This window comes from Klebsiella sp. GG_Kp175, assembly GCF_040062325.1.
GTDB classification, from domain to species: Bacteria; Pseudomonadota; Gammaproteobacteria; order Enterobacterales; family Enterobacteriaceae; genus Klebsiella; species Klebsiella quasipneumoniae.
The window spans coordinates 1-57186 of sequence record NZ_JBEAFX010000002.1 but is presented as its reverse complement, the minus strand read 5'-3'; the positions used below and the strand labels follow the sequence as shown (position 1 = coordinate 57186).

At 60.3% G+C, this 57186-nt stretch carries 51 protein-coding genes, 2 other RNA genes and 1 pseudogene (1 of these 54 only partly in view); 34 read left to right on the top strand and 20 right to left on the bottom strand.

All coding sequences use genetic code 11. The features are described 5' to 3' along the window. The 3 genes in view from livM to ABLU73_RS03450 are tightly spaced (each overlapping or abutting the next) and all read left to right on the top strand, a layout consistent with a single transcriptional unit that may run on beyond the window. A protein-coding gene (gene livM / locus ABLU73_RS03460) for a high-affinity branched-chain amino acid ABC transporter permease LivM (RefSeq protein ID WP_264924605.1) crosses the window boundary here: on the top strand, window positions 1-371 show its end. 916 nt of this gene lie to the left of the window's left edge; the window shows 371 of its 1287 coding nt (coding positions 917-1287); its start codon lies beyond the left edge, outside the window; its stop codon occupies window positions 369-371. Further along, on the top strand, window positions 368-1243 hold the full coding sequence (locus tag ABLU73_RS03455; protein WP_004203255.1) for an ATP-binding cassette domain-containing protein: 876 nt from the start codon (window positions 368-370) through the stop codon (window positions 1241-1243). The genes livM and ABLU73_RS03455 overlap by 4 nt, the downstream gene beginning before the upstream one ends. Then, window positions 1240-1959 carry an ABC transporter ATP-binding protein gene (locus ABLU73_RS03450; protein WP_032456283.1) on the top strand — a complete coding sequence of 240 codons (720 nt, stop codon included), beginning with the start codon at window positions 1240-1242 and terminating at the stop codon, window positions 1957-1959. Before ABLU73_RS03455 ends, ABLU73_RS03450 begins: the two co-directional genes overlap by 4 nt. A 5-nt stretch (window positions 1960-1964) precedes the next feature. On the opposite strand, the gene ABLU73_RS03445 is transcribed toward ABLU73_RS03450, so the two are convergent. Next, a complete protein-coding gene (locus ABLU73_RS03445; protein WP_004203253.1) occupies window positions 1965-2858 on the bottom strand; it encodes a LysR substrate-binding domain-containing protein in 894 nt (297 codons plus the stop codon). Window positions 2859-3141: 283 nt separating this feature from the next. Between ABLU73_RS03445 and pckA the strand changes: the two genes are divergently transcribed. Beyond that, window positions 3142-4785: a phosphoenolpyruvate carboxykinase (ATP) gene (pckA, locus tag ABLU73_RS03440; RefSeq protein ID WP_053810212.1), complete on the top strand. Its 1644-nt coding sequence runs from the start codon at window positions 3142-3144 to the stop codon at window positions 4783-4785. A gap of 49 nt (window positions 4786-4834) precedes the next feature. On the opposite strand, the gene ABLU73_RS03435 is transcribed toward pckA, so the two are convergent. Continuing rightward, the gene (locus tag ABLU73_RS03435) at window positions 4835-5311 is read right to left on the bottom strand and encodes a GNAT family N-acetyltransferase (RefSeq protein WP_004203250.1); all 477 of its coding nucleotides are present in this window, start codon (window positions 5309-5311) and stop codon (window positions 4835-4837) included. A 99-nt stretch (window positions 5312-5410) separates the two neighbouring features. Between ABLU73_RS03435 and ABLU73_RS03430 the strand changes: the two genes are divergently transcribed. From ABLU73_RS03430 to ABLU73_RS03420, 3 genes are all read left to right on the top strand, one after another. Continuing rightward, complete coding sequence (locus ABLU73_RS03430; RefSeq protein WP_264924629.1) at window positions 5411-6343, top strand: LysR family transcriptional regulator; 933 nt, start codon at window positions 5411-5413, stop codon at window positions 6341-6343. 326 nt (window positions 6344-6669) lie between these two features. Beyond that, window positions 6670-7965: an MFS transporter gene (locus ABLU73_RS03425; protein WP_004203248.1), complete on the top strand. Its 1296-nt coding sequence runs from the start codon at window positions 6670-6672 to the stop codon at window positions 7963-7965. An 11-nt stretch (window positions 7966-7976) separates the two neighbouring features. Beyond that, window positions 7977-8786, top strand: a complete 810-nt coding sequence (locus tag ABLU73_RS03420; RefSeq protein ID WP_025999205.1) for a substrate-binding domain-containing protein — start codon at window positions 7977-7979, stop codon at window positions 8784-8786. Here ABLU73_RS03420 and ABLU73_RS03415 read toward each other — a convergent pair. Both ABLU73_RS03415 and ABLU73_RS03410 read right to left on the bottom strand, forming a co-directional pair. Further along, complete coding sequence (locus ABLU73_RS03415) at window positions 8761-9660, bottom strand: LysR family transcriptional regulator (protein WP_017899856.1); 900 nt, start codon at window positions 9658-9660, stop codon at window positions 8761-8763. The two genes, ABLU73_RS03420 and ABLU73_RS03415, sit on opposite strands and share 26 nt — an antisense overlap. A 114-nt stretch (window positions 9661-9774) precedes the next feature. Continuing rightward, complete coding sequence (locus ABLU73_RS03410; protein WP_004203243.1) at window positions 9775-10257, bottom strand: cold shock domain-containing protein; 483 nt, start codon at window positions 10255-10257, stop codon at window positions 9775-9777. 191 nt (window positions 10258-10448) lie between these two features. Between ABLU73_RS03410 and ABLU73_RS03405 the strand changes: the two genes are divergently transcribed. After that, on the top strand, window positions 10449-11147 hold the full coding sequence (locus ABLU73_RS03405) for an RluA family pseudouridine synthase (protein WP_194417895.1): 699 nt from the start codon (window positions 10449-10451) through the stop codon (window positions 11145-11147). Between the two features lie 24 nt (window positions 11148-11171). Here ABLU73_RS03405 and ABLU73_RS03400 read toward each other — a convergent pair whose 3' ends face one another. Beyond that, window positions 11172-11711 carry a DUF2058 domain-containing protein gene (locus ABLU73_RS03400; protein WP_194417779.1) on the bottom strand — a complete coding sequence of 180 codons (540 nt, stop codon included), beginning with the start codon at window positions 11709-11711 and terminating at the stop codon, window positions 11172-11174. Window positions 11712-11826: 115 nt separating this feature from the next. Then, window positions 11827-12156 carry a gamma-glutamylcyclotransferase family protein gene (locus tag ABLU73_RS03395; protein WP_004203231.1) on the bottom strand — a complete coding sequence of 110 codons (330 nt, stop codon included), beginning with the start codon at window positions 12154-12156 and terminating at the stop codon, window positions 11827-11829. A 297-nt stretch (window positions 12157-12453) separates the two neighbouring features. On the opposite strand from ABLU73_RS03395, the pseudogene ABLU73_RS03390 reads away from it, so the two are divergent. The 3 genes and pseudogenes from ABLU73_RS03390 to ABLU73_RS03380 all read left to right on the top strand — a co-directional run. Continuing rightward, window positions 12454-12708, top strand: a pseudogene (locus ABLU73_RS03390) (VasL domain-containing protein); the annotation flags it as partial. Window positions 12709-12839: 131 nt separating this feature from the next. Continuing rightward, window positions 12840-13754, top strand: coding sequence for a sugar ABC transporter substrate-binding protein (locus ABLU73_RS03385; protein WP_117124394.1), 915 nt, complete (start codon window positions 12840-12842; stop codon window positions 13752-13754). 83 nt (window positions 13755-13837) lie between these two features. Beyond that, window positions 13838-14167: a DUF1869 domain-containing protein gene (locus tag ABLU73_RS03380; RefSeq protein ID WP_004203225.1), complete on the top strand. Its 330-nt coding sequence runs from the start codon at window positions 13838-13840 to the stop codon at window positions 14165-14167. Between the two features lie 86 nt (window positions 14168-14253). On the opposite strand, the gene ychF is transcribed toward ABLU73_RS03380, so the two are convergent. Together ychF and pth are read right to left on the bottom strand one after the other, a co-directional pair. Continuing rightward, the gene (gene ychF / locus ABLU73_RS03375) at window positions 14254-15345 is read right to left on the bottom strand and encodes a redox-regulated ATPase YchF (protein ID WP_004203224.1); all 1092 of its coding nucleotides are present in this window, start codon (window positions 15343-15345) and stop codon (window positions 14254-14256) included. A 117-nt stretch (window positions 15346-15462) separates the two neighbouring features. Continuing rightward, entirely contained in the window at window positions 15463-16047 is a 585-nt protein-coding gene (pth, locus tag ABLU73_RS03370; protein ID WP_004180389.1) for an aminoacyl-tRNA hydrolase, read from the bottom strand. Between the two features lie 272 nt (window positions 16048-16319). Between pth and ychH the strand changes: the two genes are divergently transcribed. Together ychH and ABLU73_RS03360 are read left to right on the top strand one after the other, a co-directional pair. Further along, the gene (gene ychH / locus ABLU73_RS03365) at window positions 16320-16595 is read left to right on the top strand and encodes a stress-induced protein YchH (RefSeq protein WP_002910437.1); all 276 of its coding nucleotides are present in this window, start codon (window positions 16320-16322) and stop codon (window positions 16593-16595) included. Window positions 16596-16817: 222 nt separating this feature from the next. Then, window positions 16818-17864 (top strand): MerR family transcriptional regulator, encoded by a 1047-nt coding sequence (locus tag ABLU73_RS03360; RefSeq protein ID WP_023318571.1) that lies wholly within the window; start codon window positions 16818-16820, stop codon window positions 17862-17864. On the opposite strand, the gene dauA is transcribed toward ABLU73_RS03360, so the two are convergent. The 4 genes from dauA to lolB all read right to left on the bottom strand — a co-directional run bounded on the left by dauA (window position 17865) and on the right by lolB (window position 22385). Next, a complete protein-coding gene (gene dauA / locus ABLU73_RS03355; RefSeq protein ID WP_264924614.1) occupies window positions 17865-19544 on the bottom strand; it encodes a C4-dicarboxylic acid transporter DauA in 1680 nt (559 codons plus the stop codon). It abuts the gene before it with no gap. 250 nt (window positions 19545-19794) lie between these two features. Further along, window positions 19795-20742, bottom strand: coding sequence for a ribose-phosphate diphosphokinase (gene prs, locus ABLU73_RS03350; protein WP_002910407.1), 948 nt, complete (start codon window positions 20740-20742; stop codon window positions 19795-19797). Window positions 20743-20925: 183 nt separating this feature from the next. Beyond that, the gene (gene ispE, locus ABLU73_RS03345; protein ID WP_072140567.1) at window positions 20926-21774 is read right to left on the bottom strand and encodes a 4-(cytidine 5'-diphospho)-2-C-methyl-D-erythritol kinase; all 849 of its coding nucleotides are present in this window, start codon (window positions 21772-21774) and stop codon (window positions 20926-20928) included. Beyond that, window positions 21774-22385, bottom strand: coding sequence for a lipoprotein insertase outer membrane protein LolB (gene lolB, locus ABLU73_RS03340; protein ID WP_004203216.1), 612 nt, complete (start codon window positions 22383-22385; stop codon window positions 21774-21776). Before lolB ends, ispE begins: the two co-directional genes overlap by 1 nt. A gap of 271 nt (window positions 22386-22656) precedes the next feature. Here lolB and hemA point away from each other — a divergent pair, with 271 nt between their 5' ends. From hemA to kdsA, 6 genes are read left to right on the top strand one after another with little or no spacing between them, the layout of a single operon-like run. Further along, window positions 22657-23913 carry a glutamyl-tRNA reductase gene (hemA, locus tag ABLU73_RS03335; protein ID WP_002910404.1) on the top strand — a complete coding sequence of 419 codons (1257 nt, stop codon included), beginning with the start codon at window positions 22657-22659 and terminating at the stop codon, window positions 23911-23913. 42 nt (window positions 23914-23955) lie between these two features. Next, window positions 23956-25038, top strand: coding sequence for a peptide chain release factor 1 (gene prfA / locus ABLU73_RS03330; RefSeq protein ID WP_004203214.1), 1083 nt, complete (start codon window positions 23956-23958; stop codon window positions 25036-25038). Then, a complete protein-coding gene (gene prmC / locus ABLU73_RS03325) occupies window positions 25038-25886 on the top strand; it encodes a peptide chain release factor N(5)-glutamine methyltransferase (protein ID WP_017899848.1) in 849 nt (282 codons plus the stop codon). The genes prfA and prmC overlap by 1 nt, the downstream gene beginning before the upstream one ends. After that, on the top strand, window positions 25886-26278 hold the full coding sequence (sirB2, locus tag ABLU73_RS03320) for an invasion regulator SirB2 (RefSeq protein ID WP_008804389.1): 393 nt from the start codon (window positions 25886-25888) through the stop codon (window positions 26276-26278). The genes prmC and sirB2 overlap by 1 nt, the downstream gene beginning before the upstream one ends. A gap of 3 nt (window positions 26279-26281) precedes the next feature. Continuing rightward, window positions 26282-27094 (top strand): invasion regulator SirB1, encoded by an 813-nt coding sequence (gene sirB1, locus ABLU73_RS03315; protein ID WP_017899847.1) that lies wholly within the window; start codon window positions 26282-26284, stop codon window positions 27092-27094. Between the two features lie 39 nt (window positions 27095-27133). After that, the gene (gene kdsA, locus ABLU73_RS03310) at window positions 27134-27988 is read left to right on the top strand and encodes a 3-deoxy-8-phosphooctulonate synthase (RefSeq protein ID WP_002910393.1); all 855 of its coding nucleotides are present in this window, start codon (window positions 27134-27136) and stop codon (window positions 27986-27988) included. 87 nt (window positions 27989-28075) lie between these two features. Here the strand turns inward: kdsA and chaA are convergent, their stop codons facing one another. Then, window positions 28076-29176 carry a sodium-potassium/proton antiporter ChaA gene (gene chaA / locus ABLU73_RS03305; RefSeq protein ID WP_004203207.1) on the bottom strand — a complete coding sequence of 367 codons (1101 nt, stop codon included), beginning with the start codon at window positions 29174-29176 and terminating at the stop codon, window positions 28076-28078. 263 nt (window positions 29177-29439) lie between these two features. On the opposite strand from chaA, the gene chaB reads away from it, so the two are divergent. Both chaB and ABLU73_RS03295 read left to right on the top strand, forming a co-directional pair. Next, on the top strand, window positions 29440-29670 hold the full coding sequence (chaB, locus tag ABLU73_RS03300; RefSeq protein ID WP_004203206.1) for a putative cation transport regulator ChaB: 231 nt from the start codon (window positions 29440-29442) through the stop codon (window positions 29668-29670). 136 nt (window positions 29671-29806) lie between these two features. Next, window positions 29807-30487, top strand: a complete 681-nt coding sequence (locus ABLU73_RS03295; protein WP_049092103.1) for a gamma-glutamylcyclotransferase — start codon at window positions 29807-29809, stop codon at window positions 30485-30487. A 56-nt stretch (window positions 30488-30543) separates the two neighbouring features. On the opposite strand, the gene ABLU73_RS03290 is transcribed toward ABLU73_RS03295, so the two are convergent. Both ABLU73_RS03290 and ABLU73_RS03285 read right to left on the bottom strand, forming a co-directional pair. After that, entirely contained in the window at window positions 30544-30786 is a 243-nt protein-coding gene (locus tag ABLU73_RS03290) for a DUF1883 domain-containing protein (protein WP_002910387.1), read from the bottom strand. Between the two features lie 238 nt (window positions 30787-31024). Further along, window positions 31025-31378 (bottom strand): DsrE/DsrF/TusD sulfur relay family protein, encoded by a 354-nt coding sequence (locus tag ABLU73_RS03285; RefSeq protein ID WP_002910380.1) that lies wholly within the window; start codon window positions 31376-31378, stop codon window positions 31025-31027. A gap of 68 nt (window positions 31379-31446) precedes the next feature. On the opposite strand from ABLU73_RS03285, the gene nasR reads away from it, so the two are divergent. From nasR to ABLU73_RS03250, 7 genes are all read left to right on the top strand, one after another. Continuing rightward, complete coding sequence (gene nasR / locus ABLU73_RS03280) at window positions 31447-32628, top strand: nitrate regulatory protein NasR (protein ID WP_264924635.1); 1182 nt, start codon at window positions 31447-31449, stop codon at window positions 32626-32628. 244 nt (window positions 32629-32872) lie between these two features. After that, on the top strand, window positions 32873-34129 hold the full coding sequence (locus tag ABLU73_RS03275; protein WP_205608484.1) for a CmpA/NrtA family ABC transporter substrate-binding protein: 1257 nt from the start codon (window positions 32873-32875) through the stop codon (window positions 34127-34129). 1 nt (window position 34130) lies between these two features. After that, entirely contained in the window at window positions 34131-35015 is an 885-nt protein-coding gene (gene ntrB, locus ABLU73_RS03270) for a nitrate ABC transporter permease (RefSeq protein WP_004203197.1), read from the top strand. 9 nt (window positions 35016-35024) lie between these two features. Further along, on the top strand, window positions 35025-35813 hold the full coding sequence (locus ABLU73_RS03265; protein WP_264924636.1) for an ABC transporter ATP-binding protein: 789 nt from the start codon (window positions 35025-35027) through the stop codon (window positions 35811-35813). A gap of 10 nt (window positions 35814-35823) precedes the next feature. Next, window positions 35824-39891, top strand: coding sequence for a nitrite reductase large subunit NirB (gene nirB, locus ABLU73_RS03260; RefSeq protein ID WP_264924637.1), 4068 nt, complete (start codon window positions 35824-35826; stop codon window positions 39889-39891). Continuing rightward, the gene (locus ABLU73_RS03255) at window positions 39891-42497 is read left to right on the top strand and encodes a nitrate reductase (protein ID WP_064149753.1); all 2607 of its coding nucleotides are present in this window, start codon (window positions 39891-39893) and stop codon (window positions 42495-42497) included. The genes nirB and ABLU73_RS03255 overlap by 1 nt, the downstream gene beginning before the upstream one ends. Window positions 42498-42650: 153 nt before the next feature. Continuing rightward, the gene (locus ABLU73_RS03250) at window positions 42651-44033 is read left to right on the top strand and encodes a YchO/YchP family invasin (RefSeq protein ID WP_106938951.1); all 1383 of its coding nucleotides are present in this window, start codon (window positions 42651-42653) and stop codon (window positions 44031-44033) included. Here the strand turns inward: ABLU73_RS03250 and narL are convergent. Next, a complete protein-coding gene (narL, locus tag ABLU73_RS03245) occupies window positions 44030-44680 on the bottom strand; it encodes a two-component system response regulator NarL (protein WP_002910198.1) in 651 nt (216 codons plus the stop codon). The genes ABLU73_RS03250 and narL overlap by 4 nt on opposite strands. Window positions 44681-44690: 10 nt before the next feature. After that, window positions 44691-46469 carry a nitrate/nitrite two-component system sensor histidine kinase NarX gene (gene narX, locus ABLU73_RS03240; RefSeq protein WP_017900764.1) on the bottom strand — a complete coding sequence of 593 codons (1779 nt, stop codon included), beginning with the start codon at window positions 46467-46469 and terminating at the stop codon, window positions 44691-44693. A 311-nt stretch (window positions 46470-46780) separates the two neighbouring features. On the opposite strand from narX, the gene ABLU73_RS03235 reads away from it, so the two are divergent. From ABLU73_RS03235 to narI, 5 genes are all read left to right on the top strand, one after another. Continuing rightward, a complete protein-coding gene (locus ABLU73_RS03235) occupies window positions 46781-48169 on the top strand; it encodes a NarK family nitrate/nitrite MFS transporter (protein ID WP_004203185.1) in 1389 nt (462 codons plus the stop codon). Between the two features lie 404 nt (window positions 48170-48573). Continuing rightward, the gene (locus ABLU73_RS03230; protein WP_023318562.1) at window positions 48574-52317 is read left to right on the top strand and encodes a nitrate reductase subunit alpha; all 3744 of its coding nucleotides are present in this window, start codon (window positions 48574-48576) and stop codon (window positions 52315-52317) included. Continuing rightward, window positions 52314-53849 (top strand): nitrate reductase subunit beta, encoded by a 1536-nt coding sequence (gene narH, locus ABLU73_RS03225; RefSeq protein ID WP_004203183.1) that lies wholly within the window; start codon window positions 52314-52316, stop codon window positions 53847-53849. Before ABLU73_RS03230 ends, narH begins: the two co-directional genes overlap by 4 nt. Then, entirely contained in the window at window positions 53846-54556 is a 711-nt protein-coding gene (gene narJ / locus ABLU73_RS03220; protein ID WP_049003801.1) for a nitrate reductase molybdenum cofactor assembly chaperone, read from the top strand. Before narH ends, narJ begins: the two co-directional genes overlap by 4 nt. Next, window positions 54556-55233, top strand: a complete 678-nt coding sequence (narI, locus tag ABLU73_RS03215) for a respiratory nitrate reductase subunit gamma (protein WP_264924639.1) — start codon at window positions 54556-54558, stop codon at window positions 55231-55233. The genes narJ and narI overlap by 1 nt, the downstream gene beginning before the upstream one ends. Here narI and ABLU73_RS03210 read toward each other — a convergent pair. Then, window positions 55230-56126, bottom strand: coding sequence for a DMT family transporter (locus ABLU73_RS03210; RefSeq protein WP_023318560.1), 897 nt, complete (start codon window positions 56124-56126; stop codon window positions 55230-55232). The two genes, narI and ABLU73_RS03210, sit on opposite strands and share 4 nt — an antisense overlap. 107 nt (window positions 56127-56233) lie before the next feature. Here ABLU73_RS03210 and ABLU73_RS03205 point away from each other — a divergent pair, with 107 nt between their 5' ends. After that, window positions 56234-56677, top strand: coding sequence for an Lrp/AsnC family transcriptional regulator (locus ABLU73_RS03205; protein WP_004203179.1), 444 nt, complete (start codon window positions 56234-56236; stop codon window positions 56675-56677). 116 nt (window positions 56678-56793) lie between these two features. On the opposite strand, the gene ABLU73_RS03200 is transcribed toward ABLU73_RS03205, so the two are convergent. Continuing rightward, window positions 56794-56926, bottom strand: a non-coding RNA gene (locus tag ABLU73_RS03200) — RtT sRNA. 42 nt (window positions 56927-56968) lie between these two features. After that, window positions 56969-57089: non-coding RNA, RtT sRNA (locus ABLU73_RS03195), on the bottom strand. Window positions 57090-57186: the final 97 nt, after the last annotated feature.

Below are 57186 nucleotides of genomic sequence, written 5' to 3'. Positions count from 1 at the left end.
TCGCCTGTCGGGCGATGGGGCTCAACCACGTGCTGGTCAAGCTCTCGGCGTTTATGCTCGGCGCGTCGACCGCCGGCATCGCCGGGATGTTCTTCGCCAGCTATCAGGGATTTGTTAACCCGACGTCGTTCACCTTTTTTGAGTCGGCGCTGATCCTGGCGATTGTGGTGCTGGGAGGAATGGGCTCCACCCTGGGGGTGGTGCTGGCGGCGTTTGTCCTGACGGTCACCCCGGAGCTGCTGCGCGGGTTTGACGAATATCGCGTGCTGCTGTTTGGCGTACTGATGGTGATGATGATGATCTGGCGGCCGCGCGGCCTGGTGCGCACCAGCCGCAGCGGGGTAGCGTGGCGAAAAGGAGTCGCGCCATGACCGACAGCATCTTACGCGTTGAGCATCTGATGATGCATTTCGGCGGCATCAAAGCGCTGAATGACGTCAATCTGGAGGTGGAGCGGGGGTCGATCACCGCCCTGATCGGCCCCAACGGCGCGGGCAAAACCACGGTTTTTAACTGCCTGACCGGCTTTTATCGGGCGACGGGGGGGAGCATCGTGCTGCGGGCGCGGGAAAAGGTCACCGATGTCATTCAGGTGCTGGGGCAAAAGCTTCACCCGGACGATTTTCTCCACCCGGCGCAGCTGGGGCGGCGGATCTATTACAAGATGTTCGGCGGCACCCATCTGGTGAACCGCGCCGGCCTGGCGCGTACCTTCCAGAATATTCGCCTGTTCCGCGAGATGTCGGTGATTGAGAACCTGCTGGTGGCCCAGCATACCCAGGTTAACCGCCATCTGCTGGCCGGGATCCTCAATACTCGCGGCTATCGGCAGGCGGAGAGTCAGGCGCTGGATCGCGCTTTTTACTGGCTGGAGGTGGTGGATATGGTGGACTGTGCCAACCGTCTGGCGGGAACGCTTTCCTACGGACAGCAGCGGCGGCTGGAGATCGCCCGCGCCATGTGCACCCGCCCGGAGATGATCTGTCTGGATGAGCCGGCGGCCGGACTCAACCCGGTGGAAACCCAGGCGCTGAGCCGGATTATCCGCTTTCTGCGTCAGCAGCACGGCATCACGGTGCTATTGATCGAACATGATATGGGGATGGTGATGGAGATTTCGGATCATATCATCGTGCTCGACCACGGGGACGTCATCGCCCGCGGCGCGCCGCAGGCGATCCAGGCCAACGCCAGCGTGATTGCCGCCTATCTTGGCGCTGAGGAAGAGGAGACCCGCCGATGAGCCAGCCACTGCTTGCCTTTGATGAGGTGGATGTCTTCTACGGGCCGATCCACGCCCTGAAGCAGGTCTCCCTCACCGTCAACGAGGGGGAGACGGTGGCGCTGATTGGCGCCAACGGCGCCGGTAAATCAACGCTGCTGATGTCGGTCTTCGGCCAGCCGCGCATTGCCGGCGGGGAGATTTTCTATCGCGGGGAGGCGATCAGCCGGAAATCGACCCACTTTATCGCCAGCAACGGCATCGCCCAAGCCCCGGAAGGGCGGCGCATTTTTCCCGATATGACCGTCGAGGAGAATCTGCTGATGGGGACCATTGCCATCGGCAACCGCTATCAGGCCGAGGACAAGGCCCGGATGTACCAGCTGTTCCCCCGGCTGGAAGAGCGGCGGGGACAGCGGGCGATGACCCTCTCCGGCGGCGAGCAGCAGATGCTGGCCATCGCCAGGGCGCTGATGAGCCGGCCGCGCCTGCTGCTGCTGGATGAGCCGAGCCTGGGGCTGGCGCCGCTGGTGGTGAAGCAGATATTTCAGATCCTGCGCGAGCTGACGGCCCAGGGAATGACGCTGTTTCTGGTGGAGCAGAACGCCCGCCATGCCCTCAACCTGTCGGACCGCGCCTATGTGATGGTGAACGGTCAAATCCGCCTGAGCGGTAGCGGCCAGGCGCTGCTCAACGACCCGGAGGTGCGTAAGGCGTATCTGGGGATCAGCGGCTGAGAGAGTTAATCCTGCGCTTCGTTACGGGTTTTAATGTGCTGCCAGAAACGTTCGGCGGCCTGGTTAAGCCGCGAGCCGGAGCGGTAGAGCCAGGCGCCGATCGGCAGCGACAGGCTCTCATCGAGGATCGTCAGTCGGCCTTCGTCCAGCTCGCGCTGAATAGAGTACTGCGGCAGCCAGCCCACGCCGTCGCCATTGAGGATCATGCGCTTGAGCAGCTCGCTCATGGAAGAGACAAAGGTGAGGGAGAAGGTGATCTCCGGCGTGCGGTCGATCACCTGGTTCACCTGGCGCCCCATATAGCTGTCGTTGGCGTATTTCATCAGCGGCAGCACGCCGCGATGTAAATGAAACAGCGGCCGGCCATGTTCGTCGCAGGGGGAGACCAGGTGTAGGTAAGAATCAAAAATTTTATGATTAATAAACGGATAGTTCATTAATTCTTCATTATAGAAGGAGAGGATAAAATCGCTTTTACCCTCTTTCAGGTTAAATACGGCGTCGTTGACGTTAATCGATTCAACATGAAAAGTCTTATTTTTACGGTCGGTGTAACCGGCGATAATTTCCGGCAGCAATAACACCGACAGCGAAGGGGCGGCGTCGATTCTTATTTTTTGCGTGGTGTTATTTAAACCTTTAATACGGCTGATCTGAAAATCCATATCGTCGAGCATATTTCGCGCATAGCCGACAAAAATTTTCCCGCGGTTGGTCAACTGCAGGGGGTTGGCGCTGCGGTCGAAGATGCTGAATCCGAGGGAAGCCTCCAGCGACTGGATGCGTCGGCTGAACGAGGACTGGGAGATATTGCGGGCTTTGGCCGCCAGGGTAAAGCTGCGTGACTCCTCGAGAGCAATCACATCATACAGCCATTTAACTTCCAGATTTGCCAACACCGATCCAGTCCTCAAAAACGCAATAAAGGCTATGCAATTTTAGCATAGCGCATAGAAACTATGCAATTAACATAATTATCGACAGGTGTTAACATTTTTTGGAAAGTTGAGATTTATGAATGCGTATCGGCGACCCTACATGAGCACGATATGAAATCGCGACTCACGGTTATTTATTGCTTTATTTCATTGCCCCGGAATTATCTTATTCAATAGCGGGCGACGAAGACGAAAGCAATGAATAACCCAGGCCTCTTACCTTAAATAGTTTGTCAGGAGTTCCATGTCACAACAAATTGAATCAGTAAAAATGGCTCTGCAGGAGCTGGGGATTAATGCAAGCGGCGAATTGTTTTACAACCCTGATTACGATTTGCTTATTGCACATGAAACCTCCCCTGAGCTGACCGGCGCGGCCCGCGGCGTGATGACCGACTCTGGTGCTGTGGCAGTGGATACCGGTATCTTCACCGGCCGCTCGCCGCGCGATAAATATATCGTCAGAGACGAGCAGACTCGCGACACCGTATGGTGGGCTGACTCCGGCCTCGGCCGCAATGACAATAAGCCATTATCGCCAGACGTGTGGCGCAGCCTGAAAAGCCTGGTCGCCGGCCAGCTGAGCGGCAAAAAACTGTACATCATCGACGCCTGGTGCGGCGCCAGCCCGGACACCCGCCTTGGCGTGCGCTTCGTTACCGAGGTGGCGTGGCAGGCCCACTTTGTCAAAAACATGTTTATCGTGCCGAGCGCCGACGAGCTGGCCAGCTTTACGCCAGACTTCGTGGTGCTCAACGGCGCCGGCTGCACCAATGCCAACTGGCAGGCGCAGGGCATGAACTCCGAGAACTTCGTCGCCTTTAACCTGAGCGAGCGTATTCAGCTCATCGGCGGCACCTGGTACGGCGGCGAAATGAAAAAAGGGATGTTCTCGGTCATGAACTACCTGCTGCCGCAGAAAGGCATCGCGTCGATGCACTGCTCGGCCAACCGTGGCGAAGCAGGGGACGTCGCGCTGTTCTTCGGCCTCTCCGGTACCGGCAAAACCACGCTGTCCACCGACCCGCATCGTCAGCTGATTGGCGATGACGAGCACGGCTGGGACGATGACGGGGTGTTTAACTTCGAAGGCGGCTGCTACGCCAAGACCATTAATCTCGACCCGCAGGCGGAGCCGGAGATTTATGGCGCCATCCGCCGCAATGCGCTGCTGGAAAACGTGGTGGTGCGCGCCGACGGCAGCGTGGATTACGCCGACGGCAGCAAAACCGAGAATACCCGCGTCTCCTATCCGCTGTCGCATATCGACAATATCGTCAAGCCGGTGTCCCGCGCAGGCCATCCGTCGAAGGTCATTTTCCTTGCCGCTGACGCGTTTGGCGTCCTGCCGCCGGTCTCCCGTCTGACCACCGAGCAGATGCAGTACCATTTCCTGTCGGGCTTCACCTCGAAGCTGGCGGGCACCGAGCGCGGCATTACCCAGCCGACGCCGACCTTCTCCGCCTGCTACGGCGCGGCGTTCCTGCTGCTTCACCCGACCCAGTACGCCAGCGTCCTGGCGGCGAAGATGGCGGAATCCGGTGCGGAAGCCTGGCTGGTCAACACCGGCTGGAACGGCGAGGGCAAACGCCTGTCGCTGCGCGATACCCGCAGCATCATCAGCGCGATCCTCAACGGCACCACCGGCCCGCTGCGCGATGAGGCGATCCCGGTGTTCAATCTTGCGATCCCGCAGAGCATTCCGGGAGTCGACAGCGCGGTGCTGGATCCGCGTAATGGCTGGAGCTCAGCGGATAAGTGGCAGGAGAAGGCGGAGAGTCTGGCTCAGCTGTTTATGGATAACTTTAAGCAGTACAGCGATACCGAAGCGGGCGCGCGTCTGGCGCTGGCCGGTCCGCAGCTGCAGAATAGCGCGGTCGAAGCCTGATCCGCGGCCAGCAGGTCGACGCCTGGCGCCGACCTGCTGGCGAGCCGCTTTACTCCGCAAAGGCCCGCAGCGCATCGCCTGTGAGGCGATAACGCACCCACTCATCCTGCGGCTGCGCGCCAATGCTCAGATAGAAATCAATCGCCGGCTGGTTCCAGTCGAGCACGCTCCACTCCAGACGCCCGCACTGACGCTGTACAGCATATTGCGCGATGGTTTTCAGCAGCGCTTTTCCGGCGCCGATCCCGCGATAGTCGGGGGTCACGTACAGATCTTCCATATAGATGCCATTGCGGCCAAGCCAGGTGGAGTAGCTGGTGAAGAACACGGCGTAGCCCACCGCTTTGCCCGCTACTTCGCAGATCAGCGCCTCAGTTTTGCTGCTGCTGGCAAACAGCGTCTCTCTGATCTCCTCTGCCGTCGTCACCACCTCTTCGGGGGCTTTCTCGTAGACCGCGAGTTCATAAATCATGTCGTAAATGGCGGTGGCGTCGTCCGGGGTGGCCTGGCGGATCGTGATGCTCATGGGTCGTCCTGTCTGAATGGTATCAAGGAAAGCAACATTGCTGACCCAGAGCATAAGCGGTATTGTGAAAAGAATTAAGTGCAATGAAATCAGCAAATGATGAATATTATGCATCCAGTCCTGCGCCGGATTGACCTCAACCTGCTGCCGGTGTTTGACGCGGTCTATCGCTCCCGCTCGGTGCGCCTGGCAGCGGAAGAGCTGGCGATGAGCACCTCGGCGCTGAGCCATGCGCTCTCCCGGCTGCGCAGCGCCCTCAACGACCCGCTGTTCTATCGCGAAGGCCACCGGATGTGTCCCAGCGTCTATGCCAGCCAGCTGGCGCCCTCTATCGCTTCGGCGCTGAAATTTCTCAATCAGGAGCTGACGCCGCCGGCGGCGTTTGTGCCGAGCGCCAGCACCGACTGCATGCAGATTGCGATCACCGATTTCACCGCATTCTGCGTCTTTCCGACGCTGATGCACCGCCTGCAGCGGGAGGCGCCCGGGCTGCGGTTTGAGCTTCGTTATCTGCCTCATAGCCCGGCGCTGACCGAGCTGCTGGCGGGCGAGGTCGACCTGGCTCTCGGGTTCAACACCCCTGACGAGCCAGCCCATCCCGATCTTGAGGAGATCAACTGGCTGCGGGACGAATATGTGGTCATCAGTCAGGCTGACCGCACGGCGCTGACCCTGGACGCCTATCTTGCGGCCCGTCATCTGGTGGTAACCCCGTGGAATGAGCGGCAGGGGGTGCTGGACTGCGAGCTGGAGCGGCAGGGCTATTCGCGGCAGGTGGCGGTGAAAACGCCCTCGATGCTGAGCGCCCCCTTTATTATTGAGCAGAGCGATCTGCTGATGGCGCTGCCCCGGCGGGCGGCGGAGACGATGGCCCGCGCCGCCCGGCTGACCATTTACCCGCTGCCGTTTCCGGTTCCCCCGTTTGACGTCAAGATTTACGCCCATAAACGCAGTGGGAAACGCGAGGCCACCCGCTGGCTGATCTCCCTGTTGCAGACGCTGGGGAACGTCGCCGCGGCGCCGGCGCCCTGAGGCCACATCCAGGTTATTAACCTATCGCCGCTGCGCATCGCGTTAACCGTCCCGGACCGGGCATGTCTTATACCGTCGGGGGCGCAACCGCGTACCCTGGCCTCGGTCACAAAACGGAAAACTCACATTTTCATCTCCACCACCGATGCTGAGGGTACAGAAAGTGTTAAATGATTGTATATAAAAGTAATGTTAATTAGCTAAATGTTATTTATGCGTAAATTGCATCAATGGATGCGTTTATTACGCTTATTTCATACCGGGTTCTGTTTCAGTCTTCAGCAACAGGCGCGCGACAACGCGTGGATAACAAACTGGAGACCTGCATGCATTCGACAACCTCACTGATGAGTACCCGTGATCGGCTCGGCGCCATTCTGCGCGTCACGTCCGGTAACTTTCTCGAACAGTTCGACTTTTTCCTGTTCGGGTTTTATGCCACCTACATCGCACATACCTTTTTTCCGGCCAGCAGTGAATTCGCCTCGCTGATGATGACCTTTGCGGTCTTTGGCGCCGGCTTTCTGATGCGGCCCATCGGCGCCATCGTGCTTGGCGCCTATATCGACAAGGTAGGGCGGCGCAAAGGGCTGATTGTGACCCTGACGATCATGGCCACCGGCACCTTCCTGATCGTGCTGATCCCCTCTTACCAGACCATTGGCCTGTGGGCGCCGTTGCTGGTGCTGATCGGCCGTCTGCTGCAGGGCTTCTCCGCCGGCGCTGAGCTGGGCGGGGTATCCGTCTATCTGGCCGAGATCGCCACCCCGGGCCGCAAAGGGTTTTACACCAGCTGGCAGTCGGGCAGCCAGCAGGTCGCCATCATGGTGGCGGCCGCGATGGGCTTTGCCCTCAACGCCGTACTGGAGCAGAGCGCCATCAGCGACTGGGGATGGCGTATTCCGTTCCTTTTTGGCTGCCTGATCGTGCCGTTCATTTTTGTGCTGCGCCGTAAGCTGGAGGAGACTCAGGAGTTTACTGCCCGCCGCCATCACCTGGCGATGCGCCAGGTGTTCGCCACCCTGCTGGCGAACTGGCAGGTGGTCATCGCGGGGATGATGATGGTGGCGATGACCACCACCGCGTTCTACCTGATCACTGTCTATGCGCCGACCTTTGGCAAAAAAGTGCTGATGCTCAGCGCCTCTGACAGCCTGCTGGTCACGCTGCTGGTGGCGATTTCCAACTTCTTCTGGCTGCCGGTGGGTGGGGCGCTGTCCGACCGCTTTGGCCGCCGACCGGTGCTGATTGCCATGACGCTGCTGGCGCTGGCTACTGCCTGGCCTGCGCTGACCATGCTGGCGAACGCGCCGAGCTTTTTGATGATGCTGAGCGTGCTGCTGTGGCTGTCGTTTATCTACGGCATGTACAACGGGGCGATGATCCCGGCGCTGACCGAAATTATGCCCGCCGAAGTGCGCGTGGCAGGCTTCTCGCTGGCCTATAGCCTGGCGACCGCGGTGTTTGGCGGCTTCACGCCGGTGATCTCCACGGCGCTGATCGAATATACCGGTGATAAAGCCTCCCCTGGCTACTGGATGAGCTTTGCCGCCGTCTGCGGTCTGCTGGCCACCTGCTACCTCTATCGCCGCAGCGCCGTCGCGCTGCAGACGGCACGTTAATCAGGGAGAGGATGATGCGTAAAACGACAGGAACCCTGCTGGCCACGCTGCTGCTGGCTGCCACCGGCGGCAGCGCGCTGTCCGCTGAGGTCACCGTGATGATCTCCGGCGGCTTCAAAGCGGCGCTGGAAAAGCTGGCCCCGGCGTGGGAAAAACAAACTGGCAACCATCTCGTGGTGATCCCCGGCCCGTCAATGGGGAAAACGCCGCAGGCGATCCCTAACCGCCTGGCGCGGGGCGAACACGCGGACGTGGTGATTATGGTCGGCGACGCGCTGACCAGCCTTGAGAAAGCGGGCCGAACGCAGCCGGATTCGCGCCGGGAGCTGGCCGACTCGCCCATCGGCGTGGTGGTGAAAGCGGGAGCGCCGCTGCCGGCCATCCGCAGCGCAGACCAGCTGCGGGCGGCGCTGCTGGCTGCCCCGTCGGTCGCGTACTCCGACAGCGCCAGCGGACGCTATGTCAGCTCGACGCTGTTCCACCGCCTGGGCATTGATGAGGCGATGCAGAGCAAAGCGCAGATGGTGGAGCGTATTCCGGTGGCCTCGGAAGTGGCGAAGGGACGTTATGCGATCGGTTTTCAGCAGGTGAGCGAACTGCTGCCGGTGCCCGGCGTAACCTTCGTCGGCGAACTGCCGGATAACCTGCAGTACATCACCCGCTTTGCCGGGGCGGTGACCGTCAGCGCCGACCACCCGCAGGAAGGAAAGGCGCTGCTGACCTATCTGGCCTCACCGGCGGCGCAGGAGACCATCCACGCCACCGGTATGCGAAGCGTGGCCGCCGCTGCGCCGGTCAGCCAGAAGGATACTGTTCAATAATCAGCTTCTCCAGCTCTGCCGCTACGTAGGACTGAATACGGCCGCTGAGGCGGATCAGGCCTACCGTGCGGGTGACCACCGGATCAGTGAGCGGCACGGCGCGGAGAACGGAATGCTCCCCAGCGGGCATTGACATCGCGGGTACGGCGGCAATGCCGATGCCCGCTTCCACCATCCCCAGCATCGTGGTGACGTGGCGGGTTTCGCAAATGCTTGGCCGCGCCGGCGTCAGATGCGCCAGCTCCCGGTCGAGCAGCGTCCGGTTGCCGGAGACCCGATCGAGGCCAATATAATCCTGTTCAAAATATGCCTGCCAGCTGAGGTGCGTCCTGCCTGCCAGCGGATGGTCATGCCGACAGGCGGCGACATAGCGGTCGTCGGCCAGCGGGGTGAATTCGATGCTGGCCGGCAGGTTTTTGGCAAAGCAGAGCCCAAAGTCAGCCTGTCCGCTGCTGACCGCCTCGATCACATTCCCGACGCTGCTGTCAATCAGCCGGATACGCACCTGGGGATAACGCGCCTGAAAGCTGCGGATGATGTCCGGCATAAAGTAGTAGGCGGCAGAGGGTACCGTCGCCACCGTCACCAGCCCGGTGCGCGCCTTGCTGACCTGGCTGATATCCGCCAGCACCGTCTCGACGTGGGCCAGCAGCTGCTCTGAACGTTCGGCAAAATTCTGTCCATACAGCGTAAGGGTCACGCGGCGGGTGGTGCGCTCGAACAGCCGGTTGCCCAAGGCGGTCTCCAGCTTTTCGATGCGCCGGCTGAGGGCCGACTGCGACAGGCAAATGGATTCTGCGGCCAGCCGAAAGCTGCCATACTCCATCAGGGCGCGAAAGGCATAGAGATCGTTGAAGTCAAAATTTACGGGCATGGCGGCGGCATCCTTATCGGCTGTCTGACGCCTCGCCCCGTCCGGTGAGGGGCGATGGCGACGAAAATCGGCTCGGCAGGTGACTGGGCGCGCGGCTGACCGCACGCCGGGTCGTCAAACCTTGAGCAGTTTTACCGTGGCATCGATATCGATTTCGTCTTCCGAGAAGATCAGGGTTGTCCCCTGAAAGGTGGTGATCGCCAGCTTTTTCACCGAGCGCATCTCTCCCGGCTGCACCGTGGATTTTGGCCGGATGCTGTTCATCAGCAGCCCGACCGACAGCACCGCGTTTTCTTTATCCACGCGGGTCTCGACCGGCTCTTCTTCCCGGTAAACCACATAGGACTTGATGGAGGTCAGCTTCAGCCGCTCGCCGGCGATATAGATATATTTGCTCTCCGGAATGACCTTGACCGCGTAGGCCGACAGCCCTTTATTGTTGGTGGTTGGTTCGAAAGTCACCGCCGCGTCTTTCTTGATGAGATCGGGATTGGCGACCTTAATCACATGAAAATACCGGTTTTCGCCGTTTTCATCTTTGATAAATCCAAAACCTTTATCTTTAAACCACGTTGTGATTGTTCCGTTCATCGCCATTACCGTTCTTACTCGTTGGTTAACTCAAATTTTGCAGCGCGCAGTGTAAAGCACATTGCCTGCGCAGACCATGCCTTTACGATAAGTGTGGGTGATAAATGACACCGCCGCGAGGGCGGATCGTGCGCCAGCGTCGTACCGGCGGACAAAATGGGGTACTATCGCCGGCCACTCCTTCTTCGGGCCGCCTGATGTCCACCATTATCGATACCTTTGTCGCGCCGCCGTGCCGCGACCAGATCACCCTCTTGTATCAGGATGAACACCTGCTGCTAATCAATAAACCGGCCGGGCTGCTGAGCCTGTCAGGCAAAGATCCGCGCAACCTCGACTCTGTCCATCATCGACTGGTCCAGCGCTTTCCGGGCTGTACCCTGGTACACCGCCTTGACTTCGGCACTTCCGGTCTGATGGTGGTCGCCCGCAACAAGGGGATTAACGCTGCGCTGTGCCAACAGTTCAGCCAGCGCACGGTGGGTAAGGTCTATACGGCGCTGCTGTGCGGCCATCTGCCGGAAGACGAGGGGGTCGTGGAGGCGGCGATCGCCAAAGACCCGGCCCGTTTTCCGCGCATGTCGATCAGTGTCCGGCACGGCAAACCGGCGCGTTCGCGCTACCGGGTCATTGACCGCCTGTACCAGACGCGGGAAGGGGAGAGGGCGCTGGCGCTGACGAGGGTGGCGCTTACCCCGGAGATCGGGCGCACCCATCAGCTGCGGATCCACTGTCAGCTGCTGGGCTATCCGATCCTTGGCTGCGATCTGTATGGCGGCCGGGAATTGCCGGGCACGGAACAGGCTCCGCGGCTGATGCTGCACGCCAGCGAGCTGCGCTTTGTCCATCCCGTCAGCCGCGAGCCGATGCATATCCAGCAGGCAAGCTCGTTCTGATCGCCTGCCGCCGGAAGCCCGCGATCACCACATCAGGTCGTCGGGCACCTTAAAGTCGGCGTACGGATCGTCTTCATCCTGTTCATCCTGACTCAGGGCGCTGTGCAACACGATGCAGCTGGCATCGCGCTGGGCAATTTTCTCTGCCACGACCGCCGGAATAATCGCATACTCCCCTTCAGGTTTGTTATCCACCGCCAGGCGGGCAATCGCCAGGCGACCGTTAATCAGCTGGGTTTGGGTGGTCTTGTCGACCATGATTTTTTTGATCAGATTATTATCGGTAAAGTTAAAGCCGATATCGCCCCGGGCGACCGTAATGCGGTTCATCTCAATCAGCTGCTTGACCTGGGCTTTATACTCTTTCGCCAGCACCGCCTGCTTTTGCTGCTCGCTGAGCTGCTTATCGCGCTCCAGCTGGGCTTTTTTATTCTCTTCCACCGCTTCCCGGGCCTCACGGGCCTGCACGCGGGATTTTTTCGCCGTTCTCTGGACTTTGGCCATTTTTTTGCTGCTGACCAGGCCGGCTTTGAGCATCTGCTCTTGTAAGGTAAGTTTTGTCATTTGCGTATCTGAAGCTTAGGAAACATCTGGCCAGTATACCTGCATTGGCGGAAACGACGCCAGACCCGCGGACGTGCTGGGCCGCTGTGGCCAGTAGCGCGAGACTGGCGGGGGATTACTCCCGGGGCTGGAGCTGATAAATCCAGGCGCTGACCTGCTGTCCATCGTCGGTGGTCACCTCAACCGACACCCGATCGTACCCCTCCTCAAACTCGTCCAGCATGGGCCAGTGTGCCGCCAGCCGGTCGGACAGGAACAGATAGCCGTTGACCCGCGGGCCGTTGGCGTCGAGGACGATCCCCGGAAAATCAGCGGCAGCGCCCCAGCCGCGCGCGTAAAAGGTGCCAGTGACGTAGCCCGGACGCCACTCGCCCCCGATCGTCTCCAGAATATGCGCATTGCTGCGACCGGGACAGAGCGTCCCATAGACAAATAACGGTTTCATTGTTCCTCTCGCGATCGTGACTTCATCCGCCCACAGCGGAAACCCAAAATACGGGGTAATGTAGCGCCTGGCAATGGCCGGGTGTTGATCCGCCACCTCAACCGCCAGCAGTACCTTGACGCTCGCTCCGCCCGCTAATCCTCGCGCTGACAGACATCATGATGACTACACATACAGACCTCCGCTATTAAACCAATGGCGACCCGCGCACCCTGGCCGACTTTATTGCGCTGCGTGCAGAAATGAACAAGCTCAACCACCCGGCGCGGCCGAATATTAACTGGCCGTATGCCGAGCAGCTTGCCCGCGGAACACCTCACCGGCTGGGCGGAGGGCATGCGGCAGCTGCAACGGCTCGCCGGTCAGCTCAATGCCCTCGACGAGCAGAAGGGGAAGCACCTGACGGTGAGCGAACTGAAAACGGCGGTGTTTGCCATCATGCAGTCGCTTAACCGCGCCGTTCCGCTGGAAGAGCAATTGCGCGAGCCGGCCTCGCCGCCCGTTGAGCTCCCCGAAACCGGTGAGGCCTTGATGAGTGAGGCGGTGAAATAAAATGTGCGCATGGCAACATTTTCTTTACATCATGATTGCAAGAACCGAACGCCCTTCGTAGTCTGAAAATGATTTAAATATACCGTTTGTGTTTATATTGAAAATTTTATTTCGACCTCTGAGGGCATGCTATGAAGCACTGTAAAATCATCCTGTTAGTAGGCCTTCTGGCCAGTTCCGCTTCGGCGTTAGCGGAGAAGATCGGCGTCTCGATGGCTTACTTCGATCAAAACTTTCTCACCATTATCCGTCAGTCCATTGAGAAAGAAGCTCAAGCCCGTCACGTCGATGTGCAGTTCGAAGACGCCCGCGGCGACACCGGACGCCAGGCCGATCAGGTGCAGAGCTTCATCGCCTCCGGCGTGGACGCCATCATCGTGGACCCCGTGGACTCCGCCAGCACCCCGCAGCTGACGAAGATGGCGCAGCAGGCCAGAATGCCGCTGGTGTATGTGAACCGGACGCCGGGGGATAAAACGTTACCGCCTGGCGTGGTGTTTGTCGGATCGGACGAGCGGGAGTCCGGTACATTACAGATGGAAGCGCTGGCGAAGCTGGCAAACTACAAAGGCAACGTCGCCATCATGATCGGCAATCTCACCGATGCCGGCGCGCTGCAGCGCACCAAAGACGTAGAGCAGGTGGTGGCCAAATACCCGGCGATGAAAGTGGTGCAGAAACAGCCGGCCAACTATTCCCGCAGCGAGGGAATGGATCTGATGCAGAACTGGGCAGGTAACGGGGAAGAGATTGATATTGTGGCGGCGAACAACGATGAGATGGCGATTGGCGCGGCGATGGCGCTGGAGAAGAGCCAGAAGAAGTTGCTGATCGGCGGGATCGACGCCACGCCGGATGGGCTAAAAGCGTTGGCCAGCGATAAGATCCAGGTAACAGTCTTCCAGGATGCCGTTGGTCAGGGCAAAACGGCCTTAGCGGTGGCGCTGAAGCTGACTAAAGGAGAAAAAGTCGAGTCCCATGTCTGGATCCCGTTTGAGTTAGTGACCAAAGAAAATATGCAGACCTATGTGGAAAAGAGTCATTAACGGTAAGGCGGAAGTGTTCGAACTTTGCTGATAAAACCGGGCTGAGAATGTGTCGCCCGGGCAATGAAACCGGAGGATAAGACATGGCAATGGCAAAAAGCGGTTATACGCTGCAGGTGATAAAGGCAGGGCAGCAGGGGCATGTTGAAATGAGGTGGGGGCATCTCGCGGAAGTCGATACGCGCGCGGCGGCGGCGACCATCGCGCAGCATATCGGGCGACCCTCGTCTGCGGCGGATCCGCAGGAGATTAGCCTGTCGCTGACCAATGCTGCCAGCGGCATCTCGGTGGAGCTTCATCACCCGGCCTCAGGGGAAAGCGCCACCCCGGCTTTTATTGAGGACGAGTTAAAAAAGATTGTGCAGATCGTTGATGGCTACGAAGCGGCAGAAGAGACCCATATCGTGGAGTAGCGCGCCGTCTGGCGCACGAAAAAAAATCCACGCCGGAGCGTGGATTTTTTATTACTCGATGGCGGCAGAAATGCCAGCCAGCGGGATCAGACGTTGAACAGGAAGTTCATCACATCGCCATCTTTGACGATGTAATCTTTACCTTCAGCGCGCATTTTACCGGCTTCTTTCGCGCCCTGTTCGCCTTTGTAGGCGATAAAGTCTTCATAAGCGATGGTCTGCGCGCGGATAAAGCCTTTCTCGAAGTCGGTGTGGATCTTACCGGCTGCCTGCGGCGCAGTCGCCCCTACCGGGATGGTCCATGCGCGCACTTCTTTCACCCCAGCGGTGAAGTAGGTCTGCAGGTTCAGCAGGGCGTAACCAGCGCGGATCACGCGGTTCAGACCCGGCTCTTCGAGGCCCAGCTCAGCCATAAACTCGTCACGTTCTTCATCGTCCAGCTCGGCGATGTCCGCTTCAACCGCGGCGCACACCGGCACCACCACAGACCCTTCCTGCTCGGCGATGGCGCGAACCTGATCGAGGTACGGGTTGTTCTCGAAACCGTCTTCATTGACGTTCGCGATGTACATGGTCGGCTTCAGGGTCAGGAAGCTCAGATAGCGGATGGCGTCTTTCTCTTCTTTGGTCAGATCCAGCGCGCGCAGCATACCGGCGTTTTCCAGCTGCGGCAGGCATTTCTCCAGCGCGGCCAGCTCAACTTTCGCGTCTTTATCGCCGCCTTTGGCTTTTTTGGAGACGCGGTGAATCGCGCGTTCGCAGGTATCAAGGTCAGACAGCGCCAGTTCGGTGTTGATAACGTCGATATCTTCCGCCGGGTTCACTTTCCCCGCGACGTGAATGATATTGTCGTTTTCGAAGCAGCGAACCACGTGACCGATAGCTTCGGTTTCGCGGATGTTGGTCAGAAACTGGTTGCCGAGACCTTCGCCTTTGGACGCGCCTTTAACCAGGCCCGCGATATCAACGAACTCCATGGTGGTCGGCAGGATACGCTGCGGTTTGACGATTTCAGCCAGCTTGTCCAGACGCGGATCGGGCATCGGTACGACACCGGTGTTCGGCTCAATGGTACAGAAGGGGAAGTTGGCCGCTTCAATACCCGCTTTGGTGAGCGCATTGAACAGGGTGGATTTGCCGACGTTGGGCAAACCGACGATACCGCATTTGAATCCCATGATTTAAATCACCTTAATCTTTGGATAATCAATCTGTTACAAGGAACAGATTGCAGAAAATTGAATAGCTTTGCCTATTATACACGGTGCGCGGCAAAAATGCCGCACGACAACGGCTTATTGCGCCTTAAAGGCGTGTAAACGGTTGGTCGCTTTGGTGAGACCATCCTTTAACCAGATTTCCGTACAGCGCGCCGCTTCGTCGACGGCATCATCAATCAGTTTCTGCTCGCTGGCCGGCGGTTTGCCGAGCACAAAGCCGACAACCTTGTTTTTATCGCCCGGATGGCCGATCCCGACGCGTAAGCGGTGAAAGTTCGGGTTATTGCCGAGCTTGCTGATGATGTCCTTCAGGCCGTTGTGGCCGCCATGGCCGCCGCCAAGCTTAAATTTCGCCACGCCCGGCGGCAAATCCAGCTCATCATGGGCAACCAGAATTTCGTCCGGGTTGATGCGATAAAAGGTTGCCATCGCGGCCACGGCTTTACCGCTAAGGTTCATAAAGGTGGTGGGCACCAGCAGGCGAACATCCTCGCCCGCCAGGTTGATGCGCGAGGTGTAGCCGAAGAATTTGCTCTCTTCGCGCAGCGGCGCGCGATGGCGATCCGCCAGTAAATCCACATACCAGGCGCCAGCGTTGTGCCGGGTGGCGGCATATTCCGCACCGGGGTTGGCCAGGCCGACAATCAGTTTAATGGTCACGTTTTCTATCCTGCATGGGGCATTCTCTGCCGCGTAGTGTACTGTCTGCGGGCGCGCTTGACAAAATTCTGGCTATAAGACAATACCGGCATTGATGATTTACTCACTAAATCATTAGAATTTGATATGGTTCATAGACTTATTTGTAAATTTTTGTCTATTCGCTGTTCACTAATGTGATCGTGGGCGCACTCCGCAGAAGAGACCTTGTCTATACTACACCTATAAGATTTGGGGACATTCCCTGGCAACCCAAAGTCCGGAGGTGACACATGAAACGCAAAAACGCTTCGTTACTCGGTAACGTACTCATGGGGTTAGGGTTGGTGGTGATGGTTGTGGGGGTGGGTTACTCCATTCTGAACCAGCTTCCGCAGCTTAACCTGCCACAATTCTTTGCGCATGGCGCTATCTTAAGCATCTTCGTCGGTGCTGTGCTCTGGCTGGCCGGAGCCCGTATTGGCGGCCACGAGCAGGTCAGCGACCGCTACTGGTGGGTGCGCCACTACGATAAACGCTGCCGTCGTAACCAGCATCGTCACAGCTAACCGCAACCGCATTTTCCGCATCGGCCTTCCGCGGCCGATGCGTTTTTCTCTGACTCTCGTTATCGCTTCTTCTTTTTCCCGCCATATGACGACCCCCATTCCGACCTGAGCTTCGTGATGCTATGGTTGCCGCCAAAAGTGAATATTAAGCGCGTTTTATGCTTGACCCTGACGTTACGTCAGGCAGCAGAGTAGCGGACCTGGCCACAGAGAGGAGCAGTCATGTTAATTCAGGTGGGAGAGCTGGCGAAGCGCGCCGGACTGACGGTGCGTACGCTGCATCATTATGAACAGACGGGGCTGTTAACGCCTTCGGCCAGAAGCGAGGCGGGCTATCGGCTCTATAACCTGTCAGCGGTTCAGCGCCTGCATATGATAAAGGCGCTGGCGCAGACCGGGCTGACGCTCGCCACCATCAAGGACTATCTCGATCGGCAAACGCTGTCGCTGCCTGAGCTGCTGACGCAGCAGATAGAGACGCTGAATGACCAACTGCGTGATGTCGCCAGGCTGCGCGACCGGCTGTTGGCGCTGCGCGAGGCGCTGGCGAGCGGCAATGAACCCGATCTGGAGTCCTGGCTACAGACGCTGGAGTTAATGAAAATGTACGATCGTTGGTTTAGTCAACAGGAGTTAGCCGCGCTGCCGTTTGCGGCACAGGATGAACAGCGCGCCCAAGCGTGGCGCGAGCTAACGGAGGAGGTGCAGACGCTGATGGCGAGCGGCTGCCCGACGGACAGTCCGCAGGCGATGAGTCTGGCGACGCGCTGGATGGAGCGCCTGGAGCAGGATACAGCAGGGCGCCCGGAGTTTCTGACCCGCCTGAACGCGATGCATGCCGCCGAGCCGCAAATGGTTGAACAGACCGGCGTCACGCCGGCCATCATCGCCTTTATCACCGAGGCCTTTGCCGAAAGCAAACTGGCCATCTGGGCGCGGTATCTCGACGATGAAGAGATGGCGTTCACCCGCCAGCACTATTTCGACCGGCTACAGGAGTGGCCAGCGCTGGTGGCGAAGCTGCATCAGGCATGTCGGGAGGGTATAGCGCCGGATTCAGCGTCGGGTCAGGCGCTGGCCCGGGCGTGGCTTGAGCTGTTTCAGTCCTACGCCGGTACCCGGCCGCAGACGTTGCAGAAGTTTCGTCGGGCAATGGAGCAGGAGCCGCATTTGATGAAGGGCACCTGGATGACGCCGGCGGTGCTGAGCTGGCTACAACAGGCGACGGGGGCGTTGATGCGGCAGGCGCAGGGGCCTGCCGCCGGGTGATCACAGGTCAGCCAGCGCGGCCTGACGATCGGGGTAGAAGCTCAGGCGGCCTGGCAGCGGCTTGACGCCGGCGCGCGCTAACGTGCGTAGCGGCTGAAACTCGAGGTTAGATACGCGCAATTCACAGCCTTCCGGCAGCTTGTTCACAAAGCGCTGGAAGGCATCCAGACCGCCGGCGTCGAGAACCGGCACGGCGTCCCACTTCAGCACCACGATGCGCTTGCCGGCGATCCGGGTCTCCAGATCGTTGAATAAACCTTCGGCGGCGGCAAAGAATAGCGGACCGATCACCCTCAGCACCAGCACATTGTCTGGCACTTCGACGTTGACCGGCGCCAGATGCGTCATGCGCGCGATACGGCGCATAAACAACAGCGAAGCCAGCACGATCCCGACGCTGATGGCGATCACCATATCAAACAGCACCGTCAGCGACATGCACATCAGCATCACCACGATGTCGTCCTTCGGCGCGTGGCGCAGCAGATTGATGACTTTATGCGCCTCACTCATGTTCCATGCCACCATCAGCAGCAGGGCGGCCATCGCCGACAGCGGCAGCCAGGAGAGCAGCGGGGCGAGGATCAGCAGCGCCATGATCACCAGCAGGGCGTGGATCACGGCGGCAACCGGCGATGTGGCGCCGGCGCGCACGTTCGCCGCCGAGCGGGCAATCGCCGCGGTGGCGGTGATCCCGCCGAAGAACGGCGCAACGATGTTGCCTAGCCCCTGGCCAATCAGCTCGCTGTTGGCTTTATGCTTGGTACCGGTCATACCGTCGAGCACCACCGCGCACAGCAGAGATTCAATCGCGCCGAGCATCGCCATGGAGAAGGCGGCAGGCAGCAGCGCCTGCAGCGAAGCCCAGCTCAGGGTAAAGCTGGAGCCCGGCATATCCCAGGGCAGCACCAGCTGCGGCAGCAGCTGCGGAATGCCGTTGCCCTGAGTGCCGTCCGCCAGCTGATAGTGAAACTGCGAGCCGATCGTCGCCACATCGCCGCCCAGCAAGTTGACCACCAGCATCACCGCGCAGCCGGCCAGCAGCGCGGGGAGGTGGCCCGGCAGACGGATACCCAGCCGCGGCCAGAAGATCAGGGTGCCGAGGGTGACGACGCCGATGGCGGCGTCCCCGACGTTAATGGTCGGCAGGGCCATGGCCAGCGCTGCCACTTTCTGCAGATAATGCTCCGGCACATGGGGCATCTGCAGGCCGAGAAAATCCTTAATCTGCATGGTACCGATAGTGATACCGATCCCGGAGGTGAAGCCGAGGGTGACCGACAGCGGGATATATTCGATCAGGCGGCCAAAGCGCGCCAGGCCGAAAAGAATTAAAAAGATCCCCGACATCAGCGTCGCCACCAGCAGCCCCGCCAGGCCGAACTGCTGGGAAACCGGATAGAGGATCACCACAAAGGCGGCGGTCGGGCCGGAAACGCTAAAGCGCGACCCGCCGGTTAAGGCGATCACAATCCCTGCCACCGCTGAGGTATAGAGGCCGTACTGCGGCGGCACACCGCTGCCAATCGCCAGCGCCATCGCCAGCGGAATCGCAATGATCCCGACGGTGATCCCTGCGATCAGGTCACGCGTGAAGCGGGCGGTGGTGTACTGTTCTTTCCAACAAGCGTCGATGAGGGCGCGGAAAGGCATCACATGTGAGGAAAATAATCTGTTCACAATAATGTTTCATCCATGAGCGCATCATCTGTCAACTAAATGGCAGGTGAAGGAGGCATTGATCATTTCCACGTCATATTTCGGGATGCCTCTGTGTTGGCTGCGTTCATTTACCCCGGTCACGTACTGCCTGTACGCTCCCGGGGATTCATTCACTTGCCGCCTTGACGCATGCCGAATGATGTTGTGGAAGAATTAAAAATGCAGAGACAAAAAAACCCGCCGCAGCGGGTTTTTGTGCTCGGCTCGATTAATGTTCGAACATAGCAGAGATTGATTCTTCATTGCTGATACGACGAATAGCTTCAGCCAGCATACCGGAGAGCGTCAGAGTACGCACTTTATCCAGCGCTTTAATTTCTGGTGCCAGCGGAATGGTATCGCAGACGACAAATTCATCGATCACAGAGTTTTTGATGTTCTGGATTGCGTTGCCGGAGAAGATTGGGTGCGTCGCGTAAGCGAATACGCGTTTCGCGCCGCGCTCTTTCAGCGCTTCTGCCGCTTTACACAGGGTACCGCCGGTGTCGATCATATCGTCGACCATCACGCAGTCACGACCAGCGACGTCGCCGATGATATGCATCACCTGGGAGACGTTGGCGCGCGGACGACGCTTGTCGATGATGGCCATATCGGTATCGTTCAGCAGTTTAGCGATAGCGCGAGCACGAACTACGCCGCCGATGTCTGGAGAAACCACGATCGGGTTGTCCAGGTTCAGCTGCAGCATATCTTCCAGCAGGATTGGGCTGCCGAACACGTTATCAACTGGCACATCGAAGAAGCCCTGGATCTGTTCTGCGTGCAGGTCAACGGTCAGCACGCGGTCAACGCCGACGCTGGACAGGAAATCCGCCACCACTTTCGCGGTGATTGGCACACGAGCAGAACGAACACGACGGTCCTGACGAGCATAACCGAAGTAAGGGATAACGGCGGTGATACGACCTGCCGAAGCACGACGCAGAGCATCAACCATAACAACCAGTTCCATCAGGTTGTCATTGGTGGGAGCACAAGTGGACTGGATGATGAAAATATCACCACCGCGTACGTTTTCATTGATTTGTACGCTGACTTCGCCGTCGCTAAAACGACCTACAGCGGCGTCGCCAAGAGAAGTGTACAGGCGGTTGGCAATACGTTGTGCTAGTTCCGGGGTGGCGTTACCAGCAAAAAGCTTCATATCAGGCACGAGAAGAACCTCAGGCATGCGTCCAGTGGTGGATGAATGGGCCAATAATGTGCGGGCTGGCGCCATTCGATCCAGTCGGTGTATTTAAAGAGCACGATGCAACGTCTGGAACAGGGTGACGTTGTCACCGTAACTCAATTTCCCCGGCTGACTCATGATCGTTGCGCCATCACAGCGCAGGAATCAGAGCAGGGCCTGCTTGAGCGGCGAAAGATTGACTCCGCGCGCCACAAAGCCATTTAGCCATGCCGGGGCAGTGTCCAGCACCTGACGGGCAGCGGATTCGGTGTTAAATTCAGCAAACACACAGGCCCCTGTGCCGGTCAGGCGTGACGGCGCATATTCTAACAGCCAGGAAAGCGCGGCATCAACCTCGCGAAAACGTTTTCTTGCGATAAGCTCGCAATCGTTGCTGAATTCACAATTTAATAACGTATTAATTGACCGGCGCGGGGTATTTCGTGGTAGCTCCGGGTCGCGAAAAATGATCGGCGTCGGAATACTGACGCCTGGATGAGCCACCAGGTACCATTTTTCCTCGGGCTCCACCGGCGTGAGAATTTCACCCACTCCCTCGGCAAAGGCGGCATGGCCGCGCACGAAGACCGGCACATCGGCCCCCAGCTGCAGACCAAGGGTCGCCAGCTCATCTTCCGAAAGCCCGCAGCCCCAGAGATGGTTAAGCGCCACCAGCACGGTGGCGGCATTGGACGAGCCGCCCCCCAGGCCGCCGCCCATCGGCAGGCGCTTATCGATACTGATATCGGCGCCGCTGCCCGCCGGCAGGCGGCCGCTTTCGCCGGCTGCGCGCATCAACAGACGCGCGGCGCGAATAATCAGATTTTCTTCATCCGGTACACCGGCCACCGGCGTCAGCAGACGCAGTTCGCCGTCAGCGCGCGGTTCGATGGTCAGCGTATCGCCATAGTCGAGGAACTGAAACAGCGTCTGCAGGGTGTGGTAACCATCGGCCCGCTGGCCGGTGATATATAAGAACAGATTCAATTTTGCAGGTGAGGGCCAGCGGCTCATCATTTCACGATCCAGTTATCCATCTTCAGCTTGATGCGCTGGGCGCCATTGTTTAGCTCGACATTAGACGGCAGGGCTGGCTGGGTATCGGTGGTGTAGCCGCCGTAGGTGACGTGCCAGGTTTTGCCGTTTTGCGTGTAGTTCAGTTCGCGCAGACGGTACCGATCGTCCAGCGAATAGTCGGTGGCGTCACCCGGCAGGCCGATGATCCACTGGCGCAGGCTGTTCAGCGGGATCGGCATCCCGGTCAGGCGGCCAATCATCTCTTCGGCATCGGTGGCGGTATAGGTCTGGCCTTTGTTGTCGATCAGCTGCACGCTGCCCGGCTGGGCGGTCAGCGACAGCTCGGTGCTGCCCAGCGGGTTAGTTAGCAGCAGGCGATAGCGGTCCTGACCGGTTTGCTGCCAGAAGAAGCGGGCATAGACTTTTTGCTCGTCGGAGAGATAGGCAAACGCCCCGCGGGTCTGGAACTGGTTGAGGCTGCGAACAGCCTGCTGGTGCTGGCGCCACTGCGGCGAATCCGGGCTTTTGCCAGGCCCCTGGGGGGTATGAACAGAACAAGCGGTCAGGACGAGGCTGGCCAGCGGCAGCAGGCGGAACAGTCGATTCATAATGATGACAAATCCTTGATGTCTACAGTGAAATCCGGCGGCAGGGGAACAGCGGGCCGATTTGTGTAGCAGGTTACATTTATAACCCTTAATGCTAGCGTCGCCGGGCGATAGCGTCTACGTTCAAGTTGTCTGAAATCAAAAAATTAACCTTAATGGCGGTCTTGCTTTGGCTATTACTCCAAAAGGGGAGCCTCTCTTTTATTGATTACGCGCATCCTGTATGATGCACTCAGACTAACCTTAGCAACGCTGGTACTACTCCCTCACAATGACCCTTTTAGCTCTTGGCATCAATCACAAAACAGCTCCGGTCGCCCTGCGAGAACGCGTCACGTTTTCGCCGGAAACGCTCGATAAGGCGCTGGAGAGCTTGCTGGCTCAGCCGATGGTGCAGGGTGGAGTGGTGCTGTCGACCTGCAACCGCACAGAACTCTATCTCAGCGTCGAAGAGCAGGATAACCTGCAGGAAGCGCTGATCCGCTGGCTGTGTAATTACCACGGCCTCAATGAAGAAGACCTGCGTAAAAGCCTCTACTGGCACCAGGATAACGACGCCGTCAGCCATCTGATGCGCGTCGCCAGCGGCCTTGATTCGCTGGTGCTGGGCGAACCGCAGATCCTCGGTCAGGTGAAAAAAGCCTTCGCCGATTCCAGCCGCGGCCACCTCAACGTGAGCGAACTGGAGCGGATGTTCCAGAAATCGTTCTCGGTGGCTAAGCGCGTGCGTACCGAAACCGATATCGGCGCCAGCGCCGTTTCCGTCGCCTTCGCCGCCTGTACCCTGGCGCGGCAAATCTTTGAATCCTTGTCGAGCGTGACGGTGCTGCTGGTCGGCGCCGGTGAAACCATCGAACTGGTGGCGCGTCATCTTCGCGAACATCACGTGCGCAAAATGGTGATCGCCAACCGCACTCGTGAACGCGCCCAGGCGCTAGCGGAAGAAGTGGGCGCCGAGGTGATTGCCCTTAGCGATATCGACGAACGGCTGAAAGAGGCCGACATCATTATCAGCTCCACCGCTAGTCCGCTGCCGATCATCGGCAAAGGCATGGTGGAGCGCGCGCTCAAGGCGCGGCGTAACCAGCCGATGCTGCTGGTGGATATCGCCGTCCCGCGCGACGTCGAACCGGAGGTCGGTAAACTGGCTAACGCCTACCTCTATAGCGTCGACGATCTGCAAAACATCATTCAGCATAACCTGGCGCAGCGTAAGGCCGCGGCGGTGCAGGCGGAATCGATCGTCGAGCAGGAGACCAGCGAATTTATGGCCTGGCTGCGCGCGCAGAGCGCCAGCGAGACCATTCGTGAGTACCGTTCGCAGTCTGAGCAGGTCCGTGAGGAGCTGACGGCGAAGGCGCTGGCCGCGCTGGAGCAGGGCGGCGATGCCCAGGAAATTATGCAGGATCTGGCGCGTAAGCTCACCAACCGCCTGATCCACGCGCCAACCAAATCTCTTCAGCAGGCCGCCCGTGACGGGGACGACGAACGCCTGCATATTCTGCGCAACAGCCTCGGGCTGGAATAGCGCACCTTTCTCTTATTTTCAGGACAGGGTGAATTCACGCCTATGAAGTCTTCTATTGTTGCCAAACTGGAAGCGTTGTACGAGCGCCACGAAGAAGTGCAGGCGCTGCTCGGCGATGCCGCGACGATTGCCGATCAGGATAAATTCCGCGCGCTGTCGCGGGAGTATGCTCAACTGAGCGATGTGGCGCGCTGCTATACCGACTGGCGTCAGGTGCAGGAGGATATTGAAACCGCACAGATGATGCTCGACGATCCGGAAATGCGCGAAATGGCGCAGGAAGAGCTGCGGGACGCCAAAGATAAAGGCGAACAGCTGGAGCAACAGCTGCAGGTCCTGCTCCTGCCGAAAGATCCCGATGACGAGCGTAACGCCTTCGTGGAAGTACGCGCCGGGACCGGCGGCGACGAAGCGGCGCTGTTTGCCGGCGATCTGTTCCGCATGTACACCCGTTACGCGGAATCGCGCCGCTGGCAGGTGGAGATCCTCAGCGCCAACGAAGGTGAACACGGCGGCTTTAAAGAGGTGATCGCCAAGATCAGCGGCGACGGCGTCTACGGCCGGCTCAAATTTGAATCCGGCGGCCATCGCGTGCAGCGCGTGCCGGCCACCGAGTCGCAGGGGCGTATCCACACCTCCGCCTGTACGGTGGCGGTGATGCCGGAGCTGCCGGAGGCGGAAATGCCGGATATCAACCCGGCGGATCTGCGCATCGATACCTTCCGCTCCTCCGGCGCGGGCGGGCAGCACGTTAACACCACCGACTCGGCGATCCGTATTACCCACCTGCCCACCGGCATCGTGGTGGAGTGTCAGGACGAACGTTCTCAGCATAAAAACAAAGCCAAGGCGCTGTCGGTGCTCGGGGCGCGGATCCGCGCCGCCGAAGTAGCCAAGCGTCAGCAGGCGGAAGCCTCCACGCGCCGCAACCTGCTGGGCAGCGGCGACCGCAGCGATCGCAACCGTACCTACAACTTCCCGCAGGGCCGCGTGACCGACCACCGCATCAACCTGACCCTTTACCGTCTGGATGAGGCGATGGAGGGCAAACTCGACATGCTGATTGAGCCGATTGTCCAGGAACACCAGGCCGATCAGCTGGCGGCGCTGTCCGAGCAGGAATGATGACCTTTCAGGCCTGGCTGCAGCAGGCAATCGCCCGCCTGGCGGAGAGCGACAGTCCGCGACGCGACGCCGAGATCCTGCTGGGACACGTCACCGGCCGGGCGCGCACCTGGATCCTGGCCTTCGGCGAAACGACGCTCTCCGCTGACGAGGCGACGACGCTGGAGGCGCTCCTGCAGCGACGCCAGCGCGGAGAGCCCATCGCCCATCTGGTCGGGCAGCGGGAGTTCTGGTCGCTGCCGCTGTTTGTCTCCCCGGCGACGCTGATCCCCCGCCCGGATACCGAATGTCTGGTAGAGCAGGCGCTGGCGCGTCTGCCCGTCGCGCCGTGCCGTATTCTCGACCTCGGCACCGGGACCGGCGCCATTGCCCTGGCGCTGGCCAGCGAGCGTCCGGACTGTGAGATCACCGCGGTGGACGTCATGCCGGACGCCGTGGCGCTGGCGTTGCGTAATGCCGCCCATCTGGGCATCGCTAACGTGACGATACGGCAAAGCGACTGGTTTGCCGCGCTGGCCGGGCAGCGTTTCGCCATGATCGTCAGCAATCCCCCCTATATCGACGCTGCAGACCCGCATCTCGCCGAGGGCGATGTGCGCTTTGAGCCGCTAACGGCGCTGGTGGCGGGCGATGAGGGGCTGGCCGATCTGGCGCAGATTATCCGCGAGGGGCGGCAGTATCTGCAGCCCGGCGGCTGGATGCTGCTGGAGCATGGCTGGACCCAGGGCGAAGCGGTGCGCGCGCTGTTCCGCGAAGCGGGCTATCTGGACGTCGCGACCTGTCGCGACTATGGCGACAATGAGCGTCTGACCCTCGGACGTTTACCCGACATGGAGAACGTTGGCTGATGAACTTATTCACGGCTGTCCTCTATCTGCACATCGCCAGCGTGGTGGTGTCGGTAGGATTGTTCGTTTTACGTTACTGGTGGATGTATCACCAGAGCCCGCTGCTGAACCAGCGGTGGGTGCGAATTGCGCCGCACTGCAGCGATACGCTGCTGTTTCTCAGCGGTGCGGGATTAATGGCGATAACGCACTACCTGCCGTTCACAGAAGACGGCGCATGGCTGACTGAAAAGCTGTTTGGCGTTATCATTTATATCGCATTAGGTTTTATCGCGCTGGGCCGTCGTCGTCCGCGCAGCCAGCAGAGCCGCTTTATCGCGTTCCTGCTGGCGCTGGTGGTGTTGTTTATCATCATTCAACTCGCCATCACAAGAATACCGATACTGGGGTAGGTCATGGGGTCATTAGCGGATTTCGAATTTAACAAAGCGCCATTGTGTGATGGCATGGTCCTCATTTCTGAACAGGTTCGCGACGATTTTCCGACGCGTTTTGTCGAGGAAGAGCTGCAGCGGCTGCTGCGCCTCGCGCAGGAGGAGATTGCGCCTTCGTGGGACCAGGAACGCCAGATAGAACGCCTGCTGGCGCTGTTTTACGAGGAGTGGGGCTTTGGCGCCTCGCAGGGCGTTTATCGTCTTTCCGACGCGCTTTGGCTGGATAAAGTGCTGGTCAACCGTCAGGGGAGCGCGGTGTCGTTAGGCGCGATCCTGCTGTGGATCGCCCAGCGTCTGGGGCTGCCGGTGGTGCCGGTGATCTTCCCGACCCAGATGCTGCTGCGCGCGGACCCGGAAACCAGCGAAGAGATGTGGCTGATTAATCCGTTCAATGGCGAAACCCTCGACGAACATACTCTGGAGGTATGGCTGAAGGGCAACATCGGGCCGGTGGCGGAACTGTTTAATGAAGATCTCGACGAAGCGGATAACGCCGAGGTGATCCGCAAGCTGCTGGACACCCTGAAGTCGGCGCTGATGGAAGAGCGGCAGATGGAGCTGGCCCTGCGCGCCAGCGAAGCGCTGCTGCAGTTTAACCCGGAAGACCCGTATGAGATCCGCGACCGCGGGCTGATATATGCCCAGCTGGATTGCGATCACGTGGCGCTGCTGGACCTGAGCTATTTTGTCGAGCAATGTCCGGAGGATCCGATTAGCGAGATGATCCGCGCACAAATCAACACGATTTCGCACAAACAAATTACATTGCATTAGTCTGGAACCATTCCGGTTACACCCTGATAAGGCGAACTTATGAAACAAAAAGTGGTTAGCATTGGTGATATCAACGTAGCGAACGACCTGCCGTTCGTGCTGTTCGGCGGGATGAACGTGCTGGAGTCACGCGACCTGGCGATGCGTATCTGCGAACATTACGTCACCGTTACGCAGAAGCTCGGCATCCCCTACGTCTTCAAAGCCTCCTTTGATAAAGCCAACCGTTCCTCCATCCACTCCTATCGTGGGCCGGGTCTGGAAGAAGGAATGAAGATTTTCCAGGAGCTGAAGCAGACCTTTGGCGTGAAAATCATCACCGACGTTCATGAAGCCAGCCAGGCGCAGCCGGTGGCTGACGTCGTGGACGTGATCCAGCTTCCCGCCTTCCTCGCGCGCCAGACGGACCTGGTGGAAGCGATGGCCAAAACCGGGGCGGTGATCAACGTCAAGAAACCGCAGTTCGTCAGCCCGGGCCAGATGGGCAACATCGTCGATAAGTTCATCGAGGGTGGTAACGATAAAGTGATCCTCTGCGACCGCGGCGCTAACTTCGGTTACGACAACTTGGTCGTGGATATGCTTGGCTTCGGCGTGATGAAGAAAGCCTCCAACAATTCACCGGTTATCTTCGACGTCACCCACGCGCTGCAGTGCCGCGACCCGTTTGGCGCTGCCTCCGGCGGTCGCCGTGCGCAGGTGAGCGAGCTGGCCCGCGCCGGTATGGCGGTAGGTATCGCCGGTCTGTTTATCGAAGCGCATCCGGATCCGGACCACGCGAAATGCGACGGTCCGTCCGCGCTGCCGCTGGATAAACTGGAGCCGTTCCTCAAGCAGATGAAAGCGATTGACGATCTGGTGAAAAGCTTCGACGAGCTGGATACCAGCAAGTAAGCCTGACCTCATCAGTTAAAAAGCCTGCCGGCGTCAAAACCGGCAGGCTTTTTTTTCGCCCGGACTCCGCCGGGCGGGGAAGCGAGGTCAGGCGAAAATGGTCATCAGGTAGGCGGCGAAAAGCGCCAGATGGGCCGCGCCGTTCAGCACATTGGTGCGTCCGGTGGAGAAGGAGATATGGCACAGCACCAGAGAGGCGACCATCACCACCATCTCCGGCGCGCCAAGGCCAAAGCGCAGCTCATTGCCGGTCAGGAAGGCGATGAGGGTGACTACCGGGACCGTCAGTGAGATGGTGGCCAGCACGGAGCCGAAGAACAGGTTCATCGCCCGCTGTACCTGATTGTTGAGCACCGCTTTGAGCGCGCCAAGGCCTTCCGGCGACAGGATCAGCAGGGCCACCAGGAAGCCGGTAAAGGCCACCGGGGCGTTCATGCTGGTCAACAGCGTTTCCAGCGGGTTGGCGTTCATTTTCGTGACGGCGATAACCGCCACCAGGTGCACCAGCAGCCAGGCGGTATGCCACCCGCTGCTGTGGGCGGAGGGTTTACCGTGGTGCGGGTCGTCATCGTCGCCGTCGTCTTCATGCTCATAAACAAACAGACTCTGATGGGTTTTGGTCTGAATAAGCAGGAAAACACCGTACATGGCCGCCGAAATCACCGCCACCAGCAGCGATTGCCCGGTGCTAAAGTTCGCGCCCGGCAGCGCCATGGGAAACACCAGCACGATAATCGCCAGCGGAAACAGGGCGATAAGATACTGCTTAATGCCGAACAGATTCATATATTGGGTGGCGAATTTACGCCCGCCCAGCAGCAGGGAAAAACCGACCAGACCGCCGGTGACGATCATAATGATGGAGTAGAGCGTGTCACGCATCAGGGTCGGCGCGGCGTCGCCGGTGGCCATTAACGCCGAGATCAGACTGACCTCAAGGATAACCACCGACAGGCTGAGGATCAGGGAGCCATAGGGTTCGCCCAGGCGGTGGGCGAGAACGTCGGCGTGGCGGACCACGCTGAAGGCGCTGCTTAAAATACCGACCAGCGCGAGGATGTTAATCGCGATAACCACTGGCAGTGACTGGCTGCTGCCCCAGAAAAACAGCACCGCCAGCGCTAGCACCGGAAAGACGAGGGAGGACTCCTTATGGCGGGTTTTTACCGCCTCATGTGCATGGGTCATGAACCATCTCCATTTATGCAGGTGTTATAATTATAAAAACGCAGGGCGATAAAGTAACAGATTTTGCTAAATTGCCGCTGGATTTTTACTTAAATTTACGGGTGTCGAGAGATATCTTGATTAGTTTATTATAATTTGCGATTACTATATTTTTATTATTAATATTCAGATAATTACTAAAATTCATTTTTAACTCATCATGGGCTTGATAGCCTGCCGCCTGCGTTCCAGACTTAAACTTTATGCTCAAACAGGAGGCCATAATGCCCTATCACAGTAAACAAGAGCTACCCGACAGCGTTAAGCATGTTCTGCCTGCCCATGCGCAGGAAATTTATAAAGAAGCGTTTAACAGCGCCTGGGATCAATATAAGGATAAAGACGACCGGCGCGATGACGCCAGCCGCGAAGAGACGGCACACAAAGTCGCCTGGGCGGCGGTGAAGAACAGCTACGAGAAAGGCGATGACGATAAGTGGCATAAGAAAAAATAATTGCTGACGCCGCTTTTACGCTTGCCAGCGCCCCGCTGATTGCTTATTGAAAGATAAAGCTGGATAATATTTCAGCAATATTGACGGATGCATGAGACGAACGCCGGGAAGCGGGCAGTGGCGGAGGTAGTAAACAGTGTTAACTCGTGATTTCTTGATGAATGCGGATTGTAAGACAGCGTTTGGCGCTATTGAGGAATCGCTACTCTGGTCGGCAGAACAACGCGCAGCCTCGCTGGCGGCGACGCTGGCCTGCCGCCCGGATGATGGCTCAGTATGGATCTTTGGCTACGGTTCGCTGATCTGGAACCCGGCGCTCAATTATCGCGAGTCCTGCACCGGCACGCTGCCGGGCTGGCACCGCGCGTTTTGCCTGCGGTTGACCGCCGGGCGTGGAAGCGCCTGCCAGCCGGGACGCATGCTGGCTCTGAAAGAGGGCGGCCGGACTACCGGCGTCGCTTATCGTCTGCCGGACGACACGCTGGAAGAAGAGCTGACTCTGCTGTGGAAACGGGAGATGATTACCGGCTGCTATCTGCCCACCTGGTGCAAGCTGGAGCTGGACGACGGGCGAACGGTAAATGCTTTGGTGTTTATTATGGATCCGCGTCATCCGCTGTTTGAGCCGGATACCAGCGCCCAGGTCATCGCTCCGCTGATCGCCCGGGCCAGCGGGCCGCTCGGGACCAACGCTCAGTACCTGTTTTCGCTGGAACAGGCGTTAAGTAAGCTCGGGATGCACGACGCCACTCTTGATGATCTGGTGGCCAGCGTCCGCGCGCTGTTGGGCGAGAGCCCGACGCAGGGCCTGGCCTGAGCGCGCGGAAAAGAAAAACGCCCGGCATGGCCGGGCGGGTGTTCTGTCAGTGACGGTCAGGCCGGAACGTAGCTGATGGAGTGCTCCAGTGACTGGCTGTGACTGTCGATAAGCACGTTCCAGGTGCCGCTGTAGGGCACCGTCAGATAGGCGCTGTCCCGATCCTGCACGCTCAGAATATCCGCATGGCTGTCGCCAGGGACCTTCGCGCTCATCAGATGAATATGGCAGCGCTCTGAGCACCGCACCACCAGCGTGTCACCGCCAAACAACGTCAAACTTGCTTTTACCATCGCCATTTTTGTACCCCGTTTCTGTCCTGCTACAGCATCCTGCCCACCCAGTCCTCGCGTGATATTGTTCACACTTTGCTCTGTGCATCACACCAAACGGCGCGGGTCGGGATGCTGATTTTGATCAAAAAAAGGGATAAAGATTAAACAAAAATGACGTTGTTCCTGAAAGCATTCAGCTAACGTTTTTTTCGCCTCTTCAGGTGGCGAAACCTAATATTTCCTGCCGTTCGGCACCCCAAATTCAGAAGGTCAGCACTTTATCTGCCGCCAGGGTCCACTGGGCCAGCTCAACGAGAGTGCCAACCTCCACCCCGTCAACCAACGGCAGTGCGCTGACCCCGCGGCCGTCCGCGCAGGTTTTGCACAGCTTCACGGGAACCTGCTGGGCGGTGAGGATCTCCAGCATCTGCTGCACATTATAGCCTTCCGCCGGCTTCTGCCCGCGCAGCCCGGCGGTGACGGCGTCGGACATCAAAAACAGCTTGAGGTCGAGGTCGGACTGCTGTTCGCGCAGGGCAATGGCCAGGCGCAGGCTGTTGAACAGGGACTCGCTGCCGTAGGCGGCGCCGTTGGCGATAATCACAATACGTTGCATACAAACTCCTTCTTAAAGGCACGGTTATTGCTTTACCGCAGTATAAAGCGTTAACCCGGAGGAGGGGTATGAATAATACGACTGGTCACGCGGACGAGGCGACGGCCTGGCTGCAGCTGGCGCGCCGCCTGCAAAAACAACAGCTTCAGCAACTAGCCCGGCTGGGCGAGCTGGCAAGTCAGCTCAGCGCGCTGGTGCATATGCTGCAGTGCGAGCGCGGGGCGTCGAATATTTTTCTTTGCTCGGGCGGCCAGCTGTACGCGGCGGAGTGTCGGGTGGGTGGGGCGCTGGTTGATGAGCGGCTGGCCTTGTTCTATGCCGCCCTCGAACGGGCGCGCGCGGTCGCCGGCAGCGCGCTGTGCTGGCGCATCGCCCGGGCGGTAGGCGATCTGGCGCAGCTCCCGGCGCTGCGTGAGCAGGTCAGCCGCCGGCAGGTAGCCGCTGAAGCCGCGACGGAGCAGTTCAGCCGTATTATCCGCCATCTGCTGAATATCGTCCCGCAGCTCAATGACAGCATTGACGACCCGCCGGTAGCCGGGCGTATGGTCGCCCTGTACAGCTTTATGCAGGGAAAAGAATTGGTGGGTCAGGAGCGCGCGCTGGGAGCGTTGGGCTTTACCCGCGGCGAGTTCAGCGACAGCCTGCGCCAGCAGCTGGTGGACCGTATTGACGGTCAGCAGCCCTGCTTCGACAGCTTCCTGGCGCTGGGCAGCCCGGCGACCGTCCAGCTGTTTACTACCGAGTGCCAGGCCGGTCTGGACATAGAGCAGCTGCGGCGGATCGCCTGCACCCGCCAGCCGGCGGCGGACGGTGGGGAAACGGCGCTGCGCTGGTTCGGCCTGCAGACCCAGCGGCTTGAGCAACTGCGCGAAGTGGAAGAGCAACTGATCGACGATCTGCTGGACGCCACCGACGCGCTGTTAGAAGACGACGCGCCTGGCTGGCTGGCCGGGGAGGAGAGCGATAGCGTGACGCCGCGGCTGGATAAACAGCTGCTGCCGCTGGTGCGCCAGCAGGCCTATGAGCTGCAGCAGCTCTCCAGCCAGCTGGCTTCGCTGAAAGACGCGCTCGAGGAACGCAAGCTGATCGAAAAAGCGAAAAGCCTGCTGATGACACACCAGGGGATGCCGGAGGAGCAGGCCTGGCAGACGCTGCGCAAGATGGCCATGGACAAGAATCAGCGGATGGTTGAGATAGCCCGCGCGCTGCTGATGGTGAAGGCGATCTGGCCAGTAACTCCAAAGGAGTAGATGCACAACCGATGGGCATTTGCTGCCTGTCGGCGGTGCACTTTTGCCTGACAAACCGACCCGGGCGAAAGGAAAAGCCCGCCCGTGCGCCATTGCCAAAGCTGGCATCCCCTTTGCATTAATTATAGTGAGTGAATAAAAGTCCGGGCGACGAACCAATGGCGGTTCGGGTGTCCGTGGATAAAGGCGTCCTGCAGTGCATATGCACTGTCGGGCGCTTTTTTTTTGCGCGTGTGGAGCGGATATGAGCGATAAATTTTCAATTTCACGGCGGCGCTTGCTGCAGGCAGGGGCCGCGCTGGGCGGCGCGATGCTGCTGCCGGGCGTGATGCAGGCCGCATGGGCCGGCGGCTCGGACAGACCGGAGCAGACCACCGTGCGGGTCGGGTTTATTCCGCTGACCGACTGCGCGCCGCTGGCCATCGCCGCGGCGAAGGGGTTTGACAAAAAATATGGCATTAGCCTGGCGCCGAGTAAGGAGGCCAGCTGGGCGGCGGTGCGCGACAAACTGGTGGCCGGTGAACTGGACGCGGCGCATATTCTCTATGGCCTGCTGTACGGACTTGAACTGGGGATCGCCAGCAAGCCGCAGGCGATGGCCAATCTGATGACCCTCAACCGCAATGGTCAGGCCATCACCCTCTCCAGCGAACTGCAGGAGAAAGGGGTGACCGACCTCGGCGGTCTGAAGCGGCTGATCGACCGCATCGCGCCGGGCAGCTACACCTTCGCCCATACCTTTCCCACCGGCACCCATGCTATGTGGCTCTACTACTGGCTGGCGAGCGCCGGCATCGATCCCTTTAACGATGTGCGCACCGTCGTGGTGCCGCCGCCGCAGATGGTGATGAACATGCGCATCGGCAATATGAGCGGCTTTTGCGTCGGCGAGCCGTGGAACGCCCGCGCCATAAACGACCGTATCGGCTTCACCGCGGCCACTTCCCAGGATATCTGGCCCGAGCATCCGGAAAAGGTGCTGGGCGCCCGTCGCGACTGGGTGGAACGCCAGCCGAACACCGCCCGCGCGCTGGTGGCGGCCCTGATGGAGGCGCAGCGCTGGATCGCCGCCTCGGCGGAGAACACCCGGGAGACGGCCCGCCTGCTCGCCAGGCGCGGCTGGCTCAATACCAAAGAGCAGTACCTCACCGGCCGGATGCTTGGGGAGTATGACAACGGCCTCGGCCGCCGCTGGCAGGATCCCCATCCGATGCGCTTTTACGCCGAGGGCGAGGTGAGCTTCCCCTGGCTGTCGGACGGGATGTGGTTCCTCACCCAGTTTCGTCGCTGGGGGCTGCTGAAACAGGCTCCGGATTATCTCGCGGTGGCGTCGCGCATTAATCGCATCGACGTCTGGCAGGCTGCCGCCCAGGCGGTAGGGGGGATCAGCGCGCCGGCAGCCACGATGCGCAGCAGCACACTGATGGACGGTACGGTCTGGAACGGGTCCGACCCGGAAGGCTACGCCCGCCATTTCGCTATTCAACGTAAGGGGGCATGAGATGAAGCAGGCACAACGTAAGCAACCGGTCGTCAGCGTGGAGAACGCGCCTGGCGAAGTGATTCTCCTGCCGCCGGTGCAGGTCCGGCGCACCACGCCAACCGTCACGCGCTGGCTGCGTGAGCTCATCCAGCGCCTGCTGCCCCCGCTGCTGGGGCTGGGGGTGCTGCTGCTGGCCTGGCAGCTGGCGGCGATGCACAGCAAAGGCTTTCCCACGCCGCTGAGCACGCTGGACTCGGCGCTGACCCTGTTTGCCGATCCGTTCTATCAGGACGGGCCGAATGACATGGGCATCGGCTGGAACGTGCTGGCTTCTCTGCAGCGCGTGGCGGTGGGCTTCGGCCTGGCGGCGCTGGCGGGCATTCCGCTGGGTTTTTTGATCGGCCGTTCGCTGTTCTTCGCCCGCATGTTTAATCCGCTGATTGCTCTGCTGCGCCCGGTCAGCCCGCTGGCCTGGCTGCCGATTGGCCTGCTGCTGTTCCAGAAGGCGGAGCCGGCTTCCAGCTGGACCATTTTTATCTGCTCCATCTGGCCGATGGTGATCAACACCGCGGAAGGCGTGCGGCGGATCCCGCAGGACTATCTCAACGTCGCCCGCGTCCTCCAGCTCTCGGAGTGGACGGTGATGCGCAAAATTCTCTTTCCGGCGGTGCTGCCGGCGGTGCTTACCGGCGTGCGCCTCTCCATCGGCATCGCCTGGCTGGTGATCGTGGCGGCGGAAATGCTCACCGGCGGGCTGGGGATCGGCTTCTGGATCTGGAACGAGTGGAACAACCTCAATGTGGAAAACATCATCATCGCCATCGTCATTATCGGCGTCGTCGGCCTGCTGCTGGAGCAGGGTCTGATGCTGCTCGCCCGCCGCTTTAGCTGGCAGGAAAAATAAGGAGCCAACATGAAACCATTAATTCAGGTGCAGGCCGTCAGCCAACGCTTCAACACCGCCAGCGGCGAGTTCCTGGCGCTGCAGAATGTCTCCTTCGATATCGTCGAAGGGGAGACCATTAGCCTGATCGGCCACTCGGGTTGCGGAAAATCGACTCTGCTAAACCTGATCGCCGGGATCACCATCCCTACAGAGGGCGGACTGCTGTGCGATAACCGCGAAATCGCCGGGCCCGGGCCGGAGCGGGCGGTGGTTTTCCAGAACCACTCGCTGCTGCCGTGGCTGAGCTGTTTCGACAATGTGGCGCTGGCGGTGGATCAGGTGTTCCGTCGCACCATGAGCAAGCATGAGCGTCGGGAGTGGATTGAACACAATCTCGCGCGCGTGCAGATGGGTCATGCGCTGCATAAACGGCCCGGGGAGATCTCCGGCGGCATGAAGCAGCGGGTGGGTATCGCCCGGGCGCTGGCGATGAAGCCGAAAGTGCTGCTGCTTGATGAGCCCTTCGGCGCTCTGGACGCGCTGACCCGCGCCCACCTCCAGGACACGGTGATGCAGATTCAGCAGGAGCTCAATACCACCATCGTCATGATCACCCACGACGTTGATGAAGCGGTGCTGCTCTCCGACCGGGTGCTGATGATGACCAACGGCCCGGCAGCGACGGTCGGCGAGATCCTCTCGGTCGATCTGCCGCGTCCGCGCCACCGCGTTCAGCTGGCGGACGACAGCCGGTATCACCATCTGCGCCAGCAGATCCTCCATTTCCTGTATGAAAAACAGCCGAAAGCGGCGTAAGGAGGCGGTCATGACGCGGCGACTGGTGGTGATCGGTAACGGCATGGCGGCCACCCGTCTGGTGCAGCGGCTGGTTGAGCGCGACCCTGCGCGGTTTGCCATTACCGTCGTCGGCGACGAGCCGTACCCGGCCTATAACCGCATCCAGCTCTCGCCGCTGCTGGCTGGCGAAAAAACAGCGGCGCAGCTCCCGTTGCTGCCGGCGGAGTGGTACACCCGGCACGGGGTGTGCCTGCGGTCTGGCGAGGCGGTGGATGAAGTCGATGTTGTGCAACGGCGGCTGCGCATCGCTGACGCCTGGCTGCCGTGGGACGAGCTGGTCTTCGCCACCGGTTCGCGGCCCTTTTTCCCGCCGCTGCCGGGCATTGATCGTCCGCAGGTTATGCCCTTCCGCACCCTGGCGGACGTGGAACGTATTCTGGCGATATCCGGCCCGGCGGTGGTGATTGGCGGTGGGGTTCTGGGTGTGGAAGCGGCGGCAGCGCTGCGTCGTTACGGCGGAGAGGTCACTCTTCTGCATCGCGGCAGCGGATTAATGGCGCCGCTGACCGACGCTTTTGCCGCCGATGAGCTCAGGCAGCAGCTTGAAGCGCGCGGCATTCGATGTGTGCTGGAGTGCCGGATCGCCGCCATCGACGCCGACGGCGTGCGGCTGGCGGATGGGCGGGTATTCCGCGCCAACAGAGTGGTGCTGGCGACCGGCGTGCAGCCCAACAGCCGTCTGGCGGCGCAGTCCGGTGTGCTGTGCCAGCGGGGGATCGTGGTCGACCGTCAGATGGCCGCCTCGCTGCCGGGGATCAGCGCCATCGGCGAATGTTGCGAAATTGACGGCCAGACCTGGGGGCTGGTGGCTCCCTGCCTGCGCCAGGCCGAAGTGCTGGCGGATCGCCTGTGCGGCGTCCCCGGCGCGGGCTTTGTCTGGCAGGACGCCGGCACCCGGCTGAAGGTCACCGGCATTGAACTCTTTAGCGCTGGCGAGCAGCAGGCCGGCGAACAGGATGACATTTTTACCAGCTGGGACCCCATCGACCGCCACTATCGTCGCCTGCTGCTGCGCGACGGCCGCCTGCGCGGCGTGCTGCTGATGGGCGATTGCACTGCCGCCGCCGCGCTCACCGCGCGCCTGGAAAGCGACGAGCCCGCCACCGCGGACTGGCTTTTTGATCCTTCTTCAACGCAGCCGCAGGCTGCAGGAATGATGACGATGACGAAACCTGTATTAGTGCTGGTGGGACATGGCATGGTCGGCCACCATTTTCTCGAACAATGCGTGAGCCGCAACCTGCATGAGCAATATCGTATCGTGGTGTTTGGCGAAGAGCGTTACGCCGCCTACGACCGGGTGCACCTCTCCGAATATTTCGCCGGACGCAGCGCCGAATCGCTGTCGCTGGTGGCCGATGATTTCTTTCACCGGCACGGCATCGAACTCCGCCTCGGCAAGGCGGTGGCGACGATCGACCGCGACGCGCGGCTGGTGCGGGACGCCGAGGGACATGAAACCCACTGGGATAAACTGGTGCTGGCGACCGGCTCCTATCCCTTTGTTCCGCCTGTCCCTGGTAGCGATCTCGACGGGTGCTTTGTCTATCGCACCCTTGACGATCTGGACCGCATCGCCGCCCATGCCGCCGCGGCGAAGCGCGGGGTGGTGATCGGTGGCGGCCTGCTCGGGCTGGAGGCCGCCAACGCCCTGAAACAGCTGGGGCTGGAGACGCACGTGGTGGAGTTTGCCCCGAACCTGATGGCCGTCCAGCTGGATAACGGCGGGGCGGCGATGCTGCGGGAGAAGATCGTCGCCCTCGGCGTGGGGGTGCATACCAGCAAAGCCACCACCGCCATCGTGAGCGAGGCCGACGGCCTGCGGCTGAACTTTGCCGACGGTGGCACGCTGTTGACCGACATGGTGGTCTTCTCGGCGGGGATCCGCCCGCAGGACGCGCTGGCCCGCGGCTGCGCGCTGCAGGTCGGCGAGCGCGGGGGGATTGGCATTGATGGCCAGTGCCGCACCTCTGACCCGGACGTGCTGGCGATAGGCGAATGCGCCCTGTGGGATAATAAAATTTACGGCCTGGTGGCGCCGGGCTATCAGATGGCGCGCATCGCCGCAGCCACCCTCGCAGGAGAGGACGCCTGCTTTAGCGGCGCCGACATGAGCACCAAACTGAAGCTGCTGGGGGTTGACGTGGCCTCGTTTGGCGATGCGCAGGGGCGCACGCCGGGCTGCCAGAGCTATCAATGGACCGACGGTCCGCAGCAGGTTTACAAAAAAATCGTCGTCAGTCAGGACGGCAAAGCCCTGCTTGGCGGCGTGCTGGTGGGGGACGCCAGCGACTATGCCACGCTGCTGCAGATGATGCTGAACGGCATGGCGCTGCCGCCGCGTCCGGAGAGCCTGATCCTGCCGGCGCTGGAGGGGGCCGCGCCGAAGGCGCTGGGGGTGGCGGCGCTGCCCGACAGCGCGCCGATCTGCTCCTGCCATAGCGTCAGCAAAGGCGATATCTGCCAGGCGGTGAACAATGGCGCGGGGGATATGGCGGCGATAAAAAGCTGCACCAGAGCGGCCACCGGCTGCGGCGGCTGCAGCGCGCTGGTGAAACAGGTGATGGAGTACCAGCTGGCGGCGCAGGGCGTCGAAGTGAAAAAAGACGTCTGCGAGCATTTCCCGTGGTCGCGCCAGGAGATCTACCACCTGGTGCGGGTCAACCATATCCATACCTTCGAGCAGCTGATTAGCCGCTACGGCCAGGGGCACGGCTGCGAGGTTTGTAAACCGCTGGTGGCCTCGGTGCTGGCCTCCTGCTGGAACGAATACCTGCTGAAGCCGGCGCACCTGCCGCTGCAGGATACCAACGATCGCTATTTCGCCAACATTCAGAAGGACGGAACCTATTCGGTGGTGCCGCGGATGGCGGCGGGGGAAGTGACGCCGGACGGGCTGATCGCCATCGGGCAGATCGCCAAACGTTATCAGCTCTACAGCAAAGTGACCGGCGGCCAGCGCATCGACCTGTTTGGCGCGCGGCTGGAACAGCTGCCGGCTATCTGGCGCGAGCTGGCCGACGCCGGGTTTGAAACCGGCCACGCCTATGGCAAGTCGCTGCGCACGGTGAAGTCCTGCGTCGGCGCAACCTGGTGTCGCTACGGCGTGCAGGACTCCACCGGGCTCGCGGTGCGGCTTGAGCATCGCTATAAAGGGCTACGCGCCCCGCACAAGATCAAGATGGCGGTCTCTGGCTGCACCCGCGAGTGCGCCGAAGCCCAGGGCAAAGATATCGGAGTGATTGCCACCGACAAAGGCTGGAATCTCTACGTCTGCGGCAACGGCGGAATGAAACCGCGTCACGCCGACCTGTTTGCCAGCGATCTCGACGAAGCGACGCTGATCCGCAGCATCGATCGTCTGCTGATGTTCTATATCCGTACCGCCGACCGCCTGCAGCGCACCAGCACCTGGATGGACAACCTGGAGGGCGGCGTCGCCTACCTGCGGCAGGTGGTGCTGGAGGATAGCCTCGGCATTGGCGAGGAGCTGGAGCAGGAGATGGCCCGCATCGTCGACAGCTACCAGTGCGAGTGGCAGACCACCCTCAACGATCCTCAGCGTCTGGCGCTGTTCCGCTCCTTCGTTAATAGCGACCAGCCCGACGAGGCGGTGCAACGCCACGATCTGCGCGGTCAGCCGCAGCCGTTGGCTGATGAAGCGTTGCCCGAAGGCGAACTCCCATCCCGACCGTGGCAGGCGATTTGCGACCTTGACGCCATTCCGGCGCAGGCGGGGATCGGCGCCCGGTTAGGCGAGCGGCAGATCGCCCTGTTCCGCTTCGGCGATCGGGTGTATGCCCTGGACAACCGCGAGCCGGGCAGCGCGGCCAACGTGCTGTCGCGGGGGCTGCTAGGGGACGTCGGCGGGGAACCGGTGGTGATCTCCCCGCTGTACAAACAGCGGATTCGCCTGCGCGACGGCTGGCCGTGCGACGGCGGTGAACAGGCGGTGCGCGCCTGGCCGGTGAAAGTGGAAAACGGCAAAGTGTGGGTGGGCAGCCAGCAGCTGCTGGCGCGAGCGGAGGCCTCCTGATGAATACCATCCGAACGACCTGTCCCTACTGCGGCGTAGGCTGTGGGGTGCTGGCGAGCGTAGATGACGCGGGGCGGGTGAGCGTGCGCGGCGACGACCAGCACCCGGCCAACCTCGGCCGTCTGTGCGTCAAAGGGGCGGCCCTCGGGGAGACCACGGGCCTGGCGGGGCGGCTGCTGGCGCCGGAGGTGGACGGCCAGAAGGTGACCTGGCCTCAGGCGCTGGCGGAGACCGCTTCTCGCCTGCAGCAGGTTATCGACCAGCACGGCCCGCAGGCGGTGGCCTTCTACGCCTCCGGCCAGCTGTTAACCGAGGATTACTATGCCGCCAACAAGCTGATGAAGGGGTTTATCGGCGCGGCGAACATCGACACCAATTCGCGGCTATGCATGTCGTCGGCGGTGACCGGCTACAAGCGGGCCTTTGGCGCCGACGTGGTGCCCTGTAGCTATGAGGATGTGGAAAACAGCGATCTGGTGGTACTGGTCGGCTCAAACGCTGCCTGGGCGCATCCGGTGCTGTACCAGCGTCTGGCGCAGGCGAAGCGGGACAATCCCCGGTTGCAGATCGTGGCGATCGATCCCCGACGCACCGCCACCTGCGAGATCGCCGATCGCCATCTGGCGCTGGCGCCGGGAAGTGACGGCGGGCTGTTCGTGGGGTTGCTTAACGCCCTGGCGCAGGCTGGAGCCTGCGTCGACGGTTTTCGCGATGGCGCGCAGGCGCTGGCCGAAGCGAGTGGCTGGGACGTGGCGAAAGTAGCTGATTTTTGCGGCCTGGCTGCCGATGAGGTGGCGGGTTTCTATCGCGATTTTATCGCCGCCCCGCGGGCCATCACCCTCTACACCATGGGAATTAACCAGTCAGCCAGCGGCAGCGACAAATGTAATGCCATCATCAACGTCCATCTGGCTAGCGGAAAGTATGGCCGCCGCGGCTGCGGCCCCTTTTCGCTGACCGGTCAACCCAACGCCATGGGCGGGCGCGAAGTCGGCGGGCTGGCGACGATGCTGGCGGCGCACATGGATTTTGTGCCGGCCGATCTGCAGCGGCTGGCCCGCTTTTGGGGAACCGAGCGGCTGGCGCAGACTCCGGGGTTGACCGCCGTGGAGCTGTTTGCCGCCATCGGCCGCGGCGAGGTGAAAGCGGTCTGGATCATGGGCACCAATCCGGTGGTGTCCCTCCCCGACAGCCACGCGGTGAGCCAGGCGCTGGCCGGCTGTCCGCTGGTGATCGTCTCGGATGTCGCCGCTGAGACGGATACCGGACATTTCGCCCACATCCGTTTTCCGGCGCTGGCCTGGGGCGAGAAAAATGGCACGGTCACCAACTCGGAGCGGCGCATCTCCCGTCAGCGCAGCTTTCTGCCGCCGCCGGGGGAGGCGAAAGCGGACTGGTGGATCATCGCCCGAGTGGGGCAGGCGCTGGGATATCGCGAGGCGTTTGCCTGGCAGCATCCGCATGACGTTTTCCGCGAGCATGCGGCGCTGTCCGGTTTCGAAAACGACGGCCAGCGGGCGTTTGATATCGGCGCGCTGGCGGATCTCAGCCGCGAGGCGTGGGACGCCATGGCGCCGGTCCGCTGGCCGGTCAGCCGCCGCCGCGCCGACCTGGATGTCACGCGCGGCTGGCATCGCGATGGCCGGTTGCGAATGGTGCCGGTGACGCCTCAGCCGACCCGGGCGGCAACCGATGTCTTTTATCCGCTGATCCTCAACAGCGGGCGGATCCGCGATCAGTGGCACACCATGACCCGCACCGGTGCCGTGCCGCGGCTGATGCAGCATATCGCGGAGCCGGTGGTGGAGGTGGCGCCGCAGGACGCCGTTCGTTACCAGCTTGTCGCCGAGGGGCTGGCGCGGATCTGGTCGCGCCATGGGGTGATGGTGGCGAAAGTGGCGATCAGCGAAGGCCAGCGCCCCGGCTCGCTGTTTGTCCCCATGCACTGGAACAATCAGTTCGCCCGCCAGGGGCGGGTGAATAACCTGCTGGCCGCCGTCACGGACCCGCATTCCGCCCAGCCGGAGAGTAAACAGGCGGCGGTGGCCATTGCCGCCTGGCAGCCTGCCTGGCACAGCGAACTGTTTTGTCGCGAACCGCTGCCATTTCCTGCGGCCTGGCACTGGCGGCGGCGGGCGGCGACAGGAGTGCTGCACTACTCGCTGGCCGGGGAGGCGTCAGCCCGCCAGTGGCTCAGGGTCTGGTGCGAGCAGCGCGGCTGGCAGCTGCAGATAGCAGACGGCGGCGCAGTGTGGAACCTGCTGGCGTGGCATCAGGGGAGGCTGATGCTGGGCTGGTGGAGCGATGCGCGCGAGCCGGCGGTGGATAGCGCAGGAGTAAGCGCCGCCTTCGCCACGCCGCCGTCCGATGCCGCCCGGCGCCATGCGCTGCTCAGCGGCCGACCGGACGCCGCCGCCGCGCCGCCGGGGCGGATTGTCTGCAGCTGCTTTGGGGTCGGCGAGCGGGCGATCGGCGAGGCCATCGCCAGCGGCTGCGCCAGCGTCGGGGCTTTGGGCGCCAGGCTGAAGTGCGGGACCAACTGCGGCTCCTGCGTGCCGGAGCTCAACGCGCTGCTGGCGACGCAACCGGCCCGCGCCGGGGCCTAACGGCGCGGCGATATCTTCTGTGGTTGGGCGACAGATTGCCCAACCGGTTTCAGCATATTCCTGGAATTGTCCGCAGGGCTGCGGGAGAGGGGAAAAAACGATAAACTAAAACCATCTTCCAATTTTTTCTGCGAGCCCGCGCAAAACCAGTTGATGCCTGTGTCGTACCGTTTGCTGCCATCCCTGATCATTCTCCTGCTGCTGCCGGGCGTTCCCGTCTGGGCGCTGACCGCCAGCCACACCACTCTTACTCCCCAGGAAGAACCTTCCTTGCCCGATTTGGGGATCGCCCCGCAGGTCGATGACGACGCCAGACACTTTGCCGAAGTGGCTAAGAAGTTCGGCGAGGCTAGCATGAGCGATAACGGACTGACGGCGGGCGAACAGGCGCAGATGTTCGCCATCAACAAACTCGGCAATGAAGTGAGCCACCAGCTGGAGAGCTGGCTCTCGCCATGGGGCAACGCCAATGTCGACCTGCTGGTCGATAAAGAGGGGAAGTTCACTGGCAGTAAAGGGAGCTGGTTCGTGCCGTTGCAGGATAACGATCGCTACCTGACGTGGAACCAGTATTCGGTAACCCGGCGCGAGAACGATCTGGTGGGCAACATTGGGCTTGGCCAGCGCTGGCGGGTCGGCGGCTGGCTGCTGGGCTATAACTCGTTTTATGACAAGGTGCTGAGCGAAAGCCTGGCTCGCGGCAGCGTCGGCGCCGAGGCGTGGGGAGAATATCTCCGCCTGTCGGCGAACTACTACCATCCGCTGGGCGACTGGCAGCTGCGGGAGAATCAAACCCAGGAGCAGCGGATGGCCGCAGGGTATGACGTTACCGCCCAGGCGCGACTGCCGTTTTATGAGCACATCAACACCAGCGTCAGCGTCGAACAGTACTTCGGCGACAGCGTCGATCTGTTTCATACCGGCACTGGCTACCATAACCCGGTGGCCGTCTCCGTCGGGCTCAATTACACCCCGGTCCCGCTGGTCACCGTGACCGCCAAGCATAAGCAAGGGGAAAATGGCGTCAGCCAGAATAACGTTGGCCTGAAGCTCAACTACCGCTTTGGTGTGCCGCTCAAGCAGCAGCTGGCGGCGGACGAGGTGGCGTTCAGCAACTCGCTGCGCGGCAGCCGCTTCGACAGCCCGGAGCGGGATAATCTGCCGGTAGTGGAGTATCGGCAGCGCAAAAATCTGACGGTCTATTTGGCCACGCCCCCCTGGGATCTACAGTCCGGGGAGACGGTGCAGCTGAAGCTGCAGATCCATAGTCTGCACGGTATCAAGTCGCTGCACTGGCAGGGCGACACCCAGGCGCTCAGCCTGACGCCGCCGGTGGATGCCCGCAGTCCCGATGGCTGGAGCGTGATTATGCCGGTGTGGAACAGTGAACCGGGCGCCGCGAACCGCTGGCGCCTGTCGGTGGTGGTAGAGGATAAACAGGGGCAGCGCGTCTCATCCAATGAGATCGCCCTGGCGCTGACCGAGCCGCTGGTCAAGTTCACCACGCCAGGCGTCTCCTGGACGGACTCGCCTTAAAAAATTCGCTCCTGGTGGACCCATACCGCGGCTTCCACCCGGGATTTGAGCTTCATTTTCTTCAGCATGTGCTTGACGTGCACTTTGACGGTGCTTTCGGTGATATCCAGCCGGCGGGCGATCATTTTGTTCGGCAGCCCCTGGGCGATCAGCTTGAGGATGTCGCGCTCGCGCGGGGTCAGCTGGCTGATGTCGCGATCGGAGGTGGCGCGGTTGGCGCGCAGGCTGGCGGCCAGCACCGGGGTTAACGCTTCGCTTAATACCATTTCTCCGGCGGCCGCCTGCTGCAGCGCTTTCAGCAGATCTTCCGGCTCCATGTCTTTCAGCAGATAGCCATCGGCGCCGCGCTTGAGGGCGGTAACAACGTCCTCTTCATGGTTAGAGACGCTGAAGACCACCACCCGCCCAGACAGCGATTTCTCACGCAGTTTGTCCAGCGTTTCCAGGCCGTTCATGCCCGGCATATTGAGGTCCAGCAGGATCAGATCCGGATCCAGCGACTCCGCCAGCTCGATACCTTGCGCGCCATTGCTGGCTTCGCCAATCACCTGGATGTCCGGCGCCATGCTAATCAATTGTTTCACGCCGGTGCGCAGCATCGGATGGTCGTCAATGAGAAGGATGGTTGCCCGTTCCTGTTGACTCATGGGGGTCTCCTTATTGGATGGAAAACGTTTTTTCCGGGATAAACGTGACGATCACTTCGGTCCCGCCGGTTTCCCGGCGCCGAACCTGACAGTCGCCGCGCAGGCTTTGCGCGCGATCCCGCATAATAATTAAACCGTAATGGTTACTCCGCTCGGCGTGGTCCGGCACGCCGCGGCCGTTATCCGCCACCACCAGACGGACCTGGTTATCGCGTTGTGACACCGTCACGGTCACTTCCGTCGCGCTGGCATGCTTCAGGGCGTTGCTTAACGCTTCGCGGGCGATCTGCAGCAGGTGTATGGCCTGATGCGACGGCACAAAGCGCGGCGGAAGCTGATAATCAAGCTGCACCGTAAAGCCGAAGTGGGCGCTGTACTCCTGACAGCTGGCCTCCAGCGCCGGGCGCAGGCCCGGCTCGGTCAACTGCAGGCGGAAGGTGGTTAACAGCTCCCGCAGTTGGGCCCACGAGGTATTCAGCTCGTTACGTATTTGCCCCAGCAGCTGGCGGCTCTCCGCCGGCAAGGCGTCGCCTTGCATCTGCAGACAGCTAACCTGCATCTTCATACAGGATAGCGACTGGGCTATGGAGTCATGCAGCTCGCGAGCGATAGTGGCCCGCTCTTCCATGACGATCAGCTGCTGCTGTTTCTCCTGATGGCGGTCCAGCGCCAGGGTGCTGGTCAGTTGTTCAACCAACGTATCCACCAGCTGCTGCTGATCGTGGCTGAGATGACGGCCAACCGGCAGCGTCGCCAGCAGGATGCCGTACTGATTATGCGCATCCGACAGCCGCCACTTCAGCGTCGTGCCGCCATCCGGTAGCGGCGGCAGGTTGCGTGGGCAGAGGTAGCAGCCCATGTCATCACATTCATTATCCGAGTGGCAGGTAAACTCCTGATGGTTGTCTTCATCTTCCAGATCGTAGACCCGCACCTCGATATCGCGCAGCAGCGTCAGACCCTGCAGACCGTTCAGCACCGGCGAAATGCGTTCGCAGAGCGGGGCGTTGGCGTGCAGCCGGCGGTTGGCCTGCCATAAGAAGGCGAGGATCTCGTTCTTCTGTTCCAGCCCGGCGGTCTTCTCCTGCACCCGGCGCTCCAGCACGGCGTAGCTTTCCGCCAGCTCTTCCGACATGTTATTTAGCGCCATGCCAAGAGTCGCCATTTCGTTGCGCCCGCTGATGTGCGCCCGCTGGGTGAAATCACGCTGGCTCACCGCTCGCGCCATGCTCAGCAGCTGTTTCCATGGCCGCAGCAGTCGGGCGCGTAGCCAGATGATGGTGAAGATCAGCAGTAGCGCCATGCCGATGGCGAGGAGGCGATGGATCCAGACTACCCGTTCGATACGCTGCTCGGTGGTATGGTCGAATGCGGTCACCAGCTGGTCGATACGATCGACAAAGTCGGCGACATCCTGGGCGACCTCCGCCTGGTTGACCGCGCGCTGCATGCCGGGAGCCAGCGCCAGCTGCCAGTACTGCTGCAGGGCCTGCAGCTGGCGCTCCTGTCCGTCGCGGCGGGCGGAGTTTTGCAGCTCCGGACTAAAGACGGTGGCGGTCATATCATCGACCAGCTTTTGATCGTGTTCATTCAGCGGGATCGCCGCCAGCAGCCGGTAGCTCTGCATGCGTAATGACCCAGCTTTGTTAATGGCGTGCGCGCTGCCCTGCACGCCGTTGACCAGGCGCGCGGAGATCGCCATGCCGGCGACGCCTGTAAGGGTGGCAAGCAGGACGATCAACGCCAGTTGATTGACCAGCGTCAGCGGGGTAAAAAGACGTTTTAACATGGAATGCGTGGCTCCTGACCGGTCGTGTCTCCGGGAGTGGCGCTTATTCTCGGCTATCCCCTGGAGTATACCCATACCCCCAAAGAGTTACTCCTTAATTGTCGGTGGTAGGCACCGTTGGGAGAGGGGTTATACGCATCCCGGCAGCCGTGTGAAAAACCACACTTTTTTTCCCACCATTCTCTACTCACTTCGGAGCATGGTCTATTTTTGAACAAATTAGTCCGCGCTTTTCCTTTGATTTATATCAACTTACCGCCCCGGGCAACCCCTAAGGTAGCGGCAGGAAATATGAATAATCAGAGGTATCTATGAGTCAATCTTCCCTCCCGGAGAAGGCTAATCGCTCGGTCATTACCGACTGGCGGCCTGAAGATCCTGAATTCTGGCAACAGCGCGGCCACCATGTGGCGAGCCGCAATTTATGGATCTCCGTTCCCTGTCTGTTACTGGCGTTCTGCGTATGGATGTTGTTCAGCGCCGTTGCCGTTAACCTCAACAAAGTGGGCTTTCAGTTTACGACCGATCAGCTGTTTATGCTGACCGCGCTGCCGGCGCTCTCCGGCGCGTTGTTGCGCGTGCCGTACGCCTTTATGGTGCCGCTGTTCGGCGGCCGTCGCTGGACGGCGTTCAGCACCGGGATCATGATTGTGCCGTGCGTGTGGCTGGGCTTTGCGGTCCAGGATACTTCCACGCCGTTTAGCGTCTTCGTCATCATCTCTCTGCTGTGCGGCTTCGCCGGGGCCAACTTCGCCTCCAGTATGGCCAACATCAGTTTTTTCTTCCCGAAAGCGAAGCAGGGCGGGGCGCTGGGCGTCAACGGCGGCCTCGGCAATATGGGCGTCAGCGTGATGCAGCTGGTCGCACCGCTGGTGGTGTCGGTCTCGGTGTTTGCCATTTTTGGCGGGACAGGCAGCCAGCAGCCGGACGGCTCGATGCTGTATCTGGAAAACGCCGCGTGGATCTGGGTACCTTTCCTGATTATCTTCACCCTGGCGGCGTGGTTCTTTATGAACGACCTGTCAGCTTCCAAAGCCTCGCTGAGCGAACAGCTGCCGGTGCTTAAACGCCTGCATCTGTGGATCATGGCGCTGCTCTATCTGGCGACCTTCGGCTCCTTTATCGGTTTCTCCGCCGGTTTTGCCATGCTGTCGAAAACCCAGTTCCCGGACGTGCAGATCCTGCACTACGCTTTCTTCGGTCCGTTTATTGGCGCGCTGGCGCGTTCGATGGGCGGGGCGATCTCCGACCGTCTCGGCGGTACCCGCGTGACGCTGGTGAACTTCGTGGTGATGGCTGTCTTCTGCGCGCTGCTGTTCCTGACGCTGCCGACCAATGGCCAGGGCGGCAACTTCATCGCCTTCTTTGCAGTGTTTATGGTGCTGTTCCTTACCGCCGGGCTGGGCAGCGCCTCCACCTTCCAGATGATCTCCGTGATCTTCCGTAAGCTGACCATGGACCGGGTGAAGGCCCAGGGCGGCAGCGAAGCCCAGGCGATGCGCGAGGCGGCGACCGATACCGCGGCGGCGCTGGGCTTTATTTCCGCCATTGGCGCAATCGGCGGCTTCTTTATTCCGAAGGCGTTTGGTATCTCGCTGGATCTGACCGGCTCGCCGGCCGGCGCGATGAAAGTCTTCCTGATCTTCTATATTGCCTGCGTAATCATCACCTGGGCGGTATACGGCCGTAAGCGTCAGTAATTCGCCATAGTCGATGTCGCTTCATAAAGGCGCACTCCTGAGGGAGGCGCCTTTTTTACTGGCTTAATTAGTTACAACATACTATTGAGCGTTTTTATTCATTTTGGCCACTGAGCCGGGGAGGGACGGCTTGCCAGCGTCACCGCTCTACCCCTTAATACCTCCCTGGTGAACCATCCCGCGTCTGGCGAGCTATTTTTCGCTAAAAAACCTTAAAAAACATCAAATTAAAAAGCTGAGTTTTGTACCACCTTGGTGGTAATTGCCAATTTGCGCCACGTTAACAAGCCAGTCCGTATTGATCGCTATCAATTCCCGCCCGCTTTCATGGCGTTACCTTCGCTGCAAATCCAGCAATGTCGATTTATCAGAGAGCCGTCAGGCTCCATATCAGGAGAAACCCGATGAGTAAATTCCTGGACCGGTTTCGCTACTTCAAACAGAAGGGTGAAACCTTTGCCGATGGGCACGGCCAGCTTCTAAACACCAACCGGGACTGGGAGGATGGATACCGTCAACGTTGGCAGCATGACAAAATTGTGCGTTCCACTCACGGTGTTAACTGCACCGGTTCATGCAGCTGGAAGATTTATGTCAAAAACGGGCTGGTGACCTGGGAAACCCAGCAAACGGACTATCCGCGCACCCGTCCGGACCTGCCAAACCACGAACCGCGCGGCTGCCCGCGCGGCGCCAGCTACTCCTGGTATCTGTACAGCGCGAACCGCCTGAAATACCCGCTGATGCGCAAACGCCTGATGAAGATGTGGCGGGAGGCGAAGGTTCAGCATAGCGATCCGGTCGCGGCATGGGCCTCGATTATCGAAGACGCCGACAAAGCCAAAAGCTTCAAACAGGCTCGCGGTCGCGGCGGGTTTGTCCGCTCCTCATGGCAGGAAGTGAACGAGCTGATTGCCGCCTCCAACGTCTATACCGTGAAAACTTACGGTCCGGACCGCGTGGCCGGCTTCTCGCCGATCCCGGCGATGTCGATGGTCTCCTACGCCTCCGGCGCCCGTTACCTGTCGCTGATCGGCGGCACTTGCCTGAGCTTCTACGACTGGTACTGCGACCTGCCGCCGGCCTCGCCGATGACCTGGGGCGAGCAGACCGATGTGCCGGAATCCGCCGACTGGTACAACTCCAGCTATATCATCGCCTGGGGCTCCAACGTGCCGCAGACCCGTACCCCGGATGCGCACTTCTTTACCGAAGTTCGCTATAAAGGGACCAAAACCGTGGCCATCACTCCGGACTACGCCGAAATCGCCAAGCTCTGCGATCTGTGGCTGGCGCCGAAGCAGGGTACCGATGCCGCGATGGCGCTGGCGATGGGTCACGTGATGCTGCGTGAGTTCCATCTTGATAAGCCGAGCCAGTATTTCACCGATTACGTGCGTCGCTACACCGACATGCCGATGCTGGTGATGCTTGAGGAGCGCGACGGCTATTACGCCGCCGGCCGCACGCTGCGCGCGTCCGACCTCGTAGATTCCCTTGGTCAGGAAAAGAATCCGGAATGGAAGACCGTCGCCTTTGACGAGAAAGGCGATCTCACCGTGCCGAACGGTTCCCTCGGATTCCGCTGGGGCGATAAAGGCAAATGGAACCTCGAACAGCGCGATGGCAAAACCGGCGAAGAGATTGAGCTGCGTCTGAGTCTGCTCGGCAGCCATGACGAGGTGGCGGACGTTGGCTTCCCGTACTTCGGCGGCGAAGGTTCTGAGCACTTCAACAAAGTCGCTCTTGAAAACATTCTACTGCACAAACTGCCGGTCAAACGCCTGCAGCTGGCCGACGGCTCCAGCGCGCTGGTGACCACCGTGTACGATCTGACCATGGCCAACTATGGCCTGGAGCGCGGTCTGAACGATGACAACTGCGCCGCCAGCTATGATGAAGTGAAAGCCTACACCCCGGCCTGGGCGGAGAAAATTACCGGTGTCTCCCGCGCGCATATCATCCGTACCGCCCGCGAGTTTGCCGATAACGCCGATAAAACCCATGGTCGCTCGATGATTATCGTCGGGGCGGGTCTCAACCACTGGTTCCACCTCGACATGAACTACCGCGGTCTGATCAACATGCTGATCTTCTGCGGCTGCGTCGGCCAGAGCGGTGGCGGTTGGGCGCACTATGTGGGCCAGGAAAAACTGCGTCCACAGACCGGCTGGCAGCCGCTGGCGTTCGCCCTTGACTGGCAGCGTCCGGCACGCCATATGAACAGCACCTCGTACTTTTACAACCACTCCAGCCAGTGGCGCTATGAAACCGTGACCGCGCAGGAGCTGCTGTCGCCGATGGCGGATAAATCCCGCTACAGCGGCCATCTGATCGACTTCAACGTCCGCGCCGAGCGGATGGGCTGGCTGCCGTCGGCGCCGCAGCTGGGCGTTAACCCGCTGCGCATCGCCGATGAGGCGAAAAAAGCCGGCATGACGCCGGTGGATTACACCGTCAAATCCCTGAAAGAGGGATCGATTCGCTTTGCGGCGGAGCAGCCGGAAAACGGTAAAAACCATCCGCGTAACCTGTTTATCTGGCGTTCCAACCTGCTGGGCTCCTCCGGTAAAGGCCATGAGTACATGCTCAAGTACCTGCTGGGTACGGAGAACGGCATTCAGGGTAAAGACCTTGGCAAGCAGGGCGGCGTGAAGCCGGAAGAAGTCGAATGGCGAGATAACGGCCTCGACGGCAAGCTGGATCTCGTGGTGACTCTCGACTTCCGTCTGTCGAGCACCTGTCTCTACTCAGACATCGTGCTGCCGACCGCCACCTGGTATGAAAAAGACGACATGAATACCTCGGATATGCATCCGTTTATTCATCCGCTGTCGGCGGCCGTTGACCCGGCCTGGGAATCGAAGAGCGACTGGGATATCTATAAAGGTATCGCGAAGAAATTCTCTGAACTGTGCGTGGGTCACCTCGGTAAAGAAACCGACGTCGTTACGCTGCCGATCCAGCATGATTCCGCCGCGGAAATGGCGCAGCCGCTGGACGTCAAAGACTGGAAGAAGGGCGAATGTGACCTGATTCCGGGGAAAACCGCGCCGCATATTATTCCGGTCGAGCGTGATTATCCGGCGACTTACGAGCGCTTCACCTCTATTGGCCCGCTGCTGGAAACCATCGGCAACGGCGGGAAAGGCATCGCCTGGAATACCCAGAGCGAAATGGACCTGCTGCGTAAGCTCAACTACACCAAGGCGGAAGGCCCGGCGAAAGGTCAGCCGAAGCTGGAGACGGCCATTGACGCCGCGGAGATGATCCTCACCCTGGCACCGGAAACGAACGGTCAGGTGGCGGTGAAGGCGTGGAAAGCGCTGAGCGAGATCACCGGCCGTGAGCACGCGCACCTGGCGCTGAACAAAGAAGACGAGAAGATCCGTTTCCGCGACATTCAGGCGCAGCCGCGGAAAATTATCTCCAGCCCGACCTGGTCAGGTCTGGAAGACGAACACGTCTCCTATAACGCCGGATACACCAACGTTCACGAGCTGATCCCATGGCGTACCCTGTCCGGTCGTCAGTCGCTGTATCAGGATCACCAGTGGATGCGCGACTTTGGCGAAAGCCTGCTGGTTTATCGTCCGCCGATTGACACCCGCTCGGTGAAAGCGGTGATGGGCGAGAAGTCCAACGGCAACCCGGAGAAGGCGCTGAACTTCCTGACCCCGCACCAGAAATGGGGTATCCACTCGACCTACAGCGATAACCTGCTGATGCTGACCCTGTCACGCGGCGGACCGATCGTCTGGATGAGCGAGGCGGATGCGAAAGATCTGGGGATCGAAGATAACGACTGGATCGAAGTGTTCAACGCCAACGGCGCCCTGACGGCGCGCGCCGTGGTGAGCCAGCGCGTGCCGGCCGGGATGACCATGATGTACCACGCGCAGGAACGCATCGTGAACCTGCCTGGCTCTGAAGTTACCGGCCAGCGCGGCGGGATCCACAACTCGGTTACCCGTATTACGCCGAAACCGACCCATATGATCGGCGGCTATGGCCATCTGGCCTATGGCTTTAACTACTACGGCACCGTCGGCTCCAACCGCGATGAGTTTGTGGTGGTACGTAAGATGAAGAACATTAACTGGTTAGACGGCGAAGGCAATGACCAGGTACAGGAGAGCGTAAAATGAAAATTCGTTCACAAGTCGGCATGGTGCTGAATCTCGATAAGTGCATCGGCTGCCACACCTGCTCGGTCACCTGTAAAAACGTCTGGACCAGCCGGGAAGGGATGGAGTACGCCTGGTTCAATAACGTGGAGAGTAAGCCTGGCGTCGGTTTTCCGAACGACTGGGAAAACCAGGAGAAATGGAAGGGCGGCTGGATCCGCAAAATCAACGGCAAGCTGCAGCCGCGCATGGGCAACCGCGCGATGCTGTTAGGTAAAATCTTCGCGAACCCGCATCTGCCGGGCATCGATGATTACTACGAGCCGTTCGATTACGACTACCAGAACCTGCATAACGCCCCGGAGAGTAAGCACCAGCCGATCGCCCGTCCGCGCTCGCTGATCACCGGCCAGCGGATGGACAAGATCACCAGCGGTCCGAACTGGGAAGAGATCCTCGGCGGCGAGTTTGAAAAGCGCGCCAAAGACCAGAACTTCGACAACATGCAGAAGGCGATGTACGGCCAGTTCGAGAACACCTTTATGATGTATCTGCCGCGCCTGTGCGAGCACTGCCTGAACCCGGCGTGCGTCGCGACCTGCCCGAGCGGCGCCATCTATAAGCGTGAAGAAGACGGCATCGTGCTCATCGACCAGGACAAGTGCCGCGGCTGGCGGATGTGCATCACCGGCTGCCCGTACAAGAAAATCTACTTCAACTGGAAGAGCGGAAAGTCCGAGAAGTGCATCTTCTGCTACCCGCGTATTGAATCCGGAATGCCGACGGTATGCTCCGAAACCTGCGTGGGCCGAATCCGCTATCTCGGCGTCCTGTTGTATGACGCGGATGCGATCGAAAATGCCGCCAGCACCGAGAACGAGAAAGATCTCTATCAGCGTCAACTGGACGTGTTCCTCGATCCGAACGACCCGAAAGTGATTGAGCAGGCGCTGAAAGATGGCGTACCGCAGGGGGTGATTGAAGCCGCGCAGCAGTCGCCTGTCTGGAAAATGGCGATGGACTGGAAGCTGGCCCTGCCGCTGCACCCGGAATATCGCACCCTGCCGATGGTCTGGTACGTGCCGCCGCTGTCGCCGATTCAGTCCGCCGCCGATGCCGGCGAACTGGGCAGCAATGGGATCCTGCCGGACGTGGAAAGCCTGCGTATTCCGGTGCAGTATCTGGCGAACCTGCTGACCGCCGGCGATACCCAACCGGTCCTGTTGGCCCTGAAGCGGATGCTGGCGATGCGTCACTATAAGCGGGCGGAAACCGTTGACGGCGTTGTCGATACCCGCGCGCTGGATGAGGTGGGCTTAAGCGAAGCGCAGGCTCAGGAGATGTACCGCTACCTGGCGATCGCTAACTACGAAGATCGTTTCGTGGTGCCAAGCAGCCATCGTGAACAGGCGCGGGAAGCGTTCCCGGAGAAAAACGGCTGCGGCTTTAGCTTTGGTGACGGCTGCCACGGCTCTGACAGCCAGTTCAACCTGTTCAACAGCCGTCGCATCGACGCCATCGACGTGACCAGCAAAACGGAGCCGCACGCATGATTGAACTTGTGATTGTGTCGCGCCTGCTCGAATACCCTGACGCTGCCTTATGGCAGCATCAGCAGGAGATGTTCGAGGCGCTTGCGTCATCAGAGAAACTCAGCAAAGAGGATGCTCACGCGCTGGGCGTTTTTCTGCGCGATCTGCTGACTCAGGATCCGCTGGATGCCCAGGCGGCCTATAGCGAACTGTTTGACCGCGGCCGGGCCACCTCGCTGCTGCTGTTTGAACACGTGCACGGCGAATCCCGCGATCGCGGGCAGGCGATGGTTGATCTGATGGCGCAGTATGAGCGCCACGGTCTGCTGCTCGATAGCCATGAGTTGCCGGATCATCTGCCGTTGTATCTGGAGTATCTGGCGCAGCTGCCGGAAGAGGAAGCGCTTGGCGGCCTGCGGGACGTTGCGCCGATCCTCGGCCTGCTCAGCGCGCGGCTGCAGCAGCGCGAGAGCCGCTATGCGGTGCTGTTCGAACTGCTGCTGAAGCTGGCAAACACTCAGGTCGACAGCCAGAAGGTGGCGGAGAAGATTGCCGACGAAGCCCGCGACGATACGCTGCAGGCGCTGGACGCGGTCTGGGAAGAAGAACAGGTGAAATTCTTTGCCGACCAGGGCTGCGGCGAGTCGGAGATTTCCGCTCACCAGCGTCGTTTTGCCGGAGCCGTGGCCCCGCAATATCTGAATATCTCTAACGGAGGACAGCAATAATGCACTTCCTGAATATGTTCTTCTTTGACATTTATCCGTACATTGCGGGTTCAGTGTTCCTGATCGGCAGTTGGCTGCGCTACGACTACGGTCAGTACACCTGGCGCGCCGCCTCCAGCCAGATGCTGGACCGTAAGGGAATGAACCTGGCGTCGAACCTGTTCCATATCGGCATCCTCGGCATTTTCGCCGGCCACTTCCTCGGCATGCTGACCCCGCACTGGATGTATGAATCCTTCCTGCCGATCGACGTCAAGCAGAAGATGGCGATGATCGCCGGCGGCGCCTGCGGCGTGATGACCCTGGTGGGCGGTTTACTGCTGCTTAAGCGTCGTTTGCTCAGCCCACGCGTGCGCGCCACCACCACCGGCGCGGATATTCTGATCCTCTCCCTGCTGATGGTGCAGTGTGCGCTGGGTCTACTGACGATCCCATTCTCTGCCCAGCATATGGACGGCAGAGAAATGATGAAGCTGGTCGGCTGGGCGCAGTCGGTGGTCACCTTCCACGGCGGTGCGTCGCAGCACCTGGATGGCGTGGCGTTTATCTTCCGCGTCCACCTGGTGCTGGGGATGACCCTGTTCCTGCTGTTCCCATTCTCTCGCCTGGTTCATATCTGGAGCGCGCCGGTAGAGTACCTGACGCGCAAATACCAGATTGTCCGCGCCCGTCGCTAACTGGCCCGCGACCGCTGACTGACCCCGCCCTGGCGGGGTTTTTTTTCGCCCCAGCCGAGGTTATTCCCGGCGGCGGCAAACAGAATAAGCATCCCGCCGAGCAACTGCACAGGGGTTAACGCATGATGGAAGACCAGATAGTCGACCCCCATCGCCACCAACGGATAAATAAAGGAGAGCGAACCGGTAATGGGCGTCGGCAGCTTCTGTATCGCGCTATATAAAAGCTGATACATGATCCCGGTATGGACGACGCCGAGGATCAGCAGATAGCGCCAGGGGAAGCTGGCAGAAAAGTCGGGCATTTGCACCAGCGGCAGCAGCATCACGACGCCGACGAGCACCTGAATAAAGGCAATATGCTGAGCAGGGAGCGGATGCAGTTTGCGGGCGATGATGGCGGTCAGGGCATAGAAAAATGCCGCGCCTAATGCCAGCAAAACGCCGGCCGTGAGACTTTCGCCGTGCGTCGGGGCAAGCTCGCTTGACAGCAGGATCACCACGCCGCCGAAGGCCAGCAGTAACCATCCCCATTTTACGGCGCTGACCCGTTCCCCCAACACCATGCCCATCAGCACCAGCATAAACGGCTGGGTGTTGTAGACCACCGTGGCCATGCCAATTGAAATACGCGAGTAGGCGGCAAACAGCAGCAGCCAGTTGATGACCAGCGCGATGCCGCCAAGTACCGCGAGGGCGAGGGTGAAGCGCGTGAGACGACTGAAGGGCTGGCGGCTGAGAACGATAAACAGCAGCAGGGTGAGCGCGCCAATCAGGCAGCGCCAGAACACCACATCAATTACCGGCAAACCAGAGAGCAGCACAAACGCGCCGATCGAGCCAGAAATTATCATCGCCAGGCTCATTTGCCAGACGCCGCGGGTAATTTGCATATTTCGCCTCCAGAAGTTTTCCAGTATTGTGCGAAAAATCCTGACAGCCTGACATGGCTGAATTAAGGCAAACAGGGGGAAATCCCTTTCATAATTAGGTAAAAAACATGAATGACGTACTTGATGAAATTGACCGGGCGATCCTCACTTGCCTGACTCAGGATGCCAGAGTCTCGTTGAAGGTATTGAGCGCGCGGGTGGGGCTGACCTCGCCGAGCATCGCCGAGCGGGTGAAGCGCCTGGAGGAGCGGGGCGTGATTCAGGGCTATGGGGCGCGGGTGAATCTCGCCGCGCTGGGCTACAGCCTGCAGGCGCTGGTGCGGGTTCGGCCGCTGCCTGGTCTACTGCAGAAGGTGGATAAATATATCCAGGCGATGCCGGAGTGCATCGAAAGTGACAAAGTGACCGGAGAGGATTGTTTCGTGATGCGACTGGTGGTGCGTGATATTGCCCAGCTGGATACGCTACTGGACGGCCTGGCCGAATTTGCGCAGTGCAATACCTCGGTGGTGAAAAGTTCGCCGGTGAAGAGGCGACTGCCCCCGCTGTGAGTTTTCCCGGAGGCGGTGCGGCGCACCTGACCGGACTACCAGACGGCACACCTGTAGCCTCGCTAAGCGAAGCGCGAGCGAGGAGATAGCAGAACAGGTGGCTGAAGAGAGTGCAACAGCGGTGGGGGAAGGATGACTCGGCGCTAAAGCGCCTCGCCCTTCGGACCGTTGCCTTCGGCAACGTTCTCTCGCTACGCTCGAGTCGAACCCTGGTCGAAGCTTCTCATCCTTTCCCGTGGGGCAGAATATAGAGTATCGCAGATGGAGTAAGCTGGGGATGACATGAAGAGATGGTGGTGGGGGAAGGATAACTCGGCGCTAAAGCGCCTCGCCCTTCGGGCCGTTGCCTGCGGCAACGTTCTCTCGCTACGCTCGAGTCGAACCTTCTCATCCTTCCCCGTAGGGCAGAATATAAAGTATTGCAAGTGGAGTAAGCTGGGTAATACATGAAGGGATGGTGGTGGGGGAAGGATTCGAACCTTCGAAGTCGATGACGGCAGATTTACAGT

Bases quoted from the DNA above. Each gene is read 5' to 3' on its own strand.
- ABLU73_RS03455 (WP_004203255.1), top strand. From the start codon at position 368: ATGACCGACAGCATCTTACGCGTTGAGCATCTGATGATGCATTTCGGC.
- ABLU73_RS03450 (WP_032456283.1), top strand. From the start codon at position 1,240: ATGAGCCAGCCACTGCTTGCCTTTGATGAGGTGGATGTCTTCTACGGG.
- pckA (WP_053810212.1), top strand. From the start codon at position 3,142: ATGTCACAACAAATTGAATCAGTAAAAATGGCTCTGCAGGAGCTGGGG.
- ABLU73_RS03435 (WP_004203250.1), bottom strand. From the start codon at position 5,311: ATGAGCATCACGATCCGCCAGGCCACCCCGGACGACGCCACCGCCATT.
- ABLU73_RS03430 (WP_264924629.1), top strand. From the start codon at position 5,411: ATGAATATTATGCATCCAGTCCTGCGCCGGATTGACCTCAACCTGCTG.
- ABLU73_RS03425 (WP_004203248.1), top strand. From the start codon at position 6,670: ATGCATTCGACAACCTCACTGATGAGTACCCGTGATCGGCTCGGCGCC.
- ABLU73_RS03420 (WP_025999205.1), top strand. From the start codon at position 7,977: ATGATGCGTAAAACGACAGGAACCCTGCTGGCCACGCTGCTGCTGGCT.
- ABLU73_RS03415 (WP_017899856.1), bottom strand. From the start codon at position 9,660: ATGCCCGTAAATTTTGACTTCAACGATCTCTATGCCTTTCGCGCCCTG.
- ABLU73_RS03410 (WP_004203243.1), bottom strand. From the start codon at position 10,257: ATGGCGATGAACGGAACAATCACAACGTGGTTTAAAGATAAAGGTTTT.
- ABLU73_RS03405 (WP_194417895.1), top strand. From the start codon at position 10,449: ATGTCCACCATTATCGATACCTTTGTCGCGCCGCCGTGCCGCGACCAG.
- ABLU73_RS03400 (WP_194417779.1), bottom strand. From the start codon at position 11,711: ATGACAAAACTTACCTTACAAGAGCAGATGCTCAAAGCCGGCCTGGTC.
- ABLU73_RS03395 (WP_004203231.1), bottom strand. From the start codon at position 12,156: ATGAAACCGTTATTTGTCTATGGGACGCTCTGTCCCGGTCGCAGCAAT.
- ABLU73_RS03385 (WP_117124394.1), top strand. From the start codon at position 12,840: ATGAAGCACTGTAAAATCATCCTGTTAGTAGGCCTTCTGGCCAGTTCC.
- ABLU73_RS03380 (WP_004203225.1), top strand. From the start codon at position 13,838: ATGGCAATGGCAAAAAGCGGTTATACGCTGCAGGTGATAAAGGCAGGG.
- ychF (WP_004203224.1), bottom strand. From the start codon at position 15,345: ATGGGATTCAAATGCGGTATCGTCGGTTTGCCCAACGTCGGCAAATCC.
- ychH (WP_002910437.1), top strand. From the start codon at position 16,320: ATGAAACGCAAAAACGCTTCGTTACTCGGTAACGTACTCATGGGGTTA.
- ABLU73_RS03360 (WP_023318571.1), top strand. From the start codon at position 16,818: ATGTTAATTCAGGTGGGAGAGCTGGCGAAGCGCGCCGGACTGACGGTG.
- ispE (WP_072140567.1), bottom strand. From the start codon at position 21,774: ATGAGCCGCTGGCCCTCACCTGCAAAATTGAATCTGTTCTTATATATC.
- lolB (WP_004203216.1), bottom strand. From the start codon at position 22,385: ATGAATCGACTGTTCCGCCTGCTGCCGCTGGCCAGCCTCGTCCTGACC.
- hemA (WP_002910404.1), top strand. From the start codon at position 22,657: ATGACCCTTTTAGCTCTTGGCATCAATCACAAAACAGCTCCGGTCGCC.
- prfA (WP_004203214.1), top strand. From the start codon at position 23,956: ATGAAGTCTTCTATTGTTGCCAAACTGGAAGCGTTGTACGAGCGCCAC.
- prmC (WP_017899848.1), top strand. From the start codon at position 25,038: ATGACCTTTCAGGCCTGGCTGCAGCAGGCAATCGCCCGCCTGGCGGAG.
- sirB2 (WP_008804389.1), top strand. From the start codon at position 25,886: ATGAACTTATTCACGGCTGTCCTCTATCTGCACATCGCCAGCGTGGTG.
- sirB1 (WP_017899847.1), top strand. From the start codon at position 26,282: ATGGGGTCATTAGCGGATTTCGAATTTAACAAAGCGCCATTGTGTGAT.
- kdsA (WP_002910393.1), top strand. From the start codon at position 27,134: ATGAAACAAAAAGTGGTTAGCATTGGTGATATCAACGTAGCGAACGAC.
- chaA (WP_004203207.1), bottom strand. From the start codon at position 29,176: ATGACCCATGCACATGAGGCGGTAAAAACCCGCCATAAGGAGTCCTCC.
- chaB (WP_004203206.1), top strand. From the start codon at position 29,440: ATGCCCTATCACAGTAAACAAGAGCTACCCGACAGCGTTAAGCATGTT.
- ABLU73_RS03290 (WP_002910387.1), bottom strand. From the start codon at position 30,786: ATGGCGATGGTAAAAGCAAGTTTGACGTTGTTTGGCGGTGACACGCTG.
- ABLU73_RS03285 (WP_002910380.1), bottom strand. From the start codon at position 31,378: ATGCAACGTATTGTGATTATCGCCAACGGCGCCGCCTACGGCAGCGAG.
- nasR (WP_264924635.1), top strand. From the start codon at position 31,447: ATGAATAATACGACTGGTCACGCGGACGAGGCGACGGCCTGGCTGCAG.
- ABLU73_RS03275 (WP_205608484.1), top strand. From the start codon at position 32,873: ATGAGCGATAAATTTTCAATTTCACGGCGGCGCTTGCTGCAGGCAGGG.
- ntrB (WP_004203197.1), top strand. From the start codon at position 34,131: ATGAAGCAGGCACAACGTAAGCAACCGGTCGTCAGCGTGGAGAACGCG.
- ABLU73_RS03265 (WP_264924636.1), top strand. From the start codon at position 35,025: ATGAAACCATTAATTCAGGTGCAGGCCGTCAGCCAACGCTTCAACACC.
- nirB (WP_264924637.1), top strand. From the start codon at position 35,824: ATGACGCGGCGACTGGTGGTGATCGGTAACGGCATGGCGGCCACCCGT.
- ABLU73_RS03255 (WP_064149753.1), top strand. From the start codon at position 39,891: ATGAATACCATCCGAACGACCTGTCCCTACTGCGGCGTAGGCTGTGGG.
- ABLU73_RS03250 (WP_106938951.1), top strand. From the start codon at position 42,651: ATGCCTGTGTCGTACCGTTTGCTGCCATCCCTGATCATTCTCCTGCTG.
- narL (WP_002910198.1), bottom strand. From the start codon at position 44,680: ATGAGTCAACAGGAACGGGCAACCATCCTTCTCATTGACGACCATCCG.
- narX (WP_017900764.1), bottom strand. From the start codon at position 46,469: ATGTTAAAACGTCTTTTTACCCCGCTGACGCTGGTCAATCAACTGGCG.
- ABLU73_RS03235 (WP_004203185.1), top strand. From the start codon at position 46,781: ATGAGTCAATCTTCCCTCCCGGAGAAGGCTAATCGCTCGGTCATTACC.
- ABLU73_RS03230 (WP_023318562.1), top strand. From the start codon at position 48,574: ATGAGTAAATTCCTGGACCGGTTTCGCTACTTCAAACAGAAGGGTGAA.
- narH (WP_004203183.1), top strand. From the start codon at position 52,314: ATGAAAATTCGTTCACAAGTCGGCATGGTGCTGAATCTCGATAAGTGC.
- narJ (WP_049003801.1), top strand. From the start codon at position 53,846: ATGATTGAACTTGTGATTGTGTCGCGCCTGCTCGAATACCCTGACGCT.
- narI (WP_264924639.1), top strand. From the start codon at position 54,556: ATGCACTTCCTGAATATGTTCTTCTTTGACATTTATCCGTACATTGCG.
- ABLU73_RS03210 (WP_023318560.1), bottom strand. From the start codon at position 56,126: ATGCAAATTACCCGCGGCGTCTGGCAAATGAGCCTGGCGATGATAATT.
- ABLU73_RS03205 (WP_004203179.1), top strand. From the start codon at position 56,234: ATGAATGACGTACTTGATGAAATTGACCGGGCGATCCTCACTTGCCTG.